This window comes from Mycobacterium sp. IDUB_19 (assembly GCF_055419445.1).
Window position 1 is genome coordinate 1 of the sequence record NZ_JBVAXR010000016.1, and the last position, 57,671, is coordinate 57,671.

Annotated in this window: 48 protein-coding genes, 2 tRNA genes and 1 pseudogene (1 of these 51 running past the window's edge); 20 read left to right on the forward strand and 31 right to left on the reverse strand. The window is 66.3% G+C overall.

Annotation, left to right across the window (positions count from 1 at the left end; all coding sequences use genetic code 11):
- From eccA to ACZY0B_RS14725, 12 genes and pseudogenes are all read right to left on the reverse strand, one after another.
- Positions 1–1,783, reverse strand: a 1,783-nt coding sequence (gene eccA / locus ACZY0B_RS14670; protein WP_463764855.1) for a type VII secretion AAA-ATPase EccA, incomplete at its 3' end; no start/stop codon positions are given.
- Positions 1,780–3,318: a type VII secretion protein EccE gene (gene eccE / locus ACZY0B_RS14675; protein WP_463764856.1), complete on the reverse strand. Its 1,539-nt coding sequence runs from the start codon at positions 3,316–3,318 to the stop codon at positions 1,780–1,782. The genes eccE and eccA, both read right to left, overlap by 4 nt.
- Positions 3,315–4,964, reverse strand: a complete 1,650-nt coding sequence (gene mycP / locus ACZY0B_RS14680) for a type VII secretion-associated serine protease mycosin (protein WP_463764951.1) — start codon at positions 4,962–4,964, stop codon at positions 3,315–3,317. Before mycP ends, eccE begins: the two co-directional genes overlap by 4 nt.
- A gap of 5 nt (positions 4,965–4,969) precedes the next feature.
- Positions 4,970–6,463: a type VII secretion integral membrane protein EccD gene (gene eccD / locus ACZY0B_RS14685; RefSeq protein WP_463764857.1), complete on the reverse strand. Its 1,494-nt coding sequence runs from the start codon at positions 6,461–6,463 to the stop codon at positions 4,970–4,972.
- Positions 6,463–7,491, reverse strand: coding sequence for a MinD/ParA family ATP-binding protein (locus ACZY0B_RS14690; protein WP_463764858.1), 1,029 nt, complete (start codon positions 7,489–7,491; stop codon positions 6,463–6,465). The genes eccD and ACZY0B_RS14690 overlap by 1 nt, the downstream gene beginning before the upstream one ends.
- Positions 7,492–7,526: 35 nt before the next feature.
- The gene (locus ACZY0B_RS14695; RefSeq protein WP_463764860.1) at positions 7,527–8,360 is read right to left on the reverse strand and encodes an ESX secretion-associated protein EspG; all 834 of its coding nucleotides are present in this window, start codon (positions 8,358–8,360) and stop codon (positions 7,527–7,529) included.
- A 60-nt stretch (positions 8,361–8,420) separates the two neighbouring features.
- The gene (locus ACZY0B_RS14700) at positions 8,421–8,717 is read right to left on the reverse strand and encodes a WXG100 family type VII secretion target (RefSeq protein WP_463764862.1); all 297 of its coding nucleotides are present in this window, start codon (positions 8,715–8,717) and stop codon (positions 8,421–8,423) included.
- A gap of 56 nt (positions 8,718–8,773) precedes the next feature.
- Entirely contained in the window at positions 8,774–9,097 is a 324-nt protein-coding gene (locus ACZY0B_RS14705; protein ID WP_463764863.1) for a WXG100 family type VII secretion target, read from the reverse strand.
- Positions 9,098–9,239: 142 nt separating this feature from the next.
- The gene (locus tag ACZY0B_RS14710) at positions 9,240–9,749 is read right to left on the reverse strand and encodes a pullulanase (protein WP_463764864.1); all 510 of its coding nucleotides are present in this window, start codon (positions 9,747–9,749) and stop codon (positions 9,240–9,242) included.
- Positions 9,750–9,815: 66 nt separating this feature from the next.
- Complete coding sequence (locus ACZY0B_RS14715) at positions 9,816–11,918, reverse strand: serine/threonine-protein kinase (RefSeq protein ID WP_463764865.1); 2,103 nt, start codon at positions 11,916–11,918, stop codon at positions 9,816–9,818.
- Positions 11,919–13,046: 1,128 nt separating this feature from the next.
- Positions 13,047–13,925 (reverse strand): annotated as a pseudogene (locus ACZY0B_RS14720) (serine/threonine-protein kinase); the annotation flags it as partial.
- 52 nt (positions 13,926–13,977) lie between these two features.
- Complete coding sequence (locus ACZY0B_RS14725) at positions 13,978–15,420, reverse strand: CCA tRNA nucleotidyltransferase (protein ID WP_463764866.1); 1,443 nt, start codon at positions 15,418–15,420, stop codon at positions 13,978–13,980.
- A gap of 110 nt (positions 15,421–15,530) precedes the next feature.
- Between ACZY0B_RS14725 and ACZY0B_RS14730 the strand changes: the two genes are divergently transcribed.
- From ACZY0B_RS14730 to ACZY0B_RS14765, 8 genes are all read left to right on the forward strand, one after another.
- Positions 15,531–16,262 carry an NUDIX hydrolase gene (locus tag ACZY0B_RS14730; RefSeq protein WP_463764867.1) on the forward strand — a complete coding sequence of 244 codons (732 nt, stop codon included), beginning with the start codon at positions 15,531–15,533 and terminating at the stop codon, positions 16,260–16,262.
- A complete protein-coding gene (locus ACZY0B_RS14735) occupies positions 16,259–18,655 on the forward strand; it encodes a DUF6049 family protein (RefSeq protein WP_463764869.1) in 2,397 nt (798 codons plus the stop codon). Before ACZY0B_RS14730 ends, ACZY0B_RS14735 begins: the two co-directional genes overlap by 4 nt.
- Positions 18,652–22,344, forward strand: coding sequence for a lipid II flippase MurJ (locus tag ACZY0B_RS14740; RefSeq protein WP_463764870.1), 3,693 nt, complete (start codon positions 18,652–18,654; stop codon positions 22,342–22,344). The genes ACZY0B_RS14735 and ACZY0B_RS14740 overlap by 4 nt, the downstream gene beginning before the upstream one ends.
- A gap of 61 nt (positions 22,345–22,405) precedes the next feature.
- Positions 22,406–22,993: an RNA polymerase sigma factor SigM gene (gene sigM / locus ACZY0B_RS14745; RefSeq protein ID WP_463764871.1), complete on the forward strand. Its 588-nt coding sequence runs from the start codon at positions 22,406–22,408 to the stop codon at positions 22,991–22,993.
- Between the two features lie 58 nt (positions 22,994–23,051).
- Positions 23,052–23,828: a hypothetical protein gene (locus ACZY0B_RS14750; protein ID WP_463764872.1), complete on the forward strand. Its 777-nt coding sequence runs from the start codon at positions 23,052–23,054 to the stop codon at positions 23,826–23,828.
- A gap of 93 nt (positions 23,829–23,921) precedes the next feature.
- Positions 23,922–24,938, forward strand: a complete 1,017-nt coding sequence (trxB, locus tag ACZY0B_RS14755; RefSeq protein WP_463764873.1) for a thioredoxin-disulfide reductase — start codon at positions 23,922–23,924, stop codon at positions 24,936–24,938.
- Entirely contained in the window at positions 24,935–25,288 is a 354-nt protein-coding gene (gene trxA / locus ACZY0B_RS14760; RefSeq protein ID WP_463764874.1) for a thioredoxin, read from the forward strand. Before trxB ends, trxA begins: the two co-directional genes overlap by 4 nt.
- A 131-nt stretch (positions 25,289–25,419) precedes the next feature.
- Complete coding sequence (locus tag ACZY0B_RS14765; protein WP_463764875.1) at positions 25,420–26,640, forward strand: N-acetylmuramoyl-L-alanine amidase; 1,221 nt, start codon at positions 25,420–25,422, stop codon at positions 26,638–26,640.
- On the opposite strand, the gene ACZY0B_RS14770 is transcribed toward ACZY0B_RS14765, so the two are convergent.
- The 9 genes from ACZY0B_RS14770 to rpmH all read right to left on the reverse strand — a co-directional run bounded on the left by ACZY0B_RS14770 (position 26,637) and on the right by rpmH (position 33,117).
- Positions 26,637–27,389 (reverse strand): acetyltransferase, encoded by a 753-nt coding sequence (locus tag ACZY0B_RS14770; protein ID WP_463764876.1) that lies wholly within the window; start codon positions 27,387–27,389, stop codon positions 26,637–26,639. The genes ACZY0B_RS14765 and ACZY0B_RS14770 overlap by 4 nt on opposite strands.
- A 285-nt stretch (positions 27,390–27,674) precedes the next feature.
- Complete coding sequence (locus tag ACZY0B_RS14775; RefSeq protein WP_463764877.1) at positions 27,675–28,658, reverse strand: ParB/RepB/Spo0J family partition protein; 984 nt, start codon at positions 28,656–28,658, stop codon at positions 27,675–27,677.
- 23 nt (positions 28,659–28,681) lie between these two features.
- Positions 28,682–29,701 carry a ParA family protein gene (locus ACZY0B_RS14780; protein WP_463764878.1) on the reverse strand — a complete coding sequence of 340 codons (1,020 nt, stop codon included), beginning with the start codon at positions 29,699–29,701 and terminating at the stop codon, positions 28,682–28,684.
- Positions 29,698–30,432 carry a 16S rRNA (guanine(527)-N(7))-methyltransferase RsmG gene (gene rsmG, locus ACZY0B_RS14785; RefSeq protein ID WP_463764879.1) on the reverse strand — a complete coding sequence of 245 codons (735 nt, stop codon included), beginning with the start codon at positions 30,430–30,432 and terminating at the stop codon, positions 29,698–29,700. Before rsmG ends, ACZY0B_RS14780 begins: the two co-directional genes overlap by 4 nt.
- 59 nt (positions 30,433–30,491) lie before the next feature.
- Positions 30,492–31,064: a Jag family protein gene (locus tag ACZY0B_RS14790; protein WP_463764880.1), complete on the reverse strand. Its 573-nt coding sequence runs from the start codon at positions 31,062–31,064 to the stop codon at positions 30,492–30,494.
- An 83-nt stretch (positions 31,065–31,147) separates the two neighbouring features.
- Positions 31,148–32,248, reverse strand: a complete 1,101-nt coding sequence (yidC, locus tag ACZY0B_RS14795) for a membrane protein insertase YidC (RefSeq protein ID WP_463764881.1) — start codon at positions 32,246–32,248, stop codon at positions 31,148–31,150.
- The gene (gene yidD, locus ACZY0B_RS14800) at positions 32,232–32,585 is read right to left on the reverse strand and encodes a membrane protein insertion efficiency factor YidD (protein ID WP_463764952.1); all 354 of its coding nucleotides are present in this window, start codon (positions 32,583–32,585) and stop codon (positions 32,232–32,234) included. Before yidD ends, yidC begins: the two co-directional genes overlap by 17 nt.
- 2 nt (positions 32,586–32,587) lie before the next feature.
- Positions 32,588–32,950, reverse strand: coding sequence for a ribonuclease P protein component (rnpA, locus tag ACZY0B_RS14805; protein WP_463764882.1), 363 nt, complete (start codon positions 32,948–32,950; stop codon positions 32,588–32,590).
- Positions 32,951–32,973: 23 nt separating this feature from the next.
- The gene (gene rpmH, locus ACZY0B_RS14810) at positions 32,974–33,117 is read right to left on the reverse strand and encodes a 50S ribosomal protein L34 (RefSeq protein ID WP_463764883.1); all 144 of its coding nucleotides are present in this window, start codon (positions 33,115–33,117) and stop codon (positions 32,974–32,976) included.
- Positions 33,118–33,728: 611 nt separating this feature from the next.
- Between rpmH and dnaA the strand changes: the two genes are divergently transcribed.
- The 9 genes from dnaA (at position 33,729) to ACZY0B_RS14855 (ending at position 44,937) form a co-directional block, all read left to right on the forward strand.
- On the forward strand, positions 33,729–35,252 hold the full coding sequence (dnaA, locus tag ACZY0B_RS14815; protein ID WP_463764884.1) for a chromosomal replication initiator protein DnaA: 1,524 nt from the start codon (positions 33,729–33,731) through the stop codon (positions 35,250–35,252).
- A 530-nt stretch (positions 35,253–35,782) separates the two neighbouring features.
- A complete protein-coding gene (gene dnaN / locus ACZY0B_RS14820; RefSeq protein WP_463764885.1) occupies positions 35,783–36,982 on the forward strand; it encodes a DNA polymerase III subunit beta in 1,200 nt (399 codons plus the stop codon).
- Positions 36,983–38,149, forward strand: a complete 1,167-nt coding sequence (recF, locus tag ACZY0B_RS14825; RefSeq protein WP_463764886.1) for a DNA replication/repair protein RecF — start codon at positions 36,983–36,985, stop codon at positions 38,147–38,149.
- Positions 38,146–38,709, forward strand: a complete 564-nt coding sequence (locus tag ACZY0B_RS14830; RefSeq protein WP_463764887.1) for a DUF721 family protein — start codon at positions 38,146–38,148, stop codon at positions 38,707–38,709. Before recF ends, ACZY0B_RS14830 begins: the two co-directional genes overlap by 4 nt.
- Positions 38,710–38,976: 267 nt before the next feature.
- Positions 38,977–41,010, forward strand: a complete 2,034-nt coding sequence (gyrB, locus tag ACZY0B_RS14835) for a DNA topoisomerase (ATP-hydrolyzing) subunit B (protein WP_463764888.1) — start codon at positions 38,977–38,979, stop codon at positions 41,008–41,010.
- 38 nt (positions 41,011–41,048) lie between these two features.
- Positions 41,049–43,568 (forward strand): DNA gyrase subunit A, encoded by a 2,520-nt coding sequence (gyrA, locus tag ACZY0B_RS14840; RefSeq protein ID WP_463764889.1) that lies wholly within the window; start codon positions 41,049–41,051, stop codon positions 43,566–43,568.
- Between the two features lie 125 nt (positions 43,569–43,693).
- Positions 43,694–44,584, forward strand: coding sequence for a DUF3566 domain-containing protein (locus tag ACZY0B_RS14845; RefSeq protein ID WP_463764890.1), 891 nt, complete (start codon positions 43,694–43,696; stop codon positions 44,582–44,584).
- 61 nt (positions 44,585–44,645) lie between these two features.
- A tRNA-Ile gene (locus tag ACZY0B_RS14850) sits at positions 44,646–44,719 on the forward strand.
- Between the two features lie 145 nt (positions 44,720–44,864).
- Positions 44,865–44,937 (forward strand) — tRNA-Ala (locus tag ACZY0B_RS14855).
- Between the two features lie 506 nt (positions 44,938–45,443).
- Here ACZY0B_RS14855 and cwsA read toward each other — a convergent pair.
- Positions 45,444–45,881, reverse strand: coding sequence for a cell wall synthesis protein CwsA (cwsA, locus tag ACZY0B_RS14860; protein WP_463764891.1), 438 nt, complete (start codon positions 45,879–45,881; stop codon positions 45,444–45,446).
- A 137-nt stretch (positions 45,882–46,018) separates the two neighbouring features.
- Between cwsA and ACZY0B_RS14865 the strand changes: the two genes are divergently transcribed.
- Positions 46,019–46,567 carry a peptidylprolyl isomerase gene (locus tag ACZY0B_RS14865; RefSeq protein WP_463764892.1) on the forward strand — a complete coding sequence of 183 codons (549 nt, stop codon included), beginning with the start codon at positions 46,019–46,021 and terminating at the stop codon, positions 46,565–46,567.
- A gap of 13 nt (positions 46,568–46,580) precedes the next feature.
- On the opposite strand, the gene ACZY0B_RS14870 is transcribed toward ACZY0B_RS14865, so the two are convergent.
- A complete protein-coding gene (locus tag ACZY0B_RS14870) occupies positions 46,581–47,015 on the reverse strand; it encodes a PH domain-containing protein (protein WP_463764893.1) in 435 nt (144 codons plus the stop codon).
- A gap of 155 nt (positions 47,016–47,170) precedes the next feature.
- On the reverse strand, positions 47,171–47,452 hold the full coding sequence (gene crgA / locus ACZY0B_RS14875; RefSeq protein WP_108926469.1) for a cell division protein CrgA: 282 nt from the start codon (positions 47,450–47,452) through the stop codon (positions 47,171–47,173).
- Positions 47,453–47,570: 118 nt separating this feature from the next.
- On the opposite strand from crgA, the gene ACZY0B_RS14880 reads away from it, so the two are divergent.
- Both ACZY0B_RS14880 and ACZY0B_RS14885 read left to right on the forward strand, forming a co-directional pair.
- On the forward strand, positions 47,571–48,314 hold the full coding sequence (locus ACZY0B_RS14880) for a DUF881 domain-containing protein (RefSeq protein ID WP_463764894.1): 744 nt from the start codon (positions 47,571–47,573) through the stop codon (positions 48,312–48,314).
- A gap of 38 nt (positions 48,315–48,352) precedes the next feature.
- Positions 48,353–49,048 (forward strand): aminodeoxychorismate/anthranilate synthase component II, encoded by a 696-nt coding sequence (locus tag ACZY0B_RS14885; protein ID WP_463764895.1) that lies wholly within the window; start codon positions 48,353–48,355, stop codon positions 49,046–49,048.
- On the opposite strand, the gene pknB is transcribed toward ACZY0B_RS14885, so the two are convergent.
- The 7 genes from pknB to ACZY0B_RS14920 all read right to left on the reverse strand — a co-directional run.
- On the reverse strand, positions 49,026–50,906 hold the full coding sequence (gene pknB, locus ACZY0B_RS14890) for a Stk1 family PASTA domain-containing Ser/Thr kinase (RefSeq protein ID WP_463764896.1): 1,881 nt from the start codon (positions 50,904–50,906) through the stop codon (positions 49,026–49,028). The two genes, ACZY0B_RS14885 and pknB, sit on opposite strands and share 23 nt — an antisense overlap.
- Positions 50,903–52,234, reverse strand: a complete 1,332-nt coding sequence (locus ACZY0B_RS14895) for a serine/threonine-protein kinase (RefSeq protein WP_463764897.1) — start codon at positions 52,232–52,234, stop codon at positions 50,903–50,905. Before ACZY0B_RS14895 ends, pknB begins: the two co-directional genes overlap by 4 nt.
- Positions 52,231–53,709, reverse strand: a complete 1,479-nt coding sequence (pbpA, locus tag ACZY0B_RS14900) for a D,D-transpeptidase PbpA (protein ID WP_463764898.1) — start codon at positions 53,707–53,709, stop codon at positions 52,231–52,233. Before pbpA ends, ACZY0B_RS14895 begins: the two co-directional genes overlap by 4 nt.
- Positions 53,706–55,115 (reverse strand): FtsW/RodA/SpoVE family cell cycle protein, encoded by a 1,410-nt coding sequence (locus ACZY0B_RS14905; protein ID WP_463764899.1) that lies wholly within the window; start codon positions 55,113–55,115, stop codon positions 53,706–53,708. Before ACZY0B_RS14905 ends, pbpA begins: the two co-directional genes overlap by 4 nt.
- Positions 55,112–56,626 (reverse strand): PP2C family protein-serine/threonine phosphatase, encoded by a 1,515-nt coding sequence (locus ACZY0B_RS14910; RefSeq protein WP_463764900.1) that lies wholly within the window; start codon positions 56,624–56,626, stop codon positions 55,112–55,114. The genes ACZY0B_RS14905 and ACZY0B_RS14910 overlap by 4 nt, the downstream gene beginning before the upstream one ends.
- Positions 56,623–57,090 (reverse strand): FHA domain-containing protein FhaB/FipA, encoded by a 468-nt coding sequence (locus ACZY0B_RS14915; protein WP_463764901.1) that lies wholly within the window; start codon positions 57,088–57,090, stop codon positions 56,623–56,625. Before ACZY0B_RS14915 ends, ACZY0B_RS14910 begins: the two co-directional genes overlap by 4 nt.
- 109 nt (positions 57,091–57,199) lie before the next feature.
- A protein-coding gene (locus ACZY0B_RS14920) for a DUF3662 and FHA domain-containing protein (RefSeq protein ID WP_463764902.1) crosses the window boundary here: on the reverse strand, positions 57,200–57,671 show its final stretch. The gene runs 1,226 nt beyond the window's last position; only the last 472 of its 1,698 coding nucleotides appear in the window; its start codon lies beyond the right edge, outside the window — the gene reads right to left on this strand; it ends in the stop codon at positions 57,200–57,202.

A 57,671-nucleotide genomic window follows, 5' to 3' on the forward strand; every position in this document is an offset into this window, starting at 1 on the left:
GTAGCGTCTGCAGATCCTCCACCGTCACCGACCCTTTATCGACGCGATGCTGTGCGGCCACCCGCGAGTCCCGCAACCGCTCCGCGCGCTCAACGACATTGCGCGCGAATCGGCCGTTATGCATGACATCGATGCCATGCTGGCCATCGGGAGCGCGGTAGCCGCGCAACGTCGCACATGCGGCGTTTAGTGCCTCGGCCGTAGCGGGATCGAGAACCGTGGCGCGCGGTTTGCCGTAGCGGATCGCGATTTCCACCAGCTCGTCGGGTGTGTAGGACTCGAACCGCAATTTGCGGTTGAACCGGCCCGCCAAACCCGGGTTCACGGTGAGGAACTCGTCGACTTCCTTCTCGTATCCCGCACCGATGAAGCAGAAGTCGAACCGGTGCACCTCGAGTGCCACCAGCAGCTGATTGACCGCCTCCATGCCGATCATGTCTGGCCGGCCATCCTGGTGCCGTTCCACCAGCGAGTAGAACTCATCCATGAACAGGATGCGACCCAGCGACCGGTTGATCAGCTCGTTGGTCTTCGGTCCCGACGCACCAATGTGCTCCCCGCAGAAATCGGCCCGCTTGACTTCGACGATCTCCGGATGACGCACGATGCCCAGCCCGGCGTAGATCTTTCCGAGCGCCTCGGCGGTGGTGGTCTTACCTGTCCCCGGCGGTCCGACCAACAGCATGTGGTTGGTCTGGTTGGCGACCGGCAGCCCCGCGGCCAGACGCAGCGCGCGGACCTCGATCTGGTCTTCCAGTTCGGCGACCGCACGTTTGACATCGGCCAGCCCGACTTGGTTGTCGAGTAGCGCGCGACCCTCCTGCAGGAGTTCGGTGCGACGCTCTTGGTGCTCCTCCTCCTGCCGCTGCTGTTCCGACAGCTCGGTGGTGACATCCCACTTGTTGGAGCGGGAACTGATGGCGTCCTCATCGGTGATGACCAGCTGCAGCGCGGGGTCGGCCAGCGCTTGCTTGGCAGGCTCGATCAAGGCGCCGTTGATCGTCGCTTTGGACAACCAGACCTGCGCCTTGGGCTCCTCTCCGAGCTGGCGATGCGCCATCCCGCGCACGTAGGCAAGGTCGGCGGCGATCAGCGGGAAGTCGGTGGGATCGATTGCGGTGACCGCGGTTTCGAGATGGGAACGTCGCGTCTCGGTCGGCCCGCCGAATCCGGCGCGCAACTCGACCCGGTCGGTCCACTCCAGCGCGACCCGGGCCTGACCCAGGTGAGCCGCGGCATGCGCGGCCAGCGTGCAGGTGGCCGCGGTGACCGCCGACATGATGATGGCCTGCGGCGGCAGGATGGCCGCCGCCACCGAGATGACGTCCGGCCAGCGTTGCGTGGCGAACATCAGATAGGACTCGACGTACTGCTTCCACTGGTGGTTCTCCCAGGTGTCGAGCAGCGTCGAATCCGCAAGCAACGCTTCGGCTTTCTCATACTGGCGATCGTCGATCAGGGCGCTCGCCAGTGCCAGGCCGGCATGCGAGGCCTCGGTCACCGAAATCGACAGATACGGCCCGGCCTTTATCGGGGCGGACAAGCGTGCGCCTATCCGGTTGGTCTCCCGATGCAACCGGGTCCCGTAGGTGTAGAGCTGCTCGACCGTCGACAACGCTTCGTCACCCGCGGCGATCCGGCCCAGCCAGGCGTCGGCCATTGACGGGTCGACCTCGGTTGCTTCCCGGAACCGTGCCGCTGCTCCGGCGACATCGCTGTCGAGCAGCGCCATCGCCGCATCGAAATACTTGCGCGCGGCAGCCGGCGTGGTGCTGCTGGTCATGGGGTGTCCACCGCTTCGAGATCAGGGGTTCGCAAGGCCATTGGTTCCGACGATACGTACCTATTCTCGGCGCGGAACAACTCCACCTCGACCGAGTGCAGGTGACCGGCCGCCGTCACGTCCACCGTCGCGGGACCAATCTGGGTGATCAGCACGTTGGCGGCCCCCCGGTACGGCTCGCCCGGTCCTCCTACCGAAATCAGGGTGCTCGGTCGCGGCGCCGGCGACATGCTCCCGTCCACGACGCTCACCGTGGTGCCCGACACCGGCTTCGCCTGATCGGTCACGGCGACGTCAGGCATCCGAACACTGGCCCACCGCTGCATGTTTCGAGTGTGCACCGTGATCCGCTCGCCGGCACCGGCCAGGCGGATGATGAACCGCTTGGCCAGCGCGTCCTCCGCGGCGATGTGCACCCGGCTGAACTCCCCCGCGTCATCGAGCGGCAGCAGCATCCGATTCCCGCCGGTGACCTTGCCGAGCAGCACACCCGACGGTCCGATCGGGACTACGAGCGGCCCGTGCAGCACACCGCGGCGTATTCCGCGCAGCGCCGGCAGCGGACCACACAGATTGGCCGCGACGGCGTGCGCCTGCTCGCCCCGCAGGGTCCGCAACCGCATGCTCAACGACGCCGTCGGTGGTTGAGCGCTGCGCACGGTCACGGTGGCGGTGGCGGTGCCGTCACTGAAAAGCGTGACGTTCTGCACGATCCCGTCCACCCGTGCCGACCACGCTTCCGCCAGCCTCTCCGACGTGATGTCGCCGGGCCGGTACCAGTAGGTCGTCAACCAACCGCTGTCGCCGCGCACCGACCGCCAGCGCCTATTCGAGACATCCAGCGCGGAGCGGCCCAATCGCCGCTCCATCTCGACGATGTCGGTGGCCGTCGCGACCTTGGCACGGATGCCGTGTTGGCGCATGGCCGCACTGATCCGCTGGGCTGCCGCGAGCGTCGCGGTGCCGACCGAGGTGCGCCCGCGCAGCGCCTCGACATTGTCCAGGGCGGAAATCCGCACGATGAGCCAAGTTTCGCGCTGCCCGGCATAGGGCGGTGTGCCGATCAACGTGTCATACACCCGCGGGTAGTCGCCGGTGCTGCGCCGGCGCGCCCCGGCCGTGACGACGCTGAGCGATTCCAGGGTGAGGCCGAGGCTCTGGTGCAGCAGCGGCAGCAGCTCGGTGACGTCGAAGGAGTTGTCGGTGTACGTCGCGGTCGACCCGGTGAACAGCGTTGGCGTATGCGCCTTCCCGAGCAGCTGGACCGCGGCAACCGCGACGCCGTCCTGGTACCGGATGCCGCCGCCGGCACGGTCATTGGCGACGGTGAGCGGCTCGCTCCACCAGATCGGCCGACGGCGCCGCAACCACAGGATCAGCCAGGACCACAGCGGCTGACCCCGCCATCGGATGACGCCGACGGCGATTCCGATCACCAAACCTGCTGCCGAGCCGGGGTATCCGCCGACTGCCCAGCCGGCGACGGCGGCAACAAAGATGGCGACGATGATCGTCAGCTTCGTCGCGGCTGTCATCGCTCGCGCCGTGCTCGAACGATCAGCGAGACCACCGCGATGGCGGCCAACACGACGCCGGCGAATACCAGCGCTACAGTGCGGGCGCGGTGATCCGGTGGTGGCGGCGGCGGGGCCGGGTGGACGATGCGGCTGGCGGCCGCGGGTGGAAGTCGGTCGCCTGCAGGCACATCGAAGGTCAGCGCGGCGACCGGGTCGACGACGCCGTAACCAACCTGGTTGTCGACTCCGCGTGGTGGGTTGTGCGCGGTCTGCAGAATCCGGTTGATGATCTGGTGCGCGGACAGTCCCGGGTATTTGGCTCGCACCAGCGCGGCCACCCCGCTGACGTACGCCGCGGAAAAGCTGGTTCCCCAGAACGGCATGTTCTTCTCGCCCGGGCGGATCGGCGGGTAGGCATTCGCCGGCCCCCCGGTTTCCGGGGACAGTCCCATGATTCCGACGCCCGGTGCCGCTGCGGCCACCCAGGGTCCGGCCAAGCTCTTGTTGATCGGTGCTCCGGTGTTGTCGACCGCTCCCACCGACAAGACGTAATCGGAGAACCAGGACGGCGACGACACCGTCTTGACTTGGTGCCAGTCGCGCGGGTCGGACGCGTTGAGGGGGTCGAATGACGGGTTTTGGGCGCAGCCGTCTTCGCTGTCATTGCCTGCCGCGGCGACGATGACAGCATCTTTCACCGTGGCGGCGTACCAGACGGCAGCGCCGATGGCGCCCTGATCCAGCGGGTCGGCAGCCGAAACGCACGCTGTCACACTGATATTGATCACCTTGGCGCCCATGTTCGCGGCGTGCACGATGGCGCTGGCCAGTGTCGCGATGGTGCCGGCTTTCTTGCGGCCCTCAAAGTCGCCGCCGCCGGGATTCACCGGCTCGAACGCCCGCGAGGACTGGCGGATCGAGATGATGACCGCGTGGGGCGCGACTCCGGCGACTCCGTCGGGCGCGCCCGGGGGCGGTGGCGGCACCTCGGGATCGTCGGGCTGGCCAGGCGCAGGGTCCCCGGGCCCGTTCGACGGCGCGTCGGGCGGCGGCGGTGGTGGCGGCGGCGCCACGGTTTGCGTGATCGTCACCGGCGAGGGCGGCGGCGGAGGTGCGGGTGGCGGCGGTGGTCCACCGGGCGGCGGTGCACCGGCATCGGTCGGTGGCGGCCCCGCCGGCGGTGGAAATGCCGGGGCGCTCGGCATCGGCGCGGGCATTGGAATTCCCTGCGGTGCAGCGCCGATCAGCGACGCCACGACGGTTCCGTGCGCGTCGCAGTCGCTGAGACCGTCACCGCCCATGATGTAATCGCCGCCCGGCACCACCGGCAGCCGCCGGCTGGGATTGATGCCGGTGTCGATGACTGCGACCGGCACCCCGTTGCCGGTCGAGTACTGCCAGGCCTTGCTGACGGTGAGCATCGTGAAGCCGGGCGCGGGCAGGGCGACGTTCGGATCGGCGACAGTAATCGTTCGCGCGCAGGCAAAGCTCTGCCGCATCGGCTGATCGGAGGCCGGCTTGCCGTCGACCGGTACCCGGCCGGGATCGACGACCGGCGGTGGAATCGACTGTGCCGCAGGAAGTCCCGCGATCAAGGCAACGAGCAGGCTCGTCAGCGCCGTGGCGGCGACCCGCTGGGTCACTGCGCGAGCGGTGAGCACCATCCGGGTCATCGCATGCGCACCCAGGTGAACAATCCGCCGATCCATGCGGCCAGCGGCAGGGCCGCGATGATTGCTGCTATCTCCACCCATTCGGCGGTCATGCGCACCAGCGGAGTGAACCTGGTGATCGGCACCAGCAGCGCAGCCAGCAGGCCCGCGCCGCCGAAGGCGGCCAACACCAGCGCCCCCCACAGCACGCCGTAGCCCGACGAAGTCGGCTCGTGCACAACGTATTTGACGACACCAACGCACAGTGCCGCGGCGGCTCCGCATACCAGCGCGATCGCCTGTCGTTTGTCGGCGAACGCCCGCCCGCGGCTGATGAAGATCACCACGAAAAGTCCGGCGAGCGCGGCGGCCGGAACGCTCCGCTCATGGCCCGGCATCAGGGTGGCCCACGCCGCGACAGGAAGCGTCAGCCCGGCTCCCACGCAGATTCCGGTCAGGACGTTGTTGGCATGGACGGCGGCCAGCGCGATCTGCGCACCGCGGGGCGTGGTGTCCGAATTCGCTTCCTCCTCGGCACCCTCTTCGACGGGCGATACCGCGTCGGCCGGCAGGCCGGCGCTACGGCGGAACAGATCGCGCCCGGTGATCGACCCGAAGTACGGCGGCCGGATCCTCGCGACCCACAGCGCGATCGTCGGGGACATCGTCAGCAGCAGTAGCAGGGCGACAAGGGTGCACATCCCCAGCCATTGCACGGGAACCGGCCACCACATCCGGGCGGCGGCGGCGGCGCCGGCGAGTCCCAGTACGGTCACCGCGGTCGCGGCCACATTGGCGTGACGCCCGGTGGCAGAAGCAATTCCGCACGTCAGCACCGCACCGGCCAGGGCGGCGATAAACGCATGCGCAGCCCCGAGGGGGCCGGGAGCGCCGCCCGCGAGGCTCACCGTGATCAACGGCAACGCGATCCAGCCGAGTCCGTCGACCATGTCGACGCGACCCGGCCACCACCGCCATACCGTGGCCGCGCCACCGGCGATCAGCAGACCGGCCACGCCGGTCACGATGGCGGGGATCAAGGAGTCGGTCGAGAAGCGCTGGCGCACAGCCAGTCCCAGCAGCGTCAGCGAGACCATCGCCAGGATGACCAGCGCGGTGCGGGCAGCGGTCCTCAGGGTTACCGGCTCGAACAACGCCTTCCCGACCCGAGCCAGGCCGGTGGATAATGACTCGTACTGCGGCTCGAATGATTCACCCGCTACCGCGGGAACCAGCGTGAGGGTGGCGCCGTCTTCGACGCCGAGTTCGTCAAACGTCTTGGTGACGTCCAACCGCACCCCGTTGGCCTTCTGCAGTTCGTACCCGATACCGGGCTCGAGTCCGGTGAAGCCCCGGCGTTTGAGTTCCTCGTTGAGCAACTCCACGACGTTGTCGATGAAGGCCTCGATAGGCACCGAGGCGGGATACACCTGGGAAACCAGGTGTTCTCCACATACGACTGCAACCGCACATCGGGCTGGAAACGAAACCTTACCCTGGTACGGGGCCATTAGCGCGGCCTGTCGGCATCTGGAATGTATTTGTCAGCCAATGCCGCGGTGATTTCGAATATGCGCAGCCGGGTCTTCTTCTTCAACTCGTGCTGCGTATCGATTATCCCGCCCTTGGCGAGAAAAGGGTCATACGGCATGAACTCGACCGTCGCACCCGATTGCGCGAAACGCTCAGTGAGATAGGTACGCGCCTCGGCATCGTACTTATCGCGACTATCGTTCAGGATGACCATGCTGCGAGACACCAACTCGTGATAGCCCATCGAGCGCAGCAGGTCGATCGCACGGGTCACCGGGAGCGAGGTGTCGGCGGTGAGGCCGGAGACGAACACCAGGGTGTCGCACGCGTCGAGCACCGCCTTCATCACGGGGTGCTCGAGGTCGTCGGAGGTATCCACCACGATGACGGTGTGGGTGCGGCGCAGCCGCGACAGCACCCCGGAGAACATCGAAGCGACCAGCGGCCGCGGCTGATCCGACGCTCGGTTGCCGGCCAGTACATCAAGGCCAAGGCTGTTCTGCCCCAAGTGTTCCCGGATATCCGCGTAGCCCTGGACATCGGTGTCGTTGAGCACCGCCGCGTAGTCGCCCGGCGGTGATTCGTCGATCCGGCCGGCCAACGTGCCAAAGCCGGGAGCGGCATCGATCGCGACGACATTCTCGGGCCGGCATTCCCGGAACACCGCACCGATGCATGCGGTCATCGTCGTTTTGCCGACGCCGCCCTTGCCGGAGATGACCCCGACGACGTACTGCTTCCGGATATGGCGCCGAATCCGCTCCTGCAATTCTCGATAATGCCGTTCGGACGGCGATTCACCGAAATTAATGGCATGGCCCGTCACCTGGTAGAGGAATTTACGCCAACCTCCGCCCGGTGGAATTTTGCGCGGCGCGACCATATCGGAAATGCGTAATGTTCCGGATACTGAGTCTTGATTCTGGTAGCGCGCGGCGGGCGCTTCTCGCCTGGTCGGCCCGCCTTGTTCCGGCGAATTGGATGAGCCCGTCCACGGATTTGTCACGATGCCGATGCTATCATTTTCGCACTACCCTTCGACTACACGACTTTTCGGTACGAATGCCATTCTTGGTGGGCAGGTAGCCGGCGCACCATATGGTTGATCGCAGAACCGATGTTGTTCTTGGTTCCCGGGGCGATGATCATCCACTTCTTGGCGCCGGAGGGAACGTGTTCGGCGACCAGGCGCCCTTCGGGGGTATCGATGATCGTCACCGCGCCCTGTTCGACGTAGGTCCGCATGGGCCCACCGCTGTCCACCCCGGACTGGATCGCGACGATCGAGGCCTGCGCCGATCGGCCTGGGTCGGTCGCTAGTTTCAACAAGTGCACCTGATCGGCTTCGAGGCCCTGGTTGCCGAGGAATTCGTGCAAGGCTGCCTCATCGGTGGCAGCAGCACGCATGGCATCCGCATCCAGCGTGACCGGCCGCAAAGGCGCGGGATCGCTTGCGCCGCAAAGACGCTCGATCTGCGAGTTGAGGGCTGCGCTGGCCGTGCCCTCGTTGTTCGCGATGCCGGCCCCGCTGATCCGGACCAGGTCTCCCGATCGTTCGATGGCGACCCACCAGTGCGCGAACCTGGCCAACAGCGCTCGCGCGGGTTCGCCGTCATCGGGCAGCCGGAAGTGCATCATCAGCCCGATGTCGCGGCGCGACAGCACGGTCAGCCACTCGACGATCGCGCCGTCGACGGAGCCCGTCTCATCGATAGCCCCGGCCGCCCGCAGTTCGGCGGTCGCCGGGTGTTGCAGCGCCTTGTGCTTGGGCTCAACGCTGGGCAAGTGGGGTCGTAGCCCCATTTCGGGAGCCAGGACCTCGATGCCCGTGAGTACCTGAAGGACCCACAGGCCGTCCAGTGAAGTGGTTAACACGGTCTTCCCTCAAAAGCCAAGTGCGGGGCGCACGCTTGCGTGCGCCCCGCCAAGCCGGGACTACGCGCCGTGAAAGAAGGCGCCGATCTGGGTGTCCGCATTGATCGCGTTGTCATGCACGGTGTTCACGGTGTGCCCATGCAGGCTGACAGTCTGGATCATGTCCTGCAGCCCGTGCAGCATCTGCTGTTGTGCGTCGAAGAAGGCCGTGGCGCCGTGGCCCTGGAAGAACTCCGCCAACGACTGAGTGATGTGAAGAACGTCGTCGTGAATCTCCATCAGCTGCGCGGCCTGCGTGGCGATGTCACCGGAAAGGCCGCTGACGGCGGCGTGGTTGTAAACAATCTGATCTGACATGTTCGTAGTTCCTTAAGTTAAACAAGCTTGGCTTTTGGGATTGGCGGAATGCCGACTTAGGTGGACTGTCCGCCGCCGAACACGCCGTTGAAGCTATGTGAGGAATCCGCCTCGTGGTGTTCCATCAGCGTCGCCGACTGGCCGAGGCCGTGCGCCAATCGGTTACCGCCGGCCATGATCTGCTGCAGGTCGTGTTGGATTTGGCCCGCCGTGTTCAGCGACGTCGACCCGGCCGGCCCGGCCCACCCGGTGGCGCTGACGATGTTCTCGTGGCCGCTCAGATACTGATTAGCGATTACGGCCGCCTCTTGCAGCCGCGTTTCAATCCGTTGCTTCGAACTGCGTAGCAGTTCCGGTGTGACAACCGTGGTCCCCGCCATGTGTTTCTCCCTTGATTTCCGTAGGCTCCCCGACCTGGATATGGGTAAGAGTGTAGACAGGGATCGGGGTCTGTCACTTCAGTTCTATGGCCTGCTGCACAGGCGTTGATTTACCCATTCCCGAAAGCCGCAAAACACCATGTCAAAGGGTGCTGGCGCCGTCGGCCGAGCCGTCACCGTCGGTATCGGATAATCGGACGTCCCACCGGCCGTCGCCGTCGGTATCCACGTAACCGGTCACACCGTTCTGATCCGCGCACAACACCCGGTCGGCCACCCCGTTGCCATCGATATCCACCAGTCGGTCGTCCGGGCGGCCGTGCCCGTCGAAGTCGACCAACGGACCGCCGGTGTGCTCGACGCCGTCGAGCCCGCGCCAGCGCAGTCCCCCGCCCCGGTCAACGGCTACCGCCCAAGTCCCCGACCCGTCGTCGGTGAAGTACGCCTCGGGCGTGCCGTCGTTGTCGAGGTCGAGCACGGCGTGATCGACCACTCCGTCGCCGTCGAAGTCCGCCAGCGCGTCATCGCGCATTCCGTCATGATCGAAGTCCAGCCCGATCGATTCGAGGCGGCCGTCGTGGTCGAGATCAAGGTCGGGTTGGCCGTGCCAGACGGCTGCGGCGCCACCGTCCCCCGCAATGCAGTAGTCCATGATTTTTCTGACGTCTTCTGACCGCCGCCCGTTCCCGGGCGATCGCCGCCACCAGTTCAGGCCGCGTCACTGTGGTGCGCGAAACCAAACCGGTGGGTCCTTGGTTAGGTCGACATGACTATCCACGACGCGCATGGTGTCCCGGAAAATCTGTGGCTGCGAGTACACGAGAACTTCCGATCGATAGTTGATAGTTCCCGACACGTGGACCGTCATGGTATTGGGATCCAGATCGTAGGTCATGTCTTGCGTGCTCTCGATATCTTCGATTTTCTCGCTGTCGTAGTCGACGCCGGGTTTTGGTGGCGGGCGTTGGCAACCCTCTTTGGGACAGCACTCCGGCGGCTTGGCTACCCCGCGGTAGCAGAAGTGGATCTTGCCGTCCACGGCGGCCAGGGCGGCCTGACGCCCGACATCGTTGAGCGCGACAGTCGGCTGGATCACCGGCCGGTTGGTCGCCGGGGCAGTGAGCGCCTCGAGCAGCACCGATTTCGGCGGCGAGGTGACATCGATATAGCGATTGGTCGATCCGACCTGAACGACGCCCGGAAAAACCGCGATGGGATTGGAACCGTTCGTCCCCGCGCCATAAACCGCAAGGGTTTTCATCGCTTCAACCGCATTGGGTGGATCATCGATGGCTATCGCGGCGGTGGTGGCGTCGAGCTTCCACTGGCCGTCTTTCTTATGTACCCAGATAACGACCTGGGTGGGCGTGACGCCGAATTTCGCGGACAGTATGAGGCGCTGGGTGTCGGGTGGGGTGTTCGGTTCCTGGGTCGGATCGTTGGTGACGTTGATGTCGGTGATCGGTGTGGTGGCGAGTTGAGCACGAAGCACCTTGTCGGTGAGCAACTGTGGAGTGGCGGGCTGGTCTCCGCCCAGCGACACCCCGGTGCGGGCGTCGCCGACCGCGAGCGCCTCCAGGTAGTGCTGCCCGGCCAGCCTGGCGGCCTCGCGGTCCTGCTCGGCCCGCTTCGCCGCGTCGCCGCCGATGATCTTGCTCGCCGCGAATATCCCCACTCCGGCGACCACGGCCAGCACGGCCAGCACTGAAAGTGCTAGCGCCACAGGGCGTTTGCGGCGGCGCGGCGGTTCGGGACCGGCATTGAACGGTGCCGACGCGCCCCATGGAGGCGGTGGCATTGGCGGACCGGGGTATCCCGCCGGAGCGGGCGCCATGACATGGGCCCGGGGCGGCATGACATCGCCGCGGGGCGGCGCGATCGGTCGGGTAGCCTCGGCCGCCGCGGCGACGGGCAGCGTTTGTTCGGATGCTGGGGCCGGGGTCGGCTGGCCAAGCGGCGGAGCGTGCCCGGCGCGGACATCCGGCAAATGTGCGGCCAACGCGGCGGCGAAGTCGGCGCAACGGTCGAACCGTTCGGCGGGGTTTTTCGCCAGCGCCCGCGCGAAAACCGGATTGGCGCCGGCGAGATCGGGACGCAACCCGCCGAGTAGCGGCGCTGGCAAAGTCAGGTGGGCGTTGATCACCGCCACCGGGCTGACATGAGGAAACAACTTGGCTCCGGTGAGCAAATAGTAGGCGGTTGCGGCCAGCGCATATTGGTCCGCGCGCCCATCGAGTGGCCTACCCGACAACTGTTCGGGCGCACAGTAATAAACGGTGCCCACCGTCATATTGGTCGCCGTCAGACCGGTGGTGTCGTCGACGGGCCGGGCAATGCCGAAGTCGCACAGCAGAATCCGTGGTGGGCCGCCGTCATCGGGACGGCTGATCATGATGTTGCCCGGTTTGACGTCGCGATGCAGCAGGCCGCGGTGATGCGCGTGGTCCAAGGCCGCGCCGACTGCGGTCACCACCGCCACCACTTCCGCGGCCGGCATCCCACCCGGGTACTGCCGGTCCATCAGCTCGCCGAGGTCGGTCCCGTCGACGTAGTCCATGGCGATCCACAGCTGGCCTTCGAACTCGCCGCGATCCTGCACGCCGACGATATGGGGATGCCACAACCCCGAGGCCAGTTCGGCCTCGCGGTTAAACCGTTGCTGATAACCGGGATCCGCTGACACCTCGGCACCCAACACCTTCAAGGCCTCGAAACGCGGCAGCCGCGGGTGGCGTACCAAGTACACCTCACCCATACCGCCGGCACCCAACAGCCGCACCACGGTGTAGCCCGCGAACTGCTCCCCCTCACTTAACGGCATGCGCGCATCTTAAGCTCGTCCAAAGAATGCGGCGCGTGTTTATCCATGGCTGGCGGTGCGGGCGAATACCGGCGGATCCTTGGTCAGGTCGACCGTACCGACAAGGTTCTGGGTCACCGTGAAGTCGGGGACGCCAGCGGCGTGACCCTGATAGACCATGCCGCCGCCAATCGCGACGACCATCGCGTTGGCATCGAAGTTGAAGGTCGTTTTGGTGAAATCGCCTGGGCCGTCGGCGGCTATCGTGGGATTGTCCGGCGTCAATCGGGGGCAGTCGGGCGGCGGTTCGACTCCGCGATAGCAGTAATGTGTCCACGTGTCGAGCGCCGTCTTGGCGGCCTGGCTGCCCGCATCGTTGAGCGCAACCACCGGTTTGATGGTGGGCCGGTCGGTGGCGCCGCCGAGTGCATCGAGCAGCACCGGCTGAGCCTGCGCCGTGATGTCGACGAAGCGGTTTCTGGACGACACGGACAGTCCGCCCGGGAATACCGCGACCGGCGATACCCCGTCGGTCGCGACACCCCACAGCGCAACCGCTTTGAGCGACGCGTCGTTGCTTCCCGGTGTTCCGATGTCGACGGCCACGGTCGCGGTGTCGAGCTTCCATTCGTCGCCGTTGCGGTGCACGGCGACGCGGGCCTGCGACAGCGTCTGGCCGAACCTCGCGGAGAGCATCAGATACTGCACTTGCTGCGGGTCGTCGCCGGCGGGCACCGGGGCGGCGGTCGCGGTGATATCCGTGATGGGCGTCGCTGCGAGCTGGGCACGCAGCACGTCGCCTGTCGCGAATTGCGTTGTCGCGGGTGGGTTTGCGCTCAATGCGAGCGCGCCCGCCGCGTCGCCGCGAGCAAGCGCCTCGAGGTAATGCTGTCCGGCGAGCCGGGCCGCTTCTTGCTGCTGCGGGCCCGTCTGGGCCGCCGCGTGACCATGATCGGTCAGTCGAGGGATGGCAATGAGGGCGACGACAGCGGCAGCGGCGATCGCTGCCGTGAGCAATGCCGCGACCCGCACCCCGCGCCGACGCTGCTGGACACCATGCGGGATGCCGGCGGGCGGTGGGCCCGGCGCGGCCGGTCGTGGCGGCCCGGCCGGGACGTGCATCGGCGGCGGGTGCATCGGCATCGGCGGTGGTGGAGCGGGTCGAGTGAGCTCGGCGGGTGGCGCGTGGTGCAGCTGGCCGGCCAGGGCTGCGGCGAAGTCGCTGCAGCGATCGAAGCGTTCGGCCGGGTTTTTCGCCAGCGCCCGCGCGAAAACCGAATCAGCACTTGCCAAATCGGGCCGCTGTCGGCCGGGCAACGGAGGCGGCGCGGTCAGGTGAGCGCTGATCACCGCGACCGGGCTGGCGTTGGAAAACAACTTGGCGCCGGTCAACAAGTAGTAGGCGGTGGCGGCCAGTGCATATTGGTCGGCGCGCCCGTCGAGTGGGTGGCCTAACAACTGTTCGGGGGCACAGTAGTCGACAGTGCCGACCGTCGCGTTGGTCACCGTCAGGCCCGTGGTGTCATCGACAGGGCGCGCAATGCCGAAGTCGCTCAACATGATTCGTGGCGGACTACCGTCATCGGGCCGACTGATCATGATGTTGCCCGGTTTGACGTCTCGGTGCAGCAGGCCGCGGTGATGCGCATGGTCTAATGCCGCGCCCACGGCGGTCACAATCGCCACCACTTCGCCCGCCGGCATTCCGCCCGGGTACTGCTGGTCCATCAGCGCGCGGATGTCGGGCCCGTTGACGTAGTCCATGGCGATCCACAACTGGCCTTCGAACTCACCGCGGTCGTGTACTCCGACAATATGGGGATGCCATAGCCCGCCCGCCAGTTCGGCCTCCCGGTTGAATCGCAGCTGATAATCGGGATCCGCCGAGACATCAGTGCGCAAGATCTTCAGCGCCTCGAGGCGGGGCAACCGAGGGTGGCGTACCGCGTAGACCTCACCCATGCCACCAATTCCGAGCAACCGCACCACGGTGTAGCCCGCGAACCGCGCCCCCTCACCTAACGGCATGGGCAAATCCTAAAACTCGTCGCCGCCCCGCCATGGCCCATGCTGCGGACGATTACCCATTCCTCCGCGATTGCCACCAGGCCAGCAGCTCCGCGGTGGCGTCCTCGTCGGTCAACGGCCCGCGGTCCAGCCGCAGCTCTTTCAAGAACCGCCACGCCTCGCCGACCTGCGGCCCCGCCGGAATGTCGAGCAGCTCCATGATCCGGTTGCCGTCCAGATCGGGGCGCACCCGCGCCAGATCCTCCCGGGCGGCCAGCTCGGCGATGCGCGCCTCGAGGCGGTCGTAGTTGGCCTGCAGCCGGGCGGCCCGGCGCTTGTTGCGGGTCGTACAGTCGGCGCGCACCAGCTTGTGCAGCCGCGGTAGTAGTGGCCCGGCGTCGGTGACATAGCGGCGCACCGCGGAGTCGGTCCACTTTCCGTCGCCGTAGCCGTGGAACCGCAGATGCAGGTACACCAACTGGGAGATGTCGTCGACCATGTGTTTGGAGTACTTGAGCGCGCGCAGCCGCTTCCGGACCATCTTGGCGCCGACGACCTCATGGTGATGGAAGCTCACGCCGCCGTTCGGTTCGTGGCGTCTGGTGTCTGGCTTGCCGATGTCGTGCAGCAGCGCCGCCCAGCGCAGCACCAGATCGGGGCCGTCATCCTCCAGGGCAACGGCCTGGCGCAACACGGTCAGCGAGTGCTGGTAGACGTCCTTGTGCTGATGGTGTTCGTCGATGGCCATCTGCATGGCGCCGACCTCGGGCAGCACGATCTCACCCATTCCGCTCTCCACCAGCACGTCGATGCCGGCGACCGGGTCCGCGCCAAGCAGCAGCTTGTCCAGCTCGGCGGCCACCCGTTCGGCACTGATCCGGGCCAGCTGCGGGGCCATCTCCTCGATCGCCGTCCGCACCCGCGCGGCGACGGCGAAGCCGAGCTGCGAGACGAACCGCGCCGCGCGCAGCATCCGCAGCGGGTCGTCACCGAAGGACACCGAGGGCGCGGCCGGGGTGTCCAGCACACGTGCCCGCAGCGCCGCCAAACCGCCCAGGGGATCCAGGAATTCGCCCGCCCCGGCCGGCGTGATGCGCACGGCCATCGCGTTCACGGTGAAATCCCGGCGCACCAAGTCGTCGTCGAGCCGATCGCCGAACTTCACCTCCGGATTGCGCGACACCTGGTCATAGCGGTCCGCGCGGAACGTGGTGATCTCCAGCCGGTAGTCGTCCTTGCCGACGCCGACCGTGCCGAACTCGATCCCGGTATCCCAGACCGCGTCGGCCCACCCCCGCACGATCTGCTGCACCTGCTCGGGGCGCGCGTCGGTGGTGAAGTCCAGATCCCGGCTCGGCCGGCCCAACAATGCGTCGCGCACCGGACCCCCGACGAGATACAGCCCGTGCCCGGCGGCCTCGAACAAGGACCCCAGTCCGCGCAGCACCACGGCGTGACGATTCAGGGCGACCGCAGCCGAAGCCAGCAGCTCTACATCGTCGGCGGCTTGGGACACGTTCGATGAGCGTAGTCGCGTTGCTCCGGCGGCGACGCGGGCCGTCGCCGCGCCCGCACCAGCGGCGAGTATGTCCGGAAGACCAGCTCGTGCCAGCTACTATCGCTTGGGTGTCGGATGGCGAGCAAGCCAAACCACGTCGACGCCGGGGGCGCCGTCGGGGTCGTGGCGGTGTCGGTGCGTCCGAGAACGATGCCGATGCCAAAGTGACCGCCAACTCGGCGGCGGGCAACAGGCGCCGACCGCGCGCACCGCGGCGGGTGCCGGAGCGGCTGCGTACCGTGCACGAAACTTCCGCGGGTGGGCTGGTCATCGACGGCATCGACGGCCCGCGCGACGCCCAGGTCGCTGCCCTGATCGGGCGCATCGACCGGCGCGGACGGATGCTGTGGTCGCTGCCCAAAGGGCACATCGAACTCGGCGAGACAGCCGAGCAGACCGCCATTCGCGAGGTGGCCGAGGAGACTGGAATTCGCGGCAGCGTGCTGGCTGCGCTGGGGCGCATCGACTATTGGTTCGTCACCGACGGCCGGCGGGTGCACAAGACGGTGCACCACTATTTGATGCGCTTCTCCAGCGGCGAGCTCTCCGACGAGGACCTCGAAGTCGCCGAGGTGGCGTGGGTGCCGATGCAGGAGCTGCCGTCCCGGCTGGCCTACGCCGACGAACGTCGCCTCGCCGAGGTCGCCAACGAATTGATCGGAAAGCTGCAGAGCGACGGTCCCGCCTCGCTGCCGCCGTTGCCGCCCAGCGCGCCGCGGCGAAACCCGCAGACACATTCCCGAACCCGCCATTCCGACAAACCTCCCGGTCGTAAGAACGGTCACGGGCCGGGGCCGTGACCGCACCGCGACTCTGCCGAGCCGGCTTGTTGCGCCTTGCCGTCGTGGTCGGCATCGTGGCCGGTTTTGCGGTGGTGCTCACCGGGACTGTCGGCATGCCTCGCGCAGCGGCCGACGAGCCCGGAGCGACGCCGTTTCTCCGCGTCCGCATCGACCAGGTGACGCCGGATGTCGTAACCACGACGAGCCCGCCGGTCGTCACGGTCAGCGGAATGGTGACCAACATCGGTGACCGCCCGGTCCGCGACGTGATGGTCCGACTCGAACACGCCGCCGCGGTCAACGCGTCCGCCGTCCTGCGCACCTCGTTGGACGGCGCCACGGACCAGTACCAGGCGGCCGCCGATTTCCTCACGGTGGCCCCCGAACTGCAGCGTGGGCAAGAAGTCGGCTTCACCCTGTCGGCGCCGCTGCGCTCGTTGGCCAAGCCGTCGTTGGGCTTCGACCAGCCGGGGATTTACCCCGTCCTGGTCAATGTCAACGGAACACCCGACTACGGCGCCCCCGCGCGGCTCGACAATGCGCGGTTCCTGCTGCCCGTGATCGGGGTGCCGCCGGACCGCGCCGATGCCCTGGAATCCGCGGTCGCGCCCGACACTTCGAAACCCGTGTGGATCACCATGCTCTGGCCGCTGGCCGACCGGCCCCGGTTGGCCCCGGGACAACCGGGCGGCACCATCCCGGTCCGGCTGGTCGACGACGACCTGGCCACCTCGTTGGCCACCGGCGGCCGTCTGGACATCCTGCTGTCCGCGGCCGAGGTTGCGACCAGCCATGACGTCGATCCCGACGGCGCGGTGGGGCGGGCACTGTGCCTGGCCGTTGACCCGGACCTGTTGGTCACCGTCAACGCGATGACGGCCGGCTACGTCGTGTCCAACTCCCCCGGCGGTCCCGCGCAACAGCCGGGCACCCCGACCCACCCGGGCACCGGGCAGACCGCAGCAACCGGCTGGCTGAACCGGTTACGCGCGCTGGGCAAGCGCACCTGCGTCGCGCCGCTGCCCTATGCGCAAGCCGACCTGGGCGCCTTGCAACGCGTCAACGATCCGGGGCTCAGCGCGATCGCCACCACCAGCGTCGGCGACATCGTCGACCACATCCTCGACGTCTCCTCCACCCGCGGTGCCACGCTGCTGCCGGACGGCCCGTTGACGGGCGGCGCGGTCGACCTGCTCAGCGCCAACAACAGCACGGTCGCGGTCGCAGCCGGCGACGTGGGTGCCCCGGACTCGCAGGGGTCGTCCGGGCCGGGCGTTGACACCGCACCCCGGCGGCTGTCCCCGCAGGTGGTGGTAGCGCCCTTCGATCCGGCCGTCGGGGCCGCACTGGCCGGGGCGGGCAACAGCCCCAGCGTCCCCACATATCTGGACCCTTCACTGACGGTTCGGCTCGCGCACGACTCGAACACGGCGCGGCGTCAGGACGCCCTGGGCTCGATGTTCTGGCATGCGCTGGATCGAGACGCGCCGCCGCGCACGCAAATCCTGGTCCCGCCGGCGACGTGGAACCTGCAGGCCGACGACGCGCAGGTCATCCTGACGGCGCTGGCCACCACCATCCGCTCCGGTTTGGGGGTGCCCCGACCGCTCGCGGCGGTGATCGCCGAAGCCTCGGCCCGCACCGAACCGCCGGAGCCGCTGGGCGGTTCCGGGCCGGAACGGGGCCGCTTTGGCGAGAGCGTCACCGCCGACATCAACGGCCAAGTCGGCCGGCTCTGGAAACTGACGTCGGCGTTGAGCACCGACGAGCGCACCGGCCTGACCGGCGTTCAGTACACCGCGCCGCTGCGCGAAGACATGCTGCGCTCGCTGAGCCAATCGGAACCGCCCGACACCCGCAACGGCCTGGCCCAACAGCGGCTTGCGGTCGTCGGTAACACGATCAACGACTTGTTCGGCGCGGTGACGATCGTCAACCCGGGCGGCTCCTACACCCTGGCCACCGAACACAGTCCCCTGCCGTTAGCCCTGCACAACGGCCTGGCCGTGCCGATCAAGGTCCGCGTGCAGGTCGACGCCCCGCCGGGGATGACGGTGACCGACGTCGGGCAGATCGAACTGCCGCCCGGCTACCTGCCGCTGCGGGTACCGATCGAAGTGAACTTCACCCAACGGGTGGCCATCGACGTCACGCTGCGGACCCCGGACGGCACCCGGTTGGGCGAACCGGTGCGCATGTCGGTGCACTCCAACGCCTACGGCAAGGTGCTGTTCGCGATCACCCTGACCGCGGCGGCGGTGCTGGTGCTGCTCGCCGGGCGCCGGCTGTGGCACCGGTTCCGCGGCCAGCCCGACCGCGCCGACCTCGACCGCCCCGATCCGCCGCACCGCCATCCCGCCGATCCTGGGCATGAGGTCGGCGATCGCGTCGACGAAGAGCACCGAGTATGAAACCCGCCTACCGGCGGTCCCATCACCAGCAACCGCCGCAGCAATCACAACCGCCACGGCCACAGCGACCGCCCGGGCCGCCGCCGCCGGGCCGGATTCCGCCGCCGACGGGGCTGATCCCCTCGGGGCCCCCGGGCCCTGACCTGCCCCCGCGGCGGGTGGAACTGTCCGACGCCGCGCTGGTATCGCGGTCGTGGGCGATGGCGTTCGCGACGCTGGTCAGCCGGATCACCGGCTTCGCCCGGATCGTGCTGCTGGCCGCGATTCTGGGTGCGGCGCTGTCCAGCGCCTTCTCGGTGGCCAACCAGCTGCCGAACCTGGTTGCCGCGCTGGTGCTGGAAGCGACCTTCACCGCGATTTTCGTGCCGGTGCTGGCACGCGCCGAGCAGAGCGACCCCGACGGCGGCGCCGCGTTCGTCCGGCGCCTGGTCACCGTGACCAGCACGCTGCTGGTATTCGCCACCGTGGTGTCGGTGGTGGCTGCGCCGATGCTGGTCCGGTTGATGCTGGGCCGCAGCCCGCAGGTCAACGAGCCGCTGACCACCGCGTTCGCCTACCTGCTGCTGCCGCAGGTGCTCGCCTACGGCCTCACGTCGGTGTTCATGGCAATCCTGAACACCCGCAACGTATTCGGGCCGACGGCGTGGGCTCCGGTCGTCAACAACGTCGTCGCGCTGGTGACCCTCGGGGTCTATCTGGCCGTCCCCGGGGAGCTTTCGGTCGATCCCGTCCGGATGGGCAACGCCAAGCTGCTGGTGCTCGGCATCGGCACCACGTTGGGCGTGTACGCACAGACCGCGATACTGCTGATCGCCCTGCGCCGCGAGCGCATCAGCCTGCGCCCGCTGTGGGGAATCGACAAGCGGCTCAAGCGGTTCGGCGCAATGGCCGCCGCGATGGTGCTCTATGTGCTGATCAGCCAGCTCGGCCTGGTGGTGGGAAACCAAATCGCCAGTACCGCAGCGGCTTCCGGCCCCGCGATTTATAACTACACCTGGCTGGTGCTGATGCTGCCGTTCGGCATGATCGGCGTGACGGTGCTGACCGTGGTGATGCCGCGGCTGAGCCGCAACGCGGCGGCCAACGACACCGAGGCCGTGCTCGCCGACCTGTCGCTGGCCACCCGGCTGACGTTGATCACGCTGATTCCGATCGTGGCGTTCATGACCGTCGGCGGCCCCGCGATCGGTAGCGCGTTGTTCGCCTACGGCCACTTCGGCGGGGTCGACGCCGGGTACCTGGGCGCCGCGATCGCGTTGTCGGCGTTCACATTGCTCCCCTACGGTCTGGTGCTCTTGCAGCTGCGTGTGTTCTACGCACGGGAGCAGCCCTGGACGCCGATCGTGATCATCCTCGTCATCACGGCCGTCAAGATCGCGGGCTCGGTGCTGGCGCCCCACGTCGCCCACGACCCGCAACTGGTGGCCGGGTTTCTCGGGCTGGCCAACGGGCTCGGGTTCCTGACCGGCGCGCTCGTCGGCTACTACCTGCTGCGGCGCGCCTTGCTGCCGGCCGGCGGCCAGCTGGTCGGGCTCGCGGAGATACGCACTGTCCTGGTGACGGTCGTCGCGTCGATGCTCGCCGGCCTGATCGCCCACGTGGTCGACCGGCTGCTGGGGCTGGCCGCGCTGACCGCGCACGGCGGCGCCGCCGGTTCGCTGCTGAGACTGTTGGTGCTGGCGTGCATCATGCTGCCGATCATGGTGACGGTCATGGTGCGCGCGCAGGTCCCCGAGGCGGTGGCGGCGATGGCAGCAGTCCGGCGCCGCATCGGCCGGGGCGGCGCCGGACTGAGCGCGGCGCCGGGATCCCACCCGGCGGCTATCGCACGGGGATCGTCTCACCGGGGCGCTGTCACGTACCCTGAGCAGAGGAATTCGTCCCCGCCAGGGGTTAATGCGGTCCAGGATCCGATCCAGCGCAGGCCTCCGGATCGAGCGGGCGACGCCCAGCTAGCGAAAGGACCGGAGGTGACCGACCGCCCCTTGGAGAGCGCCGCATCCGGCCCTGGGTCCAGTTTGGGATCAGGCGGTGACCTACCGCGGCCGTCCGCCGACGACTTCCAGCCTGACATTCCGGCCGAACGGAAGCCCGAATCGCCGGGACCACCCCCCTTTGAGCAGCGCAACGGCGGTTTCGCCGGCGAGCCCGATCGCGGATCGATCCCATTCGAGGCTCCCCGCGAGCGTGCTGCGGAATCATCGGGCGACGATGTGCACCTGGTCCCCGGCGCCCGCATCGCGGGTGGCCGCTATCGGCTGCTGGTTTTCCACGGCGGCGCGCCGCCGTTGCAGTTCTGGCAGGCACTCGACACCGCCCTGGACCGCCAGGTGTCACTCACCTTCGTCGACCCGGACGGGGCCCTGCCCGAGGACGTGCTGCAGGAGATCCTGTCCCGCACGCTGCGGCTCAGCCGGATCGACAAGCCCGGCATCGCGCGCGTGCTCGACGTCGTCCGCTCCGACCACGGCGGCCTGGTCGTCGCGGAGTGGATTCGCGGCGGCTCGCTCCAAGAGGTGGCCGACACCGCCCCCTCACCCGTTGGCGCCGTGCGGGCCATGCAGTCGCTTGCCGCTGCCGCCGACACCGCCCACCGCGCCGGGGTCGCCCTGTCGATCGATCACCCCAGTCGGGTTCGGGTCAGCATCGAAGGCGACGTCGTGCTCGCCTACCCGGCGACCATGCCCGACGCCAACCCAGAGGACGACATCCGCGGCATCGGCGCCTCGCTGTATGCCCTGCTGGTCAACCGGTGGCCGCTGCCGGAGTTCGGGGTGCGCAGCGGGCTCGCGCCGGCTGACCGGGACGGGTCCGGCCTGCCCGTCGAACCCAACTCCATCGATCGCGACATCCCCTTCCAAATCTCCGCGGTTGCCGTGCGTGCGGTACAGGAAGACGGCGGAATCCGCAGTGCGTCAACGCTTTTGAACCTCCTGCAACAAGCCACCGCAGTAGCCGACCGCACCGAGGTGCTGGGCCCGATCGACGACTCGCCGCCGCCTCCGACCCCACGCACGACGGGCGAGGAGCACTCGGCGTTCGTGCGCCGACGCCGCAACCTGATGATCGGCGGCGCCGCGGCACTCGCGGTCATCGTGGTCGCGTTGCTGGTGCTGGCCTCGATCGTGAGCAAGATCTTCGGCAACGTCGGCGGCGGCCTGAACAAGGACGAGCTCGGACTCAACGGCCCGGGTTCCTCGAGCTCGTCGTCGGCGTCGGCGAATCCCGCGCCGGCGGGCAGCATCGTCAAACCCACTCGGGCCACGGTCTTCTCCCCCGACGGGGATCCAGACAACGCGAGTACGGCCGGGCAGGCCATCGATGGCGACCCCTCGACCGCTTGGGCGACCGAGGTTTACACCGATGCCGTCCCGTTCCCCAGTTTCAAGCAGGGCGAAGGGTTGGTACTGCAGCTGCCGAAACCCACCGTGGTCGGCCAGGTCACCATCGACACGCCCAGCACCGGCACCAAGGTCGAGATTCGCTCGGCGTCCACGGCCTCGCCCTCGAAGCTGGACGACACCACCGTGCTGGCTCCGGCATTCACGCTCAAACCCGGCCACAACGTCATCCCGGTCAAGGCCGGCTCGCCGACGTCGAACCTGTTGATCTGGATCTCCACGTTGGGGACCACCAACGGCAAGAGCCAGGCCGGTTTGTCCGAGATCACCGTTCGAGCCGCATCCTGAGACTCACAACCACGCCGACGAGTGAAGTGCCGCACGACACCCCATTGGTTAGTGTCCGGCCGTGGGCATCGGCGGGTACATCCAGCAGGAACGCAGTGACGCCGAGCTGCTGGCCGCACACGTCGCCGGCGACCGCGACGCCTTCGGCGAGTTGTTCGGACGCCATCGACGCCAGCTGCACCGCCTGGCCCGGCTGACCACCCGCAGTCCCGAGGACGCGGAAGACGCGCTGCAGGATGCCATGCTGTCGGCGCACCGGGGCGCCGGCACTTTTCGGTACGACGCCGCGGTCGGCAGCTGGCTGCACCGGATCGTGGTCAACGCCTGCCTGGATCGGCTGCGGCGCACCAAATCCCACCGGACCGCACCGCTCGAGGACGTCTACCCGGTGGCTGATCGCACCGCGCAGGTGGAGACCGCCATGTTGGTGCAACACGCACTGATGCGGCTGCCCTTAGAGCAGCGCGCCACGATTGTCGCGGTCGACATGCAGGGCTACTCGATCGCCGACACCGCCGCGCTGCTCGGCGTCGCCGAGGGCACGGTCAAGAGCCGATGCGCCCGTGCCCGGGTGCGGCTCGCCCAGCTGCTCGGCTATCTGGATGCCGGCGCCCACACCACACCCGACCACCCCGCCGGTCAGCGTTGACGCCGCTCGTGCGGACCGGGCGTGACCGTCGATCGGGGCATGACGGACACTGGGGCGGATGGGCGATGCGGAAAACCAACCGGCGGACGACGATCTGGATCAGCGGAATGCGGGAGCAGTCCCGCCGCCGACGGTCGAAGCGCTCGCCGACCTCCAGGCCGGTCTGCTTGACGACGACGCCGCCGCCCGGCTGCGCCGGCAAGTTCGCGAAGACCCGGCTGCCGCAGGGATCCTGCAAGCCTTGAACCAGGTGCGCCGCGACGTCGCGGGCGCCGGCGCCGATCCGGAATCAGCGCCCGAACCACCCGCCGACGTGACCGCCCGGATCTCCGAGGCGCTGCGGGCGGCGGGTCCGGAGGGCTCGCCGAGCGTGGCCACCCACTCCGCACGCCCGCGCATCCGCCCCACCCGCGTTGCCGCCGGTGCGGCCGGGGTCTGCGCGGTGCTCGCCGCGATCGGCTTCGGCACCGCCGCACTGCTCAACGCCCCCGCACCGACACCGAGCACACCAACGACCGCCGAGCACATCACGGTGTCGACGCCGCCCATGGCGATCCCGCTGTCGGCGGCCGAAATCATCGGCCTGCTCGGCCGTGCTCCCGATTACGGCCCGCTCGGTGACCCGTCCCGGCGCGCGTCCTGTCTCGGCGGTCTCGGCTATCCCGCGTCCACGCAGGTGCTCGGCGCGCGGCCGATCGAGATCAATGCCCGCCCCGGTGTGCTGCTGGTACTCCCCGCCGATACCGCGGCCGACCTGGCGGTCTTTGCGGTGGCGCTGAACTGCAGTGCCGCCGACACCGGGCTGTTAGCCAGCACCCAAGTCCCGCGGCCTTAAGGTGGTGCCACGTGTTTCGCGACACCACCGGGAACACCCACGCCTACGCTGGCGTTCGACACGATTGAAGAAATCTGTATCTGAAAGGCTCGTATGACCGACTCCGCTCATGACACAGTCCACGACGTCATCGTCATCGGTTCCGGTCCGGCCGGGTACACGGCAGCCCTCTACACGGCGCGCGCACAGCTGGCACCGCTGGTCTTCGAAGGGACGTCGTTCGGTGGTGCGCTGATGACCACGACCGAGGTGGAGAACTACCCCGGCTTCCGCGACGGCATCACCGGCCCGGAACTGATGGACCAGATGCGCGAGCAGGCGCTGCGTTTCGGGGCGGACCTGCGGATGGAAGACGTCGAGTCGGTTTCGCTGGACGGCCCGATCAAGTCGGTCGTCACGGCCGACGGGGAGACCTTCAAGGCTCGGGCCGTCATCTTGGCCATGGGTGCCGCGGCACGTTATCTGCAGGTGCCCGGCGAGCAGGAGTTGCTGGGCCGTGGGGTGAGCGCATGTGCCACCTGCGACGGGTTCTTCTTCCGCGACCAGGACATCGCCGTGATCGGCGGCGGTGACTCCGCGATGGAAGAGGCGACGTTCCTGACCCGGTTTGCCCGTAGCGTGACCCTTGTGCACCGCCGCGACGAGTTCAGGGCGTCGAAGATCATGCTCAACCGCGCGCGCACCAACGACAAGATCAAATTCATGACCAACCAGACCGTGGTCGCGGTGGACGGCGAGTCAACGGTGACCGGATTGCGGTTGCGCGACAACGTAACTGGCGAAGAAATCACGCTGCCGGTGACAGGTGTCTTCGTCGCGATCGGTCACGAACCGCGATCGGCCCTGGTGCGCGACGCCATCGACCTCGACGCGGAAGGCTACGTGCTCGTCAAGGGGCGCACCACAAGCACCACGCTGGAGGGCGTCTTCGCGTCCGGTGATCTGGTCGACCACACGTACCGCCAAGCGGTCACCGCCGCGGGCAGTGGCTGTGCCGCCGCCATTGACGCCGAGCGCTGGCTGGCGGATCAGGAAGATTCGGAAGCCGCCGGCACAAAGACGGCGACTGGTAATGCGGACAATACTGATTTGATTGGAGCACCACGATGAGCGATGCCGAAAAGGCCGGGGCCACAAAGGAAGTCTCTGACGCGTCCTTCTCCGCGGACGTGTTGTCCAGCGATAAGCCTGTGCTGGTTGACTTCTGGGCGACGTGGTGCGGACCATGCAAGATGGTCGCGCCCGTTCTCGAGGAGATCGCGGCCGAGCGATCGGATCAACTGACCGTCGCCAAGCTCGACGTCGACGCAAACCCGGAGACGGCGCGCGACTTCCAGGTGGTGTCGATCCCCACGATGATCCTGTTCAAAGACGGCCAGCCGGTGAAGCGGATCGTCGGCGCGAAGGGCAAGGCGGCGCTGTTGCGTGAGCTTTCCGACGCGGTTCCCAACCTCGCCTGACCGCATCTGCTTTGCGGCAATGCCCCGCCGTTTAGCCTGGGGTTTTCCCGAAATTGAGCAGGATCTGCGACAATACCGGTTAACTGTAGTGCGGTTGTGAGCCTGTCAGTTTGTCCCGGAGGGCCCTTGGTATGTCGAGTCCGCGCCGCGAAAACGGCGACGCTCTGCGCTGTGGTGACCGCAGCGCAGCTGTGACCGAGATCCGTGCCTCGCTGGCTGCACTAGGGCTTCTCGACAACGCCGAAGAAGATTTGACCACGGGCCGCCATGTGGCGCTCGAGGTCTTCGATGCCCAGCTCGACCAGGCGGTCCGCGCCTTTCAGCAGCATCGTGGCCTGCTCGTGGACGGCATCGTCGGCGAGGCCACCTACCGGGCGCTCAAAGAGGCGTCCTACCGACTCGGCGCGCGCACCCTCTACCACCAATTCGGCGCACCTCTCTACGGTGACGACGTCGCGACGTTACAGGCCCGGCTCCAAGACCTCGGTTTCTACACGGGACTGGTCGACGGACATTTCGGACTGCAGACCCACAGCGCCTTGATGTCGTACCAGCGCGAGTACGGGATGTCCGCCGACGGCATCTGCGGCCCGGAAACCTTGCGCTCCTTGTACTTTCTGAGTTCGCGGGTCAGCGGTGGCTCGCCTCATGCAATTCGCGAAGAAGAATTGGTCCGTCGGTCGGGCCCGCGGCTTTCGGGCAAGCGGATCATCATCGATCCGGGTCGGGGCGGCGACGACCACGGTTTGATCGCACACGGCCCGGCCGGTCCGGTCAGCGAAGCAGACATCTTGTGGGACTTGGCCAGCCGGCTTGAGGGCCGGATGACCGCCATCGGCATGGAAACGTTTCTGTCCCGGCCGACCAACCGCAGTCCCTCGGATGCCGAGCGTGCCGCGACCGCCAACAACGTGGGCGCGGACCTGATGATCAGCCTGCGCTGCGAAGCTCAGGTCGGCCCTTCGGCCAACGGGGTAGCCTCGTTCCACTTCGGCAACTCGCACGGTTCGGTGTCGACGATCGGTCGAAATCTCGCCGACTTCATCCAACGAGAAGTGGTGGCCCGCACCGGATTACGGGATTGCCGGACGCACGGCCGTACTTGGGACCTGCTGCGGCTGACGCGGATGCCCACCGTCCAGGTCGACGTCGGCTACATCACCAATCCGGGTGATCGGGACATGCTGCTCTCCACCCAATCGCGCGATGCCATCGCCGAAGGTATCCTCGCCGCGGTCAAGCGGCTCTACCTGCTGGGCAAGAACGACCGGCCCACGGGAACGTTCACGTTCGCCGAGCTGCTTGCACACGAATTGTCGGTTGAGCGGACGACCCGGCTCGGCGGTACTTAACCGTCCTGCTTGTTCTGCAACGTATTTCCCACGGTGGACCCGGCGCCGACGGGCTGCTGCAGCTGGGCGTTCGCCAGCAGGCGCTCCAAAGCGGCCTCCACTTCGGCTTTCCACCCCAGCCCCTTGTCCAGCTCGAGTCGTAGCCGCGGGAAGTACGGATGTGGTGCCACGACAACGAATCCGACATCCTTCAAAAATTCCGCGTCGATGATGCAGCGCTCCACCGAGCAGTCACCGAGGGACTCCAGCACCGGCCGAACGTCGGGGTCGGCGAGCTGCGGATCCAACAACTCCGAAGCCGCCGGTGTGCGGCCGAACGCTTCCAGCGCCCGGACCCCACGGCGCATCAATTCGTCGATCACCCGGGCCAGCAGGCTGTGCGGCAAGTCGTCGGCGGCATGCCCCAGTTCGATACCCATCGACGTCAGCAGCACCGCGTCCGGAGACACCGGCGCGGTAGGAAACCGGTGCGCCCGCGGTACCGCTCCCGGCGGGGCGTACAAGACGTAGCCCAGGCATGGCGGATCGGTGTGGCTTTGCTCGTCGGGCATCGCGGTCGCGACCTGACCGCACGAACCCCACTCCAGCATGACCATCGAGAGCCACGCCTCTTTCTCGAATTCGGGGTCGGCAAGATGGCCCTGGTCGCCAAGCGTCGCGGGATCTACCTCCCAGAAGACGCAGCGGCGCGCGTGCTTGGGAAGTTGCTCGAAGGCTTCGAGCCGCAGGGGCGTGATTCGAGCAGACACTAGCCTCCTGGCTTCCGTGCGTATCGCAGCCCATTGCGCCAAGCCCGGCTGTCCCAGGCTGACGTGCACCACCAACCCCTCCAGGATAGGAGAGTTTGCCGTTTTCGGGCCAGTGTTGGCCCGACCACGCCGAGGAGGCGGCCGAAACGCCCCGGCACGCGGGGTGACCGGTTTGCCGAATGCCGAAAAGCCTTGATACACACCGGATCTCCGCGCTCCAGGGGGTCAGATGAGCGCCGGAAACCCGCGCTGTGTCACAGTGACGTAATTACGCGGTATGGCTGGTCATGCCTTTGGCGGGGCCATGGTGTCGATAATCCGCTGGAGATCCTCCACCGAGGCGAACTCCACCACGATCCTCCCCTTGCGCTTGCCCAGGCTGACCGTCACCCGGGTATCGAAGGCGTTCGACAGCCGCTCGGCAACGTCTTGCAGGCCCGGCATCTGGATCGGCTTGCGGCGCTGCGGTGCCGGCGTCGCAGCGTCGCCACGGTTGGCCAGTGTCACGGCCTCCTCGGTGGCGCGCACCGACAGACCCTCGGCGACGATCCGGCTCGCCAACTCTTCCTGCGCCGCGGGGCCCGACTCCAGCGACAGCAACGCGCGGGCATGTCCGGCGGACAGCACCCCCGCGGCCACTCTGCGCTGTACCGCGATCGGCAGTTTCAGCAACCGGATCATGTTGGTGATCAGCGGCCGCGAGCGCCCGATCCTCGAGGCCAGTTCGTCGTGGGTGACGCCGAACTCGTCGAGCAACTGCTGGTATGCCGCCGCTTCTTCCAACGGGTTCAGCTGTGCCCGGTGGATGTTCTCGAGTAAGGCGTCGCGCAGCAGGTTGTCGTCGGTCGTCTCCCGCACGATCGCCGGGAGGGTGGCCAGCTCCGCGGCCTGGGCAGCCCGCCAGCGCCGCTCCCCCATCACAATCTGGTAGCGCGCACCGCCCGGTGCCGGTGTTACCGCTCGCACCACGATCGGTTGCAACAATCCGAATTCGCGGATCGAGTGCACCAACTCGGCCAGTGCCTCGTCGTCGAACACCTGGCGCGGCTGGCGCGGGTTGGGCTCGATGTCGGCCGGTGAGATCTCGCGGTACACCGCACCCATCGCGGATACGCTCGGCGCCGACCCACCGATCAGGACGTCGGCGGCCGCATCGCCCATCCGCGGGCCCAGGGTTGCCGGTCCCGAGTCACCCTCGGCGGGGCCGGTCGGGATCAGCGAAGCCAGGCCTCGGCCGAGGCCGCCCTTCTTGCGTAGTGGCTGCGTCATTGTCGTCCCTTCACGGATGGTGATTAGTCACGCTGCGCGAGTTCGCGACTCGCGTCGAGATAGCTCATCGCCCCGCGCGATCCGGGGTCGTAGTCGATGATTGTCATGCTGTAGCCCGGGGCCTCCGAGACCTTCACGCTGCGCGGGATCACGGTCCGCAGCACCTTGTCGCCGAAGTAGCGGCGAACCTCCTCGGCCACCTGGTCGGCAAGCTTGGTTCGTCCGTCATACATCGTGAGGATCACCGTCGTGACATCGAGCTGGGGGTTGAGATGCGCCTTCACCATCTCGATGTTGCGCATCAGCTGTGACACACCTTCCAGCGCGTAGTACTCGCACTGGATCGGGATCATTACTTCTGGCGCGGCGACGAGCGCGTTGATGGTCAGCAGACCCAGCGACGGCGGGCAGTCCACGAATACATAGTCGAAGTCGAAGTCCTGCAGCTCGGCCAAAGCGGTACGCAATCGATTCTCGCGCGCGACCATGCTGACCAATTCGATCTCGGCGCCGGCCAGATCGATGGTCGAGGGCACGCAGAACAGCCGCTCGCTGTGCGGGCTGCGCCGCAGCGCCGACTGCAACGAGACCTCGCCGAGCAGCACCTCATACGACGAGGGCGTCCCCGCTTGCCGATCGGTGATACCGAGGGCCGTGCTCGCATTGCCCTGGGGATCGAGATCGATGACGAGGGTCTTGAGTCCCTGGACCGCCAGTGCGGCGGCAAGGTTGACCGCGGTGGTCGTCTTACCGACGCCGCCCTTCTGGTTGGCAACCGTGAAGACCCGGCGGTGGCGGGGCCGGGGCAGGGGCGGGTACGTGGTGTGCAGCACCCGCATGGCGCGTTCTGCCGCGGCGCCGATCGGGGTGTCGTATTCGTTCGATGTTTCACGTGAAACATCCGCGGTGGTTTCGCTTGGCGCCTCGTCCGCGAGGGGTACCGACTCGTCCGGCGCCAGCGGCGGTGCGATGGGCGCCCCCGCCGAGTACGGGCGCTGCGCGCCTGGACCCGAGCCGCCGGACTGATCCCGGGCAGAGCTCATCGCTTTCTCCTCTCCGCCCTCGGTGCCGACCCACGACGCGACCGCGCTGCGCGCTGCGCTACCACCACGGTTGCGGGCGGACGCAAATAGCTCGCGCCACATGTCACCACCCTGACATCTACTGCATTCAACGCTGCCATCCCACGCCGGTGCTCTTCGACTTCATCGGGAGCACGCTCCCCCTTGATCGCGATCATCCGTCCGCCCGGCCGTAGCAACGGCATGCTCCACTTCGTCAACTTGTCCAACGCTGCAACCGCTCGCGACACCGCGGCATCTCGTTCGCCGAACCGCTCGCGTACCCAAGGCTCTTCGGCGCGGCCGCGGACCACTTCGATGGTTAACCCTAGTTCCGCGACGACCTCTTTGAGAAACTCGCTGCGGCGCAATAACGGCTCGAGGAGCGCGACCTCCAGATCGGGCCGTGCGATCGCCAACGGTATCCCCGGCAACCCCGCCCCGCTCCCGATATCGACGACTCGTTCGCCGTGTTCGAGAAGTTCGGCAACCGCTGCACTATTTAATAGGTGGCGGTCCCAGATGCGGTCCACTTCGCGGGGACCCAGAAGTCCGCGCTCCACTCCGGCCGTTGCGAGCGCCTCCGCATACCGCTCCGCGACGTCGAGGCGTGGCCCGAATACCTCGACCGCCGCCATGGGTGCCGGGCCGGGGCCCACGGTGCCGGGCGCTTCCGCCTCGTCGAAACCCCCGACATGTTTCACGTGAAACATTCCTCCGGTCTTCGGACCTACAGGGCGGGGCGAACTACACCGATGTAACCCGGTCCTGGCTAGTCGTGCAGGACGACAACGCGGCGGGACGGTTCGACGCCCTCGCTCTCGCTGTGCACCCCGTCCACCGCCGCGACGGCATCGTGGACGATCTTCCGCTCGAACGGGGTCATCGGCTTGAGCTCTTCGCGCTCGCCGCTCTCCAGCACGCGCCGCGCGACCTTGTCGCCCAACGCGGCAAGCTCCTCGCGACGGCGCCGGCGCCAACTCGCGATGTCGAGCATGAGCCGGCTACGGACGCCGGTCTTTTGATGGACCGCCAACCGGGTGAGCTCTTGGAGCGCGTCGAGCACTTCGCCGCCACGGCCGACCAACTTGGCCAAGTCGTCGCTGCCGTCGATGCTGACGATGGCCCGGTTGCCTTCGACGTCCAGATCGATATCGCCGTCGAAGTCCAACAGATCCAATAGCTCTTCCAGGTAGTCGCCGGCGATCTCCCCTTCAGCGACCAGCCGCTCCTCCTGGTCCTCACCTTCGGGCGCCCCGGCCTCTGGCGTCGCGGTGTCCTCGGCTTCATCCTCGACCGCCACTGGGGTATCCAAGTCGCGTTCGGTGGTGTCAGCGTCCGTCATTTCTTCTCCCTCATCCATGGGTCCGTCCCTGTCTCATTCGGGTCACTCTCCGGAGACGGCCCGGTAAAGCTGTGGCGCTGTTGTCAGCGCTTCCGTTTCTTCGGTCGAGCCCCGGGTCTGGGTGTGCGGGTACCCGGACCATTCGTGTCGCCGGTCATGTCCGGCTTGTCCGGTGCGCCGTCTTCCGCCGCGCCGCCGTCCGCGTCCGTCTTCGGCTCGGTGTCATCGTCGGCCGTCGACGAGCCGTTGCCACTCGCCGGCGTTGCCTTGCGCTTCGGCTTGGCGCCCGGTTGCGGCGCATTGGCCGCGCGCCGCTGAAGCACTTCCTGCTTCTTGGCCTCGTCCTCTTTCTCGATCATGTTGAACACGTAGTGCTGCTGACCGAAAGTCCAAATGTTGTTCGAGAACCAGTACAAGATGATGGCCACCGGAAGGAAGGGGCCACCGACAACCACTCCCAGCGGAAAGACATACAGCGCAAGCTTGTTCATCATGGCCGTCTGAGGATTGGCGGCGGCCTCCGCGCTCTGCCGGGCGACCGATGCTCGGCTGTTGAAGTAGGTGGCGATGCCCGCCAGGATCATCACCGGCGCGCCGACCGCGATCACCGCGGGGCGGCTGAAATCGATGAAGGCATCCAGACCGGTGCGCTGTGTCATGGACGCACCGATCGGCGCGCCGAACAGGTTCGCGTCCAGGAAGTGTCCGACGTCGGTCGGGCTGAACATGTAGTTGCCCGTCAACCGGTTTTGGATGACCGACATCTGTGGTTGCCCGAAGCCGCCCGTCGTGCGGTTGAACGAACGCAACACGTGATAGAGCCCGAGGAACACCGGGATCTGGGCGAGCATCGGCAAGCAGCCCAGGATCGGGTTGAACCCGTGCTCGCGTTGCAGCTTCTGCATCTCGAGCGCCATCCGCTGACGGTCCTTGCCGTACTTCTTCTGCAGCGCCTTGATCTGTGGTTGCAGTTCTTGCATCTGCCGGGTGGTACGGATCTGGCGCACGAACGGCTTGTAGAGCAGCGCACGCAAGGTGAACACGAGGAACATCACCGACAGGGCCCACGCGAAAAAGTTTGAGGGTCCCAGCAGCGCACCGAACAGCTTGTACCAAACCCACATGATCCACGACACCGGGTAGTAGACGAAGTCCAGGCTGAATACATCAAACAAAAGATTCACTCTCCCCTCGCGGCGCCGGGGTCTCCCCGCCGCCGCTGGTGTCTTCGAAGTTCAACCGGCAACCCTGGTGTTCGGGGGCGCGATCCGGTACCGGATCCCATCCTCCCCGATGCCATGGTCCACACTTGGCGAGCCTGACTGCCGCCAGCCAGCTCCCCCGAATCAAGCCGTACTCGGTGAGCGCATCCACGGCGTACTGACTGCACGTCGGCATAAAGCGACATGTCGCCGGCCGCAGCGGTGAGACCATGTGGCGGTACAGCTGGATTAGAAAAATCAGTCCTCGCGCGACGGTCCTGCCCGCGCCACCCACTCTCGCGCGCGCCGGCGCCGTCACACTCAACGGTCCGCTCCCGCTCGTTCGAAGGCGCGCCGCAGACCTTTGCGTAGCTCCTGCTCCAACCAGGCGGACGACACCCGCCGGCTGCTGGGCAACGCCCGGATGACCACCTGGTCGCCTTCATGAAGATCCGCGAGCATGCCCCGCACGGCGTGGCGGAGACGTCGTGAGACCCGATGCCGGTCAACGGCCGAGCCCACTGATTTGGCGACGATCAACCCCACCCGCGGACCCTGGCCCACTTCGGAAGCGTTTCCCCGGCGCACATGTACAACGAGATCGGGCTGCGCCGTACGCATCCCGTGTTTCACTGTCGCATCGAATTCCCGTGACCGTCTCATGCGGTTGCGCGCGGGAAGCACCGCCAACAAGCCTGTCGGTCAGATCAGGCAGATATCGCGCGGCGGCCCTTGCGGCGGCGGCCCGACACAATGGCACGCCCGGCACGGGTACGCATACGCAAACGGAAGCCGTGCACACGGGCTCGGCGCCGGTTGTTCGGCTGGAAGGTCCGCTTCCCCTTGGCCACGGCGTTCTCCTCGTTCTGTCTCGCTAGAAGCTTTCCCAGCCATCCGGCCGTTCACGTTTGGCTCAGCTAAATTGCTTCGTGATTCGGTCGCAAACTGTTCCTGCTACTGGCCGGCGCGGTCCCCGGGGGCATAATTCCTGGGTCGCAGCCGTATCGCCGACTTTCGGGCGACTGTCTGAGGCTACTGACGAGCGTTCGCTGGGTCAAACCTGGCCTGCCCCAACGGACCCAATGGCACCCAAGATGAAATCTTTGGCTGTCGATGGCGCCGACCAGCACGACTTCATCGTCAAGTTGCAACACGCCCCAGCAGACCCTAAATAACCTGACTGGAATGCAGCAGAACTGTTGGCAGCCGCACGGAAAACTGTTAGCTTCGGGCAATGCCGTTTCAGACTGGAGCGGCGCTCGACAACGAAGCATGATGGCGGATCTACTAGCTGTGCAGGCGACCTAGCCGGGATTGTCTCCAGTCCGCAGATCGCGAGCCGTCGCCGGTAGGTTGCGGCCCGCATACGCCTATCCTGTCCACACCTGTGTATAACTATGTGGACAGTTGCTTTGTCGGCAAGCGTGTTTGCACCTCGAAGTCGGACCAGGGAGATGCGTCGTTGACCGATGACTCCGGTTCGGGTTTCACAACAGTGTGGAATGCGGTCGTCTCTGAACTCAACGGTGACTCCGACGACGATGGTGCGAGCAGTAGTCGTACGACTCTCGTCAATCCGCTGACTCCTCAGCAGCGAGCATGGCTCAACCTCGTGCAGCCACTCACCATCGTCGAGGGCTTCGCCTTGTTATCGGTGCCGAGCAGCTTTGTGCAAAACGAGATCGAACGCCACCTGCGCACCCCAATCACCGATGCGCTGAGCCGCCGGCTCGGACAACAGGTCCAACTCGGGGTGCGGATCGCTCCGCCTTCCGACGACACCGATGATTCCGCGTTCCCGCAGGGGGACAGCTTCACCGAGGACATCGACGTAGAAGCGTCAAGTGACGTCGACGAGACCGACGAAAACGGTGAAGTCCTCGGCGCCGAGCACAGTTGGCCCAACTACTTCGCCGAACGCCCACACAGCACCGACGCGGCCGCGGCCGCCGGCGGAACGAGCCTCAACCGGCGCTACACCTTCGAGACTTTCGTCATCGGTGCCTCCAATCGCTTCGCGCACGCCGCGGCCCTGGCGATCGCCGAAGCACCGGCACGCGCCTACAACCCGCTCTTCATCTGGGGCGAGTCCGGGCTCGGCAAGACCCACTTGTTGCACGCCGCAGGCAATTACGCGCAGCGGCTGTTCCCCGGCATGCGCGTCAAGTACGTATCCACCGAGGAATTCACCAACGACTTCATCAACTCGCTTCGCGACGATCGCAAGGTCGCATTCAAGCGCAGCTATCGCGACGTCGACGTGCTGTTGGTCGATGACATTCAGTTCATCGAAGGCAAGGAAGGTATCCAGGAAGAGTTCTTCCACACCTTCAACACGTTGCACAACGCCAACAAGCAGATCGTCATCTCCTCTGACCGCCCACCCAAACAACTCGCCACTCTGGAAGACCGGCTGAGAACACGCTTCGAGTGGGGCCTGATCACCGATGTGCAGCCACCCGAACTGGAAACCCGCATCGCGATTCTGCGCAAGAAAGCACAGATGGAACGGCTCGCGGTACCCGACGACGTACTCGAGCTCATTGCCAGCAGCATCGAGCGCAACATCCGTGAGCTCGAAGGAGCTCTGATCCGGGTCACCGCGTTCGCCTCGCTGAACAAGACGCCGATCGACAAGTCGCTGGCCGAGATTGTGCTGCGCGACCTGATCGCCGATGCCAGCACGATGCAGATCAGTGCGGCGACCATCATGGCCGCCACCGCCGAATACTTCGACACCACGGTCGAGGAGTTACGGGGACCGGGTAAGACCCGAGCACTGGCTCAGTCGCGCCAGATCGCGATGTATCTCTGTCGCGAACTCACCGACCTGTCTCTCCCCAAGATCGGCCAGGCATTCGGCCGCGATCACACCACGGTCATGTACGCGCAGCGAAAGATCTTGTCCGAGATGGCCGAGCGGCGTGAGGTATTCGATCACGTCAAGGAACTCACCACTCGCATCCGTCAGCGCTCCAAGCGCTGATTCGGGCCACCGCGCGTCAAACTTTTTTCAAAAAACTTCTCGCACGTTTGTCACTCCAGCCACAGCCGATCGATGTGCGCAGCGTTGTGTACAAACGTGCCAAACAACAGTGCAGCGATCGCCCTTGAAGTGCACACCCCTCCCCCATCCCCAACGGGCCAACATCGGCTGCACAGTTACCAACCCTGTCATCCACAAGCCGATCGCTGCGCTAGCTGCGCCGAGAGAGACCTGTCCCCAGGATGCACAGGCCTTAATACTGGTACTGAGATCTCTCCATCGTTTCTTCTTTGAAGAACAGCCTTGGGGACACCTCGTTACACAGCGCACACGAAGCTCTCGATCACTCGGCTTGTCGGCCTTCGCGATTAGCTTTCAAGATGGCCGCAGAAGCTCTACGGTTGTGATTCGACTCCCGTTGTGGACGTCGTGGCGCAGTACCTGCCATCGGCGTTCGTTGCGGGGCCCCACGCTGGCGGGGCTGGAAGGCTAGCTGCCGGATTGGATCTTTGGGTAGGTGAAGGGACGCTATGGACGTGGCGACGACAACTGCTGGCCTCACTGATCTGAAGTTTCGCCTGGTCCGAGAATCTTTTGCCGAAGCGGTGTCGTGGGTTGCGAAGAACCTGCCGAGCCGGCCGGCCGTGCCGGTTCTTTCGGGAGTGCTGTTGACCGGTACCGATGAGGGCCTGACGATCTCGGGATTCGATTACGAGGTATCCGCCGAAGTACAGGTTGCAGCCGAAATAGCCTCTCCGGGAAGCGTTTTGGTGTCAGGACGGCTGTTATCCGACATCACCCGGGCGTTGCCGGACAAGCCGGTGGACTTTTACGTTGATGGCAATCGGGTCGCGTTGACCTGCGGAAGCGCAAAGTTCTCGTTACCGACGATGGCTGTTGAGGACTACCCGACGCTGCCGACATTGCCCGAAGAGACCGGGAGCTTGCCGTCGGATTTGTTCGCCGAGGCGATCGGGCAGGTCGCGATTGCCGCCGGCCGCGACGACACGCTGCCGATGCTGACCGGCATTCGGGTCGAGATCTCGGGTGAGAAGGTCGTTTTGGCCGCCACCGACAGGTTCCGTTTGGCAGTTCGCGAGCTGACGTGGTCGGCGCTGTCGCCCGACATCGAAGCGGCAGTGTTGGTCCCGGCCAAGACACTGGCTGAGGCGGCCAAAACCGGCACGGACGGTTCCGATGTTCGGTTGTCGTTGGGTGCCGGCACCGGAGTCGGAAAAGAGGGGCTGCTTGGTATCAGCGGCAACGGCAAACGCAGCACCACGCGGCTGCTGGATGCCGAGTTCCCCAAGTTTCGTCAGCTGTTGCCCGCCGAGCACACCGCGGTCGCAACCATCAACGTCGCTGAGTTGACTGAAGCCATCAAGCTGGTTGCGTTGGTAGCGGACCGGGGTGCGCAGGTACGCATGGAATTCGCGGACGGCATGTTGCGGCTGTCGGCCGGCGCCGACGATGTCGGCCGCGCGGAGGAAGAACTCGCCGTCGACTTCGCCGGTGAGCCGTTGACGATCGCGTTCAACCCGACTTACCTGACCGACGGACTCAGCTCGGTGAAGGCGGATCGCGTGTCGTTCGGTTTCACCACCGCGGGCAAGCCGGCATTGCTGCGCCCGGCGTTCGATGCGGATAGCCATCCGACGGGCACCGGTCCGTTCTCCGCGTTGCCCACGGATTACGTCTATCTGTTGATGCCAGTTCGGTTGCCCGGATAGGTGTACGTCCGGCATTTAGGGCTGCGCGACTTCCGGTCCTGGGCACACGCCGACCTCGAGCTCGAACCGGGCCGGACGGTGTTCGTCGGTCCCAACGGTTTTGGGAAGACGAATCTGGTTGAGGCACTGTGGTATTCGACCACCTTAGGCTCACACCGGGTCGGGACGGACGCTCCGTTGATTCGAGTGGGTGCCGATCGAGCAGTGGTTTCCACGATTGTGGTCAACGAGGGGCGGGAATGCGCGATCGATTTGGAGATTGCCGCGGGACGGGCGAACAAGGCTCGGCTGAACCGCTCGCCGGTGCGCAGCACGCGCGAGGTGATCGGTGTATTACGCGCCGTGCTCTTTGCTCCTGAGGACTTGGCCCTGGTCCGCGGGGATCCGGCAGATCGGCGCCGCTATCTCGACGAGTTGGCCACCGTGCGTCGCCCGGTGATCGCCGCGCTACGCGCGGACTACGACAAAGTGTTGCGGCAGCGCGGTGCGCTGCTGAAATCATTGGCCGGGTCGCGGCATCGAGGTGACCCAGGCGCGCTGGACACCCTTGACGTTTGGGACAGCCGATTGGCCGAGCTCGGCGCCGAATTGATGGCCGCCCGTATCGATTTGGTGAACCAGTTGGCGCCGGAAGTGGAAAAGGCCTACCAGTTGTTGGCGCCGGCCTCACGGCCGGCCGGGATCAACTACAAAACAAGCATCGACGGTTTAGGTACCGAAGGCGGGGACGACGCCGCGGGTGGGGACCGGGACTTTTTGGAAGCCGCGCTGCTGGCCGCGCTGGCGGCCCGGCGCAACGCCGAATTGGAACGCGGCGTGTGTCTCGTCGGCCCGCATCGCGACGACTTGGAGTTACGCCTCGGCGATCAACTTGCCAAAGGCTTTGCCAGCCATGGGGAATCCTGGTCTTTCGCGATCGCGCTGCGGCTGGCTGCGTATGAATTGCTCCGGGCGGACGGCAGCGAACCGGTGCTGTTGCTCGACGACGTGTTCGCCGAACTGGACGCAGCCCGCCGCAAGGCCCTGGCGGCCGTCGCCGAATCCGCGGAACAGGTGTTGGTAACCGCGGCGGTGCTGGAAGATATCCCCGCGGGCTGGGACGCTAGGCGGGTGCACATCAACTTGCAAGACGATGACACTGGACGAGTCTCGGTGCTGCAAGCATGACCGGCAGCCAAGACGAGCCACCCGCCGAACGCTCCGAACAACCAAGCGACCTCAGCGGTATCGACTTGGTGCGGCGCACCCTCGAGGAGGCCCGCGCAGCAGCGCGAGCGCAGGGCAAGGACGCGGGGCGTGGGCGCGGAAGCAATCCCGTTCCGCGTCGTGTTGCCGGGCGGCGGCGAAGCTGGTCGGGTCCGGGACCCGACGTGCGCGACCCACAACCGATGGGAAGGGTCGTCCGCGACCTTGCGAAGAAGCGCGGTTGGTCGGGGCGCGTCGCCGAGGGCACGGTACTCGGCCACTGGGCATCCGTGGTGGGCCATCAGATCGCCGATCACGCCACCCCGACCGCCCTCAACGAGGGGGTGCTCAGTGTGGCAGCCGAATCCACCGCTTGGGCCACGCAGTTGCGCATGGTCCAAGCGCAGCTGTTGGCCAAGATCGCCGCCGCGGTGGGCAACGGCGTAGTGACCTCCCTGAAGATCACCGGTCCGGCCGCCCCTTCCTGGCGGAAGGGGCCCCGGCACATCTCCGGTCGAGGCCCGCGCGACACGTACGGCTGACACAATTGGGTGGTTCATCGACACTGGCGACGTGCCGCCGACAAGGCGTAAAGGTACGACCTCTCAGATCCGCGAGAACGAAACGGACCCCCGTAACGCACGTCCGGACGCGGCGTCAATAAAGAAATTGAGCGCACGGCGCATCCAGATAGGTAGAAACGCGCCCAGAAAATCGGTGCCGACCCCCGATGACGGTAGAGTGAAGTGATGCGACTGCTGCGGTGACTGGAACCGCCCGCATGAAACCCCGAGGAGAGCATTCCGACCGTGGCTGCCCAGAAGAAGAAGGCGCAAGACGAATACGGCGCGTCAGCGATCACCGTGCTCGAAGGCTTGGAGGCCGTCCGTAAACGCCCCGGCATGTACATCGGGTCTACCGGGGAGCGAGGTCTGCACCACCTCGTCTGGGAGGTCGTCGACAACTCGGTGGACGAGGCGATGGCCGGCTATGCCGACCAGGTCGATGTGCGCATCCTCGATGACGGCAGCGTGGAGGTCGCCGACAACGGGCGCGGTATCCCGGTCGCGATGCACTCCACCGGCGCGCCCACCGTGGACGTGGTGATGACGCAACTTCACGCCGGCGGCAAGTTCGGCGGCGAGAACAGCGGTTACAACGTCAGTGGTGGTTTGCACGGCGTCGGTGTGTCGGTGGTCAACGCACTATCGTCCCGGCTTGAGGTAGACATCGCCCGCGACGGCCACGAATGGTCGCAGTACTACGACCGCGCCGTACCGGGAACCCTCAAACAGGGTGAGGCCACGAAGAAGACCGGAACCACGATCCGGTTCTGGGCCGACCCCGACATCTTCGAAACCACCGACTACGACTTCGAGACGGTGGCGCGCCGGCTGCAGGAAATGGCGTTCCTGAACAAGGGATTGACGATCAACCTCACCGACGAGCGCGTGACCAAAGAGGAGGTCGTCGACGACGTCGTCAGCGACACGGCCGATGCGCCCAAGTCCGCCCAAGAAAAGGCCGCGGAGTCGACAGCATCGCCCAAGGTCAAGCGTCGTACGTTCCAATACCCTGGCGGGTTGGTCGATTTCGTCAAGCACATCAACCGCACCAAAAGCCCGATCCAGCAGAGCATCATCGATTTCGAAGGCAAGGGCACCGGCCACGAAGTCGAGATTGCGATGCAGTGGAACGGCGGATACTCGGAGTCGGTGCACACCTTCGCCAACACGATCAACACCCACGAAGGCGGCACCCACGAGGAAGGCTTCCGCAGCGCGCTGACGTCGGTGGTGAACAAGTACGCCAAAGACAAGAAGCTGCTGAAAGAAAAGGACGCCAACCTCACCGGCGACGACATCCGGGAAGGCCTGGCGGCGGTAATCTCGGTCAAAGTGAGTGAACCGCAGTTCGAGGGCCAGACCAAGACCAAGCTGGGCAACACCGAAGTCAAGTCGTTCGTGCAGAAGGTCTGCAATGAACAACTCACGCACTGGTTCGAAGCCAACCCGGCGGACGCGAAAGTCGTTGTGAACAAGGCGGTGTCCTCGGCGCAAGCGCGTATCGCGGCGCGCAAGGCGCGCGAGTTGGTGCGACGCAAGAGTGCAACGGACATCGGTGGGCTCCCGGGCAAGCTCGCGGACTGCCGCTCCACCGATCCGCGCAAGTCGGAACTGTATGTGGTGGAGGGTGATTCGGCCGGCGGCTCGGCAAAGAGCGGCCGCGACTCGATGTTCCAGGCCATTCTGCCGTTGCGAGGCAAGATCATAAACGTCGAGAAGGCACGCATCGACCGCGTCTTGAAGAACACCGAAGTGCAGGCGATCATCACCGCCCTGGGCACCGGGATCCACGACGAGTTCGACCTTGCGAAGCTGCGCTACCACAAAATCGTCCTGATGGCCGACGCCGACGTGGACGGCCAGCACATCTCGACACTGTTGCTGACCCTGTTGTTCCGGTTCATGCGGCCGCTCATCGAGAATGGCCACGTGTTCCTGGCGCAGCCGCCGCTGTACAAGCTGAAGTGGCAGCGCAGCGAACCCGAGTTCGCCTACTCCGACCGGGAACGCGACGGGCTGCTGGAGGCGGGTCGGGCGGCCGGCCGAAAGATCAACGCCGAGGACGGTATTCAGCGCTACAAGGGTCTCGGCGAAATGGACGCCAAGGAGCTGTGGGAGACCACGATGGATCCGTCCGTTCGGGTGCTGCGTCAGATCACGCTCGACGACGCCGCCGCGGCCGACGAGCTGTTCTCCATCCTGATGGGCGAGGACGTCGAGGCGCGGCGCAGCTTCATCACCCGTAACGCCAAAGACGTTCGTTTCTTGGATGTTTAAGACATCGATACGGCGAGTTCTAGCGACCGAAGGAACACATGACTGACACCACGTTGCCGCCGAGCGACGCGGCCGGCGACCGCATCGAGCCGGTCGACATCCAGCACGAGATGCAGCGCAGCTACATCGACTACGCGATGAGTGTGATCGTGGGCCGCGCGCTACCCGAGGTGCGCGACGGTCTGAAGCCCGTGCACCGCCGGGTGCTCTACGCGATGTTCGACTCCGGGTTCCGCCCGGACCGCGGTCACGCGAAATCCGCACGCTCCGTTGCCGAGACGATGGGTAACTATCACCCGCACGGCGACTCGTCGATCTACGACACCCTGGTGCGGATGGCGCAACCGTGGTCGCTGCGCTACCCGCTGGTCGACGGGCAGGGTAATTTCGGCTCGCCAGGCAACGATCCCCCAGCGGCGATGCGGTACACCGAGGCGCGGCTGACGCCGCTGGCCATGGAGATGTTGCGCGAAATCGACGAGGAGACAGTCGATTTCATCCCCAACTATGACGGTCGGGTGCAGGAGCCGACGGTGCTGCCCAGCCGGTTCCCCAACCTGCTGGCCAATGGTTCGGGCGGCATCGCGGTCGGTATGGCCACCAACATCCCGCCGCACAACCTCAAGGAGCTGGCGGAGGCCGTCTACTGGTGTCTGGACAACCACGAGGCCGACGAGGAAGCCACGCTGGCCGCGGTGTGCGAGCGGGTCAAGGGGCCAGACTTCCCGACGTACGGTTTGATCGTTGGCTCACAAGGGATCAACGATGCCTACACCACCGGCCGCGGCTCCATTCGAATGCGCGGAGTTGTTGAGGTAGAAGAAGATTCACGCGGGCGTACCTCGATCGTCATCACCGAATTGCCCTACCAGGTCAACCACGACAACTTCATCACCTCGATCGCCGAGCAGGTGCGCGACGGCAAGCTGGCCGGCATCTCCAACATCGAGGACCAATCCAGCGACCGGGTGGGTTTGCGGATTGTCGTCGAGGTCAAGCGCGACGCCGTGGCCAAGGTGGTGCTGAACAACCTCTACAAGCACACCCAGCTGCAGACCAGCTTCGGCGTCAACATGCTGAGCATCGTCGATGGGGTGCCGCGCACACTGCGGCTCGACCAGATGATCCGCTACTACGTCGAGCACCAACTCGACGTGATCATCCGGCGGACCACCTACCGACTGCGAAAAGCCAACGAGCGGGCCCATATTCTGCGCGGCCTGGTCAAAGCGCTGGACGCACTGGACGAAGTCATCGCCTTGATCCGGGCGTCGGAAACCGTCGACATCGCCCGGGCCGGCTTGATCGAGCTGTTGGACATCGACGAGATTCAGGCCCAGGCCATCCTGGACATGCAGTTGCGCCGGCTGGCGGCCCTGGAGCGCCAGCGCATCGTCGACGACCTGGCCAAGATCGAAGCCGAGATCGCGGACCTGGAAGACATTCTGGCCAAACCAGAGCGGCAGCGCGCGATCGTGCACGACGAGCTCGCCGAGATCATCGAGAAGCACGGCGACGCTCGTCGTACCCGGATCATCGCGGCCGACGGCGACGTCAACGACGAGGACCTGATCGCGCGTGAGGACGTCGTCGTCACGATCACCGAAACCGGATATGCCAAGCGCACCAAGACCGACCTGTACCGCAGCCAGAAACGCGGCGGGAAGGGCGTGCAGGGCGCCGGACTCAAGCAGGACGATATCGTCGCGCACTTCTTCGTGTCCTCGACGCACGACTGGATCCTGTTCTTCACCACGCAGGGGCGCGTGTACCGAGCCAAGGCATACGAGCTGCCGGAGGCATCCCGGACGGCGCGCGGGCAACACGTAGCCAACCTGTTGGCTTTCCAACCCGAGGAACGCATCGCCCAGGTCATCCAGATCCAGAGCTACGAGGACGCGCCGTATCTGGTGCTGGCCACCAAGAACGGTCTGGTCAAGAAGTCCAAGCTGACCGACTTCGACTCCAACCGCTCGGGCGGGATCGTCGCCGTCAACTTGCGCGACGGCGACGAGCTGGTCGGCGCCGTGCTCTGCTCGGCCGAGGAGGACCTGCTCCTGGTCTCGGCCAACGGGCAGTCCATCAGGTTCTCGGCCACCGACGAGGCGCTGCGACCGATGGGCCGTGCCACGTCCGGCGTACAAGGCATGCGATTCAACGAGGACGACCGGCTGCTGTCGCTGAATGTGGTGCAGGAGGGCATGTTCCTGCTCGTGGCCACTGCCGGTGGTTACGCGAAGCGCACCGCGATCGAGGAGTACCCGGTGCAGGGCCGCGGCGGCAAGGGAGTTCTGACCGTTCAGTACGACCGCCGGCGTGGCAGTCTGGTGGGGGCGTTGATCGTCGACGACGACAGCGAGTTGTACGCGATCACCTCGGGCGGCGGCGTGATCCGCACAGCGGCGCGCCAGGTCCGTAAGGCCGGGCGGCAGACCAAGGGCGTTCGGTTGATGAACTTGGGTGAGGGCGACACACTGTTGGCGATTGCCCGCAATGCCGAAGAAAGTGCCGAGGACGACATCGACGAAATCGAGGGCGGCGAGGAGTCGGAGAGCTAGCCGGGTAGGGGTGCGGGTCGACCAGTGCTCTGCCAACGGGTAGGGGCAATTAGACTCAGCCCGACCAGAGAAAATGCGAGTGCCACCGTCCGGTCTGCCAAGGCAGCAGAGGTAAGGAGTCTCCGGTGACCTCACCGAGCGAGCCGGGTGCCCCCAAGAAGGGCGACAGCCAGAACGGGGATGTTTCGGCCGAGCGTGCCGGTGCGCACCCGCGTGGGGCCCCCCACCCGGCAGGCCGTGGTCAGGAGGGCGGGGATTCGCCACCGTGGCAGCGAGGTGCTGCCCGGGCCGCCAATCCCGCAGGCCGTCAGGGCGAACCTCCGACCGAGGCGCGGCCGCCGGGTCCGCCGTCCGGTGGCCCGTCGGGCGTCGATGCCCGACTGAACCGTTTCATCTCGGGTGGCAACACGCAGGGGGCTAGCGCGCAACCGCAGTCCAAGAGCCACGAGTTCGATGCGCCGGCACGCGGCGACGGGCCAACGCACGAGGCCTACGCCAGTGAGTTGCCGGATCTGTCCGGCGGGATTCCGCGGGGATCGCAGCGTAAGACCGCACCGGAGCGCAGCTCGGAAACGTCACCACCGGCGCGCTCGACGACCACCGAACCCCGGGAGAATCGCGACAGCCTGGTTCAGGTGTCGCGGCGAAAGGGAGGCCCGGTCCGGGCCAGCATGCAGATCCGCCGGATCGATCCGTGGAGCACGCTGAAGGTATCCCTGATGCTCTCGGTGGCGCTGTTTTTCGTCTGGATGATCGCCGTGGCGTTCCTCTACCTGGTGCTCGGCGGTATGGGAGTGTGGGCAAAGCTCAACAGCAACGTCGGTGATTTGCTGAACAACACCAGCGGCAGCAGCGGAGAACTGGTCTCGAGCGGCACGATCTTCGGCGGCGCCGTGCTGATCGGCTTGGTCAACATCGTCTTGCTGACCGCGATGGCCACGATCGGCGCGTTCATCTACAACCTGACGACCGACCTGATCGGCGGCATCGAGGTGACGCTGGCGGATCGGGATTAGTGCAGGTTTTGGGGTCGGGCGACGATTGCGGTAATCTCGTCGCTCGGCCGTACGCGTATACGGGCCTATAGCTCAGGTGGTTAGAGCGCTTCGCTGATAACGAAGAGGTCGGAGGTTCGAGTCCTCCTAGGCCCACAACCATGTGTCCATCAAGACGTTGTGTGAGACTGGCATTGCCGCTGGCACTGATTGCCTTGGTGACGGTGGTGGTGCGGTCACGCCGCGAGGTCGAGGTCTGGCACGTGGCAGCAGTCGATCCCGCATCCGTTGACCGGCCAGAGGGGCCTTAGCTCAGTTGGTAGAGCACTGCCTTTGCAAGGCAGGTGTCAGGGGTTCGATTCCCCTAGGCTCCACAAATCAAAATGGTGTTCTGGGCGAATTGTTGGCTCCCCCTTGGATGTTGGCCCTCGTGGGCCGGGGGCCTCGCCTTTGCTCGTTCGCCGCAGGGCGGTGAACTCAAACGACAGACGCGCTGGCAGCGGCACTGATGATCGGCGGAATCGGAATCGGAATCGGCATCGGGACGGCTCCACGCGCCTCGGCGGGCTGTCAGGGCACCCCGATTCCGGGGGAGTCCTACTGCGACAAGCCCGATAGGTCCGGACGGGACCTGGGAGCGGTGTCACCAGGCCCCCAGCTACTCCGTCTTCGGCCGCCGGGGAGTCGTCGAGGACGTGACCCTGCCGCCCGAGTGCTACCCGGTTGATCTCACGCAGCCCGTGCGGCTCGGGCAGCCGCCGAACCACGTCGACGACTGAGCCCAGCCGCTCAGGGTGGCGAAGACGGGCGATGCCGCCGGAGCGGATAGCAAACGGGCACAGTCTAATCGGCGAATTCTCGCCTTGCTGTCCGACTTGCGTCAGGGGCGCGGTTGCACGTCCACACTGGGCGGCCGCGGTGACGGCTCGGCGTTGTCGCGGTTGGTCGAGCGTCGGACGATGCTGAAGGCGACCGCGCCGCCGGCCAGGACGACGACGACAGCTCCGGCGATCAGCAGCGGGCGCTTCCCCCGGCGGCGCCGGGATTTGCGTGCCTCCTGCAGTGCCTGCGGCAGGCTCGAGACGACCTCCTGCGCGGCGGCCAGTTCCTGGGCGATCGTTTCCTGTGCCGCGGCGATGTCGCGAGACAGTTGGCCCTGGCGGTAGCGGCGGCGCAACTCCGATGCGGTCGACTGCGCGGATCCGACCCCCAATCCGATGAGACCGCGTGTGACGTCCACCGGTCCCACTGCCGAGTAAGTCAGGCCTCGAGACAGTCGCTGCCTAGGGGTCAGCTGGGATTCCGCCTGCGCGCTCATCTGCCGCCTTTCTGTGCCGCCCGTGGAATCTACAGCCTGCCACCATCCGAACACCGGCGGGCCTATTGCAGCGCGACGTCGGACTTTTCGGTCCGGGCTGTCCCGACTGACACCGGGTGCGGGCGGGTCCGCGGGTAATGGCAGACTCTCGTGTCGTGACCAACAGCCCGCATCAGACTGCCACTGCCACACTGCACACCAACCGCGGCGACATCAAGATCGCCCTGTTTGGAAACCACGCGCCCAAGACTGTCGCCAACTTCGTTGGCCTGGCGCAGGGCACCAAGGAGTACTCGACTCAAAACGCGTCGGGTAGCCCTGCCGGTCCGTTCTACGATGGCGCGGTCTTTCACAGAGTGATCCAGGGCTTCATGATCCAGGGCGGCGACCCGACCGGTACGGGACGCGGCGGCCCGGGCTACCAGTTCGCCGATGAGTTCCACCCCGAGCTGCAGTTCGACAAGCCGTACCTGCTGGCGATGGCCAACGCGGGTCCGGGCACCAACGGTTCGCAATTCTTCGTCACCGTTGGCCCCACGCCGCACCTGAACCGGCGCCACACCATCTTCGGCGAGGTGACCGACCCCGAGTCGCAAAAGGTGGTCGACGCGATCGCGACGACGTCCACGGACGGCAATGACCGTCCGACCGACGCGGTCGTCATCGAGTCGATCACGATCTCTTAAGCCCAGCCCGTAGCTAAGCCGGCCCAGCACCGTCTCGGCCGGCGTAGCCGGCTGTGGTGAGCGCGTCGAGCACCTCCAGCGGGTCGGCGCCCAGGTCCCATCGGGAGAACAGCACCAGCCGCTCGTCGACCGTTTCGACTTCGAGGAAGCGCACCTTGCGCCCGAGGCGGCGGAACTCGGTGATCCGAATGATCTTGATGTCGGAGTGCTGCAATACCTGCGTCCGGAACCACCCCCGGATCGCCAGGCCGCCGGCGGTAATTGCCAGCTTTGGACGCGCGCGCCACGTCGCGCCCGCAAACAACAGCAGACCCGCCCCGGCAATCCCCGCCAGGACCCGGCCCGGCGGGTCTGTGACGACGGTCACACTAGCGATAGCCATGAAAACCCCGCCAAGGCCACAACCAGCCACTCCCGCAGCACGCGGCTGCCACTGTGTTTGCTGCATATCGTTCTTAACCCCTCCCACCACTGCCGATGCAGTTATCCACATCAGCTATCAACAGTGGGGATAAATCACACGCGTGTGATTGGGTGGTCACAAGGTTGCTGGCTTAGCCGCGAATCGACCCCAAGATGAATTCATTCGGCGTCTGACCTCGGTTAGTGCCAGCGCATCGTGAGCAACAAACCGGTGATCATGAAAGCGAACGCGATCGCGTAGTTCCACGGGCCCAGTTGCGCCATCCAGTTGAGAGCGGTCGGCGCCTGGCTTCCGACGGCGGCCAACTGGAACACCATCAGCCAAACCAGACCGATCAGCATGAGACCCACGAACAGCGCGACGAACCACACGCTGGACGGTCCGACCTTCACTTTCACCGGCGTCCGGCTGACCGCGGTGACGGTGAAGTCGTTCTTCTTGCGGACCTTGGACTTGGGCATGATTACCTCGGGATCACGGTGAATGGGACGGGGTGCAACGATAGCGGTTATAGCTACACGCAGGACTTGGCTACGAGATTAACCCACCTGGCCCCCCGACCAGGAAATTGGAGACTCGATGATCCGGACCGGCCGGTCACCATGGCGCTTCGGTGTCCCATTGGTTTGCCTGCTGGCCGGCCTGCTGCTGGCCGCCACGCATGGGGTCTCCGGCGGCACCGAGATCCGTCGCAGCGATGCACCGCGCCTGGTCGATCTGGTGCGTGAGACGCAGGCCTCGGTAAATCGCCTGAAGGCCGAACGCGACGAGCTGGCCGGCAAGATCGACTCCACGCACCTGAGATCGTCTGATGCCGCGTTGGCGGCCATGCTGCGGCGTTCGGCGGAGCTGGCCGGTGAGGCCGACATGAACCCGGTCCACGGCCCGGGCCTCGCAGTGACCCTCGATGACGCCCAGCGGGACGCCAACGGCCGCTTCCCGCGCGACGCCTCCCCCGATGACCTGGTGGTGCACCAGCAAGACATCGGGGCCGTCCTCAACGCCCTGTGGAGCGCCGGAGCGGAGGCGATCCAGATGCAGGATCAGCGGCTCATTGCCACGTCGGTGCCGCGCTGCGTCGGCAACACGCTGCTGCTCAACGGGCGCACCTACAGCCCGCCCTACACGATCACCGCGATCGGCAATGCCGCCGCCATGCAGGCCGCCCTGGCCGCCGCTCCCCTGGTCATTCTCTATAAGCAGTACGTCGTCCGGTTCGGGCTCGGCTATCACGAGGACGTCAAGCCCGACGTGCGGATCGTCGGCCACACCGAACCGGTCAGCATGCATTTCGCGAAGCCGATGGGCCCGATTGGCTACTGAGCAGTAGCCGGGGTTCGGCCGGGCGGTAACCTGACACGATGCGGATCCTGGTTGTCGACAACTACGACAGCTTCGTGTTCAACCTCGTGCAATACCTGGGGCAACTCGGAGTCGAAGCTGACGTGTGGCGTAACGACGACGCCAGGCTCTCCGACGAAGCCGCCGTGGCCGCCGTGGCCGCCGAATTCGACGGCGTTCTGCTCAGCCCCGGGCCGGGCACGCCGGAACGCGCGGGCGCGTCGATCGACCTGGTCCGCGCGTGCGCCGCGGCGTCCACCCCATTGCTCGGGGTCTGCCTCGGGCACCAGGCCATCGGGGTCGCCTTCGGTGCCACCGTCGACCGTGCACCCGAACTGCTGCATGGCAAGACCAGCAGCGTCCACCACGCTAATGTCGGCGTGCTGCAAGGACTTCCGGATCCATTCACGGCAACCCGCTACCACTCGCTGACCATCCTGCCGGAGTCGCTGCCGGAGGTGCTCGAGGTGACGGCCCACACCCGCAGCGGGGTGATCATGGCCGTGCGTCACACCGAATTACCGATCCACGGCGTCCAATTCCACCCGGAGTCGATCCTCACCGAGGGTGGGCACCGGATGCTGGCCAACTGGCTGGCGGTGTGCGGATGGTCGCGCGACGACACCCTGATTCGCCGGCTGGAGAACGAGGTTCGCTCCGCGGTGCGACCGTATTTCCCTGCCGACCCGGCGGCTACTGACCGAACTTCAGCGTGACGATGCCGTCCCGGTTGACTCCGGTGCCGGCCGGTGGGTTCTGATACACCACCTTGTGGGACTGGGAGCCACCGGCGTCGACGTCGGCACCCTTGTCCAGCACCCCCGTCCAGCCCAGCGCGCGTAACCGTGGCTCGGCGTCGGTCCAGAACATGCCGGACAGGTCGGGCATCACGAACTGATTGCCCTTGGACACCTGCAGCTCGATGATCGAGTCCACCGGGACCGTCTGGCCCTTGGGCGGATTGGTGCCGATCACCTCCCCGGCCGGCCGGGGGCTGTCCACCGCCGTCTGGGTGATCTTGGTGAAGCCGTAGACCGTGAGGTTCTTCTGCGCGATGTCGACGGTCTGGCCCGCGACATCGGGAACCTGCTTGGTCTCGGGCCCCGAGCCGACGATCACGGTGACCACGTTGGTGATCGCCGACGTCTGGTTCGCCGGTGGGTTGGTCCCGATCACCTTGCCCAGCAGCTCCGGGGTCGACGGCGAGTTCGCCTGCTTGAACTTGGTGAACCCGGCGGCCTTCAGCTTGCTCACCGCGTCGGAGTAACTCAGCGAGGACACGTCGGGCACTTCACGTTGTTCGGGCCCGGTCGACACGTTGAGCGTGATCTCGTCGCCGGCGGCCACCGACGCGTTGGCGCCGGGATCGGTACTGATTACGTGATCGGGCGGGATCGCCGAGTCAGGCTTCTGCAGCGTGCGTGTCTTGAAGCCCCGATTCTGCAGGGCTGCAACGGCATCCGCGGACACCTGGCCTCGCATGTCGGGGACTTGAACGTCGCGGGTTGAGCCGCCGAACGTGTTGAACGCGATGACGACGACGATCGTCAGCACCGCGAGCACGGCGACCGCGACGACCCAGCGACCGACCGGACCACCCATGCGATCGGGGTCGGTGTCGCTGAGACGTTGACGAGGCAGCCGGTCGGAGCGCGGACTCCCATGGCCCGGGCCGGTGGCCGCCATTAGCGAGGTCCGCTCGGCATCGGTGAACACTCTTGGTGCTTCCGGAGTCTCACCGTTGTGCACCCGAACCAGGTCGGCGCGCATCTCCGCCGCGGTCTGATACCGATTTTCCGGGTTTTTGGCCAGCGCCTTGAGCACGACGGCGTCGAGGTCGGCGGAGATGCCCGGGTGCCGTGTCGACGGAGGCACCGGGTCTTCACGGACATGTTGGTAGGCGACCGAAACCGGCGAGTCACCGGTGAAAGGTGGTTCACCCGTGAGGATTTCGTAAAGAACACAGCCCAGCGAGTAGACATCGGAGCGGGCGTCGACGGAATCGCCACGGGCCTGTTCCGGTGAGAGATATTGCGCGGTCCCGATCACGGCTGCGGTCTGGGTGACGCTGTTGCCGCTGTCGGCGATCGCCCGGGCGATGCCGAAGTCCATCACCTTGACCGCGTTGGTGCTGCTGATCATGATGTTCGCCGGTTTGACGTCGCGGTGGATGATGCCGTTTTGGTGGCTGAAATTCAGCGCCTGGCAGGCGTCGGCGATGATCTCGATCGCGCGTCGCGGCGGCAGCGGCCCGTCGTTGTGCACGATGTCGCGCAACGTGACGCCGTCGACGTACTCCATCACGATGTAGGGCAGCGGACCGGCGGGGGTTTCCGCCTCGCCGGTGTCGTAGACCGCGACGATCGCCGGGTGATTCAGTGCGGCGGCGTTTTGCGCCTCGCGACGGAAGCGCAAGTAGAAGCTGGGATCGCGGGCCAGATCGGCGCGCAGCACCTTCACCGCGACGTCGCGGTGCAAGCGGACGTCGCGGGCCAGGTGGACCTCGGACATACCCCCGAAACCGAGGATGTCGCCCAGCTCGTAACGGTCGGACAGGTGCTGCGGGGTGGTCATTGCGGTGTCTCGTGTCGGGCCGGCGACAGGCTGGGCGTCAAGGGGTTAGCCCAGCTCAGTTCGGGCGGCCTGCTGTGGAATCCAGAATTGCTTATCGTCCCGCGATCCGTCCAATCAAGCCGCAAACTCGGCCCGGAACCGCTGGGGGTCTTGCTTGCCGGCGGGGGCCCGTTCGCCGGCGGCGTCCCGGTGTCGGTGACCGTCGGGGGCGGAGGCTGCTGCTGGGTGTCGCCGCGGGAGTTGATCACGATGAGCACCGCGATGATGATCGCGAGCGCGCCCAGCACCCCGGCGGCCCACAACAGCGCACGCTGTCCCGACGAAAAGGTGCGACGGGCCGGTGGCGGACGATGACTACTTGTGGCCGGCCGCGATCGGCGGGGCGCAGCACTGCGGGCGCTGGGTGCCGGGGTGGCCCTGGTCTGCGGGCCCCCCGGAATGGCTGCCGGCGAGGCCCGTCCGGGTGGTGGTGACTGACTGGGCCGCGGGGGACGCCGGCCGGCCCGTACCGCGGCCACGGCGTCGGCGAACGGCCCCCCGCTGCGGTAACGCATGCCGGGGTTCTTGACCAGCGTGATCTCGATGAGTTCGCGCACGTTAGGCGGAAGCTCGGGAGGCAGCGGCGGCGGCGGCTCCTTGATGTGCTTCATCGCCACGGTCAGAGCGCCGTCGCCGGTGAACGGTCGCTTGCCGCAAACCACTTCGTAGCCAACAACTCCCAGTGAATAGACATCACTGGACGGTGTGGCGTCGTGACCCAGCGCCTGCTCGGGCGCGATGTATTGGGCGGTGCCCATCACCATGCCGGTCTGAGTGACCGGTGCTGCGTCGACGGCCTTGGCGATACCGAAGTCGGTGATCTTCACCTGACCCGTCGGGGTGATCAAGATGTTTCCCGGCTTGACGTCGCGGTGCACCAACCCGGCGGCGTGCGCAATCTGTAGCGCGCGGCCCGTCTGCTCGAGCATGTCCAGCGCGTGGCGCAGTGACAGCCGACCGGTGCGCTTGATCACCGAATTCAGCGGCTCACCATTGACGAGCTCCATCACCAGATAGGCGGTGCGGCCCTCCCCCTCCATCTGGCTTTCGCCGTAGTCGTGCACGGCGGCGATGCCGGGGTGGTTGAGCATCGCGGTGGTGCGCGCCTCGGCGCGGAACCGCTCGATGAATTCGGGGTCCTGCGAGAACTCCGCCTTGAGCACCTTGACCGCAACCCGCCGGCCCAGCCGGCTGTCCACCGCCTCCCAGACTTGGCCCATGCCGCCGGTGGCGATCAGGCGTTGCAGTCGGTACCTGCCCGACAGCGTCACACCAACTCGTGGGCTCATGGGCCCCCCTGCAGTGCGGCCTGGATGACGGCCCGTCCGATCGGCGCTGCGAGCGCACCGCCGGTCGCCGAAAGGCGGTCGGCGCCGTTCTCCACGAGTACCGCCACGGCGACCTTCGGCGTCTGCGCGGGCGCGAATGCGATGTACCACGCGTGCGGCGGAGTGTTGCGTGGGTCGGCGCCGTGCTCTGCGGTACCGGTCTTGGATGCGATCTGCACGCCGGGAATGGCCCCTTTCTGCTGTGCGTCCTTCTCGGCGCCGACCATGAGCTCTGTCAGCTTAGCGGCGATCTGGGGCGATACCGCGCGACGCTGCTGATAGGGCGCCGTGGTGCTGATGTTGGCCAAGTCCGGTCCTTTGAGGCTCTCGACCAGGTACGGCTGCATCGTCACGCCGCCGTTCGCGATGGTCGCGGCGATCTCCGCGTTCTGCAGCGGGGTCAGTGCCACGTCCTTCTGCCCGATGCTAGACATCCCGAGAGCGGCGGCATCCGCGATTATCCCAACAGTCGATTCCGCCACCTGCAACGGAATCACACTCGGGCTGCTGTCCAGGCCGAACGAATGCGCCATACTGCGCAGGGCCTCGGCCCCGGTGAGCATGCCTAACTGGACAAATGCGGTGTTGCACGACTTGGCGAAGGCTTGGCTCAGCGACACGGTTGGTAGGTCGCCGCACGGGGTGCCGCCGTAGTTCTCCAGGGTGGCCGTGCTGTTGGGCAGTGGGATCGTGGGCGCGGCCGTCAACTGCTCGTTCTCGGTGGCCCCGGCCTGCAGCGCCGCCGCGGTGGTGATCACCTTGAAAGTCGAACCGGGTGGGTAGGTCTCCGAGATCGCACGGTTGGTGAGCGGGTTGTCCGGGTCGTCACGCAGCCGTTGCCAAGCCTGCGCCTGCACCTCGGGGTCGTGCGAGGACAGCAGGTTGGGGTCATAAGACGGCGACGACACCATGGCCAGAATTTTGCCGGTCGACGGCTCCAGGGCCACCACCGCTCCCTTGCACGGCGGCCCGCCGCAACCCTGCTGCATGGCGTCCCAGCCGGCCTGCTGCATGCGCGGGTTGATGGTGGTGTCGACATTGCCGCCGCGGGGATCGCGCCCGGTGAAGAAGTCGGCCAGCCGGCGCCCGAACAGCCGCTCGTCGGAGCCGTTCAGCAGCGAGTCTTCGGCTCGTTCCAGACCGGAACTGGAATAGCGCAACGAGTAGAAGCCGGTGAGCGGTGCGTACACCGCGGGGTTGGGGTACACCCGCAGGAAACGGAACCGGCTGTCGGTGGCCACCGAGTAGGCCAGCAGCTGCCCGCCCGCGATGATCTGGCCGCGCTGTCGCGAATACTCGTCGAGCAGGACACGCTGGTTGCGCGGGTCGGCCCGCAGCCCGTCAGCGGCGAAGACCTGCGTCATGGTGGCGTTGAGCAGCAACAGGACGATCAACGCCATCACGGTCACCGAGATCCGACGGAGAGAGGTGTTCATACCCGCTCAATCACCTCGGTGCTGGCCGCCGCGATCGGTGACGTGTCGCGGGTACGGTCTCGCAACGGCCGCCGGGCGCTATGCGAGATGCGCGCCAAGATGGCCAGCAGTATGTAATTCGCCAGTAGCGAGGATCCGCCGTAGGACATCCACGGTGTGGTCAGGCCGGTCAGGGGAATCAGCTGGGTGACACCGCCCACGACGATGAACAGTTGGATCGCCAGTGTCGACGCCAGACCCGCGGCCAGCAGCTTGCCGAAGCTGTCGCGGGTGGCGATCGCGGTGCGTAGGCCCCGGACGATGACGACGGTGTACAGCATCAGGATGCTGGCCAGCCCGACCAGTCCGAGCTCTTCACCGAAGGCGGCGATGATGAAATCGGTCGATGCGGCCGGCACCGTGTCGGGCTGGCCGTTGCCCAGCCCGGTGCCGAAGATCCCTCCGGTGGCAAAGCTGAACAGCGACTGGACGCTTTGGTAGCCGCTGCCGTCGGGGTCGGAGAACGGGTCCCACCACATCTGCACACGAACGCGAACGTGCGCGAATATGAAGTACGCGGCAACGCTTCCCGCGGCAAACAGCGCCAGCCCGATGACCACCCAGCTGAAGCGCTGGGTGGCCAGGTAGACCACCACCAGAAACGACGCGTAGAGCAGTAGTGAAGTGCCGAGGTCCTTTTCGAAGACCATGACACCGATCGAGATCACCCAGGCCGCCAACAGCGGTGCGAGGTCTCGTGGGCGCGGCAGCGTCATCCCCATCAGATGCTTGCCGACGCTGGTGAACAGGCCACGCTTGGCGACCAGCACCGCGGAGAAGAAGATCAGCAGCAGAATCTTTGAGAACTCGGCGGGCTGAATTGAGAAGCCCGGCAGGCGAATCCAGATCTTGGCGCCGTTCTGCTCGGACAGCGACGACGGCAGCAGGGCGGGGATCGCCAAGAAGACCAGGCCGGTGAGGCCAAAGATGTAGCCGTAGCGCGCGAGCTGCCGGTGGTCCTTGAGGAACGTCACCACGAGCGTGAACGCGGCAACACTGACCAAGGTCCACAGCAGCTGTTGGGTCGCGCTGGGGTGATGACGACCGCTGAGCTCATTGCCGACAAGGTCGAGCCGGTGGATCATGACCAGGCCAAGTCCGTTGAGCAGCGCCACAATTGGTAGCAGCAGCGGGTCGGTGTAAGGGGCAAAGCGCCGAATGGCCAAGTGCGCCCCACCGAATACGGCCAGAAAGGCCAGCCCGTAGCCGGCCAGGCCCCAGCGCAGCCCGCGCTCCTGGTTGGCCTCGACGACGAGCAACGCGGCGAAGGTGATCGCCGCGGCGAAGCACAACAGCAGCAGCTCGGAGTTGCGCCGGGTAGGCAGCGGCGGCGTGACCGTGACCGGGGGTTGGACCTGTGTGGTCATGCCGCCGCCCGGCAGTCGATGCCCGGCTGAGGTGGGAGTGGCGGGAGCGCAGTCACCGTCTGGCTGGTGGTCGCGGGCGACGTGGGCGCCGGCGCTGCTGGAGGGGTGCTTACGGGGGGAGTACTTAAAGCGCTGCTGCTGGGTGGGGTGCCGCTGGAAGAAGTGGGGGGCGCTGTGGCGCTGGGCGGTGTCGTCCCGCTGGTCGCCGGGCTCGGTGACCCGGGCGGTGAGGTCGCGCGCGGCGGCGGGCAGGGCGGCAGCAAGTTGTTGGCCGACAATTCCTTCAACTGCGATTCGGCCTCGTCAAGCGTCCCGGCCGGAAGCCCGGCCAACACTTGTGCTCGCGCGGCGGGGCGCAGGTCCTGCAATTGCAACAGCCGACAGTCCAGGTGACCACCGGATTGGCTGTAGCCGATGATCGATAAGTCGTTGCGTGCGTTGAGACAACCAACCAGATAGGGCTCGTGCAGGGACATGCCCAGCAGCGACCCTTGAATCCCCTTCATGATCGACACCGTGCCGCCGTGTTCGGCGACGTAGTAGTTGCTTCGGATGATGGCCCGCCCAATGGCCAGGCCCGTGAGTGCCAGCAGCACCAACAGCGTGACGACAATGAATGTCCGTCGCCACGCCCACCGGGGCCGAGCGGCCGGCTCCTCTTGTTGCACAACGCGTTTGGCGGCCTCTTTGCGGGGGCCAATGGCAGAAGCCCGGCCCGCCGAGGTGTTGGGCAGCGTCAGCTGGTCTTCTTCACCGGAGACCGCGCCGGCCAGAATCGGCTGGGTCTGGCCATAGTCGTAGTCGACGACATCGGCGACCACGACCGTCACGTTGTCGGGGCCGCCGCCGCGCAACGCCAATTCGATGAGACGGTAAGCACTTTCGGCAACGTCGGGAATCTGCAGCGCTTCGTGGATGGTTTCGTCGCTGACCGGATCGGACAGCCCGTCCGAGCAGAGCAGGTAGCGATCGCCGGCGCGCGCTTCGCGCATGGTCAAGGTGGGCTCGACCTCATGGCCGGTCAGCGCCCGCATGATCAGCGATCGCTGCGGATGACTGTGCGCCTCTTCGCGGGTGATCCGCCCCTCGTCGACCAAGGTTTGGACGAAGGTGTCGTCCTTGGTGATCTGGGCCAGCTCGCCGTCGCGCAGCAGGTAACCGCGCGAGTCTCCGATATGCACCAATCCAAGACGGTTGCCCGCGAACAGGATTGCGGTGAGCGTGGTGCCCATTCCCTCGAGGTCGGGCTCCATCTCCACTTGTGCGGCGATGGCCGAATTGCCGGAGCGCACAGCCGCATCGAGCTTGGCGAGCAGGTCGCCACCGGGTTCGTCGTCGTCAAGGTGAGCCAACGCGGCGATCACCAGTTGGGACGCGACCTCGCCGGCGGCGTGGCCGCCCATGCCGTCGGCCAGGGCCAGAAGCCGCGCGCCGGCATAGACGGAGTCTTCGTTATTGGCGCGTACCAGGCCGCGATCGCTGCGGGCGGCATATCGCAGAACCAGGGTCACGGGCGCAACTCGATTGCCGTCTTGCCGATCCGGATCGGCGTTCCGATTGGAACTCGTACCGCAGTGGTCACCTTCGCCCTGTCAAGGTAAGTGCCGTTGGTCGATCCTAGATCCTCGACGTACCATTCCGAGCCGCGCTGAGACAGCCGGGCGTGCCGCGTCGAGGCATAGTCGTCGGTCAGCACCAGCGTCGAGTCGTCGGCACGTCCCATCAACACCGGCTGCCCGCTGAGCGTGATGCGTGCACCTGCCAACGCCCCCTCGGTCACCACCAGATAGCGGGCGGCATGGCGACGCTGGCGAGACGGCAGCAACGTGCCGCGCAACGCCAAGCCACGGCGCACCATGACCGCACCGGTTGGTGCGTAGATGTCAGTCTTCAAGATTCGGAGAACAGACCAGATGAATACCCATAACAGCATTAAAAATCCGGCACGCGTCAGCTGCAGTACCAGTCCCTGCATCTGGGCGTCCTTTCCGTCCTGGCGCCGCACCTCATGAAACCAAGCAACGTCACGATACTTGGAGGGCGGTCGACGCGGGGCGAAGCACGGCAGCTTATGCCCGGTGCGTTCAGTGGATCCGAACGATGATCTCCGAGTGGCCCAAACGGATCACGTCGCCATCGGCCAACTGCCACTCCTGTATCGGAGCGTTGTTCACGGTCGTGCCATTCGTGGAGTTGAGGTCGGAGAGCAGCGCGACCTGTCCATCCCAGCGGATTTCCAAGTGGCGGCGCGACACACCGGTGTCCGGCAGCCGGAACTGGGCGTCTTGCCCGCGACCGACGATGTTGGAACCTTCGCGCAGCTGGTAAGTCCGGCCGCTGCCATCGTCGAGCTGCAGCGTGACTGCCGCTCCGGCAGCGCCATAGCCGCCCTGCCCGTAACCGCCGTAGCCGCCGCCGGCCTGCTGGCCGTAGTCGGCCTGTTGGCCATACTCGGGCTGCTGTCCGTACTCGGGCTGCTGTCCGTACTCGGGCTGCTGGCCGTACTCGTAATCGCGGTGAGCGGTCTCGGGGTATCCGGCGCCGCCCGCAGGGCCG

Excerpts from the sequence above, each read along its gene's own strand:
- eccE (WP_463764856.1), bottom strand. The coding sequence starts at position 3,318 with ATGACAGCCGCGACGAAGCTGACGATCATCGTCGCCATCTTTGTTGCC.
- mycP (WP_463764951.1), bottom strand. The coding sequence starts at position 4,964 with ATGGTGCTCACCGCTCGCGCAGTGACCCAGCGGGTCGCCGCCACGGCG.
- eccD (WP_463764857.1), bottom strand. The coding sequence starts at position 6,463 with ATGGCCCCGTACCAGGGTAAGGTTTCGTTTCCAGCCCGATGTGCGGTT.
- ACZY0B_RS14700 (WP_463764862.1), bottom strand. The coding sequence starts at position 8,717 with ATGTCAGATCAGATTGTTTACAACCACGCCGCCGTCAGCGGCCTTTCC.
- ACZY0B_RS14705 (WP_463764863.1), bottom strand. The coding sequence starts at position 9,097 with ATGGCGGGGACCACGGTTGTCACACCGGAACTGCTACGCAGTTCGAAG.
- ACZY0B_RS14710 (WP_463764864.1), bottom strand. The coding sequence starts at position 9,749 with ATGGACTACTGCATTGCGGGGGACGGTGGCGCCGCAGCCGTCTGGCAC.
- ACZY0B_RS14715 (WP_463764865.1), bottom strand. The coding sequence starts at position 11,918 with ATGCCGTTAAGTGAGGGGGAGCAGTTCGCGGGCTACACCGTGGTGCGG.
- ACZY0B_RS14740 (WP_463764870.1), top strand. The coding sequence starts at position 18,652 with ATGAAACCCGCCTACCGGCGGTCCCATCACCAGCAACCGCCGCAGCAA.
- ACZY0B_RS14750 (WP_463764872.1), top strand. The coding sequence starts at position 23,052 with ATGGGCGATGCGGAAAACCAACCGGCGGACGACGATCTGGATCAGCGG.
- trxB (WP_463764873.1), top strand. The coding sequence starts at position 23,922 with ATGACCGACTCCGCTCATGACACAGTCCACGACGTCATCGTCATCGGT.
- trxA (WP_463764874.1), top strand. The coding sequence starts at position 24,935 with ATGAGCGATGCCGAAAAGGCCGGGGCCACAAAGGAAGTCTCTGACGCG.
- ACZY0B_RS14765 (WP_463764875.1), top strand. The coding sequence starts at position 25,420 with ATGTCGAGTCCGCGCCGCGAAAACGGCGACGCTCTGCGCTGTGGTGAC.
- ACZY0B_RS14775 (WP_463764877.1), bottom strand. The coding sequence starts at position 28,658 with ATGACGCAGCCACTACGCAAGAAGGGCGGCCTCGGCCGAGGCCTGGCT.
- ACZY0B_RS14780 (WP_463764878.1), bottom strand. The coding sequence starts at position 29,701 with ATGAGCTCTGCCCGGGATCAGTCCGGCGGCTCGGGTCCAGGCGCGCAG.
- rsmG (WP_463764879.1), bottom strand. The coding sequence starts at position 30,432 with ATGTTTCACGTGAAACATGTCGGGGGTTTCGACGAGGCGGAAGCGCCC.
- ACZY0B_RS14790 (WP_463764880.1), bottom strand. The coding sequence starts at position 31,064 with ATGACGGACGCTGACACCACCGAACGCGACTTGGATACCCCAGTGGCG.
- dnaN (WP_463764885.1), top strand. The coding sequence starts at position 35,783 with ATGGACGTGGCGACGACAACTGCTGGCCTCACTGATCTGAAGTTTCGC.
- ACZY0B_RS14830 (WP_463764887.1), top strand. The coding sequence starts at position 38,146 with ATGACCGGCAGCCAAGACGAGCCACCCGCCGAACGCTCCGAACAACCA.
- gyrA (WP_463764889.1), top strand. The coding sequence starts at position 41,049 with ATGACTGACACCACGTTGCCGCCGAGCGACGCGGCCGGCGACCGCATC.
- cwsA (WP_463764891.1), bottom strand. The coding sequence starts at position 45,881 with ATGAGCGCGCAGGCGGAATCCCAGCTGACCCCTAGGCAGCGACTGTCT.
- ACZY0B_RS14865 (WP_463764892.1), top strand. The coding sequence starts at position 46,019 with ATGGCAGACTCTCGTGTCGTGACCAACAGCCCGCATCAGACTGCCACT.
- ACZY0B_RS14870 (WP_463764893.1), bottom strand. The coding sequence starts at position 47,015 with ATGCAGCAAACACAGTGGCAGCCGCGTGCTGCGGGAGTGGCTGGTTGT.
- crgA (WP_108926469.1), bottom strand. The coding sequence starts at position 47,452 with ATGCCCAAGTCCAAGGTCCGCAAGAAGAACGACTTCACCGTCACCGCG.
- ACZY0B_RS14880 (WP_463764894.1), top strand. The coding sequence starts at position 47,571 with ATGATCCGGACCGGCCGGTCACCATGGCGCTTCGGTGTCCCATTGGTT.
- ACZY0B_RS14885 (WP_463764895.1), top strand. The coding sequence starts at position 48,353 with ATGCGGATCCTGGTTGTCGACAACTACGACAGCTTCGTGTTCAACCTC.
- pknB (WP_463764896.1), bottom strand. The coding sequence starts at position 50,906 with ATGACCACCCCGCAGCACCTGTCCGACCGTTACGAGCTGGGCGACATC.
- ACZY0B_RS14895 (WP_463764897.1), bottom strand. The coding sequence starts at position 52,234 with ATGAGCCCACGAGTTGGTGTGACGCTGTCGGGCAGGTACCGACTGCAA.
- pbpA (WP_463764898.1), bottom strand. The coding sequence starts at position 53,709 with ATGAACACCTCTCTCCGTCGGATCTCGGTGACCGTGATGGCGTTGATC.
- ACZY0B_RS14905 (WP_463764899.1), bottom strand. The coding sequence starts at position 55,115 with ATGACCACACAGGTCCAACCCCCGGTCACGGTCACGCCGCCGCTGCCT.
- ACZY0B_RS14915 (WP_463764901.1), bottom strand. The coding sequence starts at position 57,090 with ATGCAGGGACTGGTACTGCAGCTGACGCGTGCCGGATTTTTAATGCTG.